Annotated in this window: 45 protein-coding genes and 2 pseudogenes; 17 read left to right on the forward strand and 30 right to left on the reverse strand. The window is 59.2% G+C overall.

Going from position 1 to position 47,166, the window contains the following annotated elements; genetic code table 11:
- Positions 1-443 precede the first annotated feature (443 nt).
- From G1E_RS22240 to G1E_RS22295, 12 genes and pseudogenes are all read left to right on the forward strand, one after another.
- Complete coding sequence (locus G1E_RS22240; RefSeq protein ID WP_371259955.1) at positions 444-1,424, forward strand: APC family permease; 981 nt, start codon at positions 444-446, stop codon at positions 1,422-1,424.
- A 54-nt stretch (positions 1,425-1,478) separates the two neighbouring features.
- Positions 1,479-2,978 carry an aldehyde dehydrogenase gene (locus G1E_RS22245; RefSeq protein ID WP_047150111.1) on the forward strand — a complete coding sequence of 500 codons (1,500 nt, stop codon included), beginning with the start codon at positions 1,479-1,481 and terminating at the stop codon, positions 2,976-2,978.
- A 13-nt stretch (positions 2,979-2,991) separates the two neighbouring features.
- Positions 2,992-4,674: a choline dehydrogenase gene (locus G1E_RS22250; RefSeq protein WP_016715857.1), complete on the forward strand. Its 1,683-nt coding sequence runs from the start codon at positions 2,992-2,994 to the stop codon at positions 4,672-4,674.
- Between the two features lie 60 nt (positions 4,675-4,734).
- Positions 4,735-5,742, forward strand: a complete 1,008-nt coding sequence (locus G1E_RS22255; RefSeq protein ID WP_047150112.1) for an Ldh family oxidoreductase — start codon at positions 4,735-4,737, stop codon at positions 5,740-5,742.
- Between the two features lie 195 nt (positions 5,743-5,937).
- The gene (locus tag G1E_RS22260) at positions 5,938-6,618 is read left to right on the forward strand and encodes a cupin domain-containing protein (RefSeq protein ID WP_004574802.1); all 681 of its coding nucleotides are present in this window, start codon (positions 5,938-5,940) and stop codon (positions 6,616-6,618) included.
- On the forward strand, positions 6,615-7,199 hold the full coding sequence (locus G1E_RS22265) for a TetR/AcrR family transcriptional regulator (RefSeq protein WP_004574803.1): 585 nt from the start codon (positions 6,615-6,617) through the stop codon (positions 7,197-7,199). Before G1E_RS22260 ends, G1E_RS22265 begins: the two co-directional genes overlap by 4 nt.
- Before the next feature lie 59 nt (positions 7,200-7,258).
- On the forward strand, positions 7,259-8,035 hold the full coding sequence (locus G1E_RS22270; protein ID WP_004574804.1) for an SDR family NAD(P)-dependent oxidoreductase: 777 nt from the start codon (positions 7,259-7,261) through the stop codon (positions 8,033-8,035).
- 14 nt (positions 8,036-8,049) lie between these two features.
- Entirely contained in the window at positions 8,050-8,616 is a 567-nt protein-coding gene (locus G1E_RS22275) for an OsmC family protein (protein ID WP_004574805.1), read from the forward strand.
- A gap of 294 nt (positions 8,617-8,910) precedes the next feature.
- The gene (locus tag G1E_RS22280) at positions 8,911-9,471 is read left to right on the forward strand and encodes a recombinase family protein (protein ID WP_009681541.1); all 561 of its coding nucleotides are present in this window, start codon (positions 8,911-8,913) and stop codon (positions 9,469-9,471) included.
- 3 nt (positions 9,472-9,474) lie between these two features.
- Positions 9,475-9,758 (forward strand): annotated as a pseudogene (locus tag G1E_RS29800) (DUF4158 domain-containing protein); the annotation flags it as partial.
- Between the two features lie 42 nt (positions 9,759-9,800).
- Positions 9,801-10,391: pseudogene (locus G1E_RS29805) on the forward strand (Tn3 family transposase); the annotation flags it as partial.
- A gap of 236 nt (positions 10,392-10,627) precedes the next feature.
- Positions 10,628-10,861 (forward strand): hypothetical protein, encoded by a 234-nt coding sequence (locus G1E_RS22295; RefSeq protein ID WP_009681542.1) that lies wholly within the window; start codon positions 10,628-10,630, stop codon positions 10,859-10,861.
- 41 nt (positions 10,862-10,902) lie between these two features.
- Here G1E_RS22295 and G1E_RS22300 read toward each other — a convergent pair whose 3' ends face one another.
- From G1E_RS22300 to G1E_RS22310, 3 genes are all read right to left on the reverse strand, one after another.
- Positions 10,903-16,983, reverse strand: coding sequence for a hypothetical protein (locus G1E_RS22300; protein WP_009681543.1), 6,081 nt, complete (start codon positions 16,981-16,983; stop codon positions 10,903-10,905).
- A 20-nt stretch (positions 16,984-17,003) separates the two neighbouring features.
- Positions 17,004-17,624, reverse strand: a complete 621-nt coding sequence (locus G1E_RS22305) for a hypothetical protein (RefSeq protein ID WP_009681544.1) — start codon at positions 17,622-17,624, stop codon at positions 17,004-17,006.
- Positions 17,625-17,688: 64 nt separating this feature from the next.
- Positions 17,689-18,630 carry a tyrosine-type recombinase/integrase gene (locus G1E_RS22310; RefSeq protein ID WP_009681545.1) on the reverse strand — a complete coding sequence of 314 codons (942 nt, stop codon included), beginning with the start codon at positions 18,628-18,630 and terminating at the stop codon, positions 17,689-17,691.
- A 122-nt stretch (positions 18,631-18,752) separates the two neighbouring features.
- On the opposite strand from G1E_RS22310, the gene G1E_RS28795 reads away from it, so the two are divergent.
- The gene (locus tag G1E_RS28795; RefSeq protein ID WP_009681546.1) at positions 18,753-18,917 is read left to right on the forward strand and encodes a hypothetical protein; all 165 of its coding nucleotides are present in this window, start codon (positions 18,753-18,755) and stop codon (positions 18,915-18,917) included.
- Positions 18,918-19,020: 103 nt separating this feature from the next.
- On the opposite strand, the gene G1E_RS22315 is transcribed toward G1E_RS28795, so the two are convergent.
- The 18 genes from G1E_RS22315 to G1E_RS22395 all read right to left on the reverse strand — a co-directional run bounded on the left by G1E_RS22315 (position 19,021) and on the right by G1E_RS22395 (position 34,210).
- The gene (locus G1E_RS22315) at positions 19,021-20,193 is read right to left on the reverse strand and encodes a hypothetical protein (RefSeq protein WP_009681547.1); all 1,173 of its coding nucleotides are present in this window, start codon (positions 20,191-20,193) and stop codon (positions 19,021-19,023) included.
- A 15-nt stretch (positions 20,194-20,208) separates the two neighbouring features.
- Positions 20,209-21,831, reverse strand: coding sequence for an ArdC family protein (locus G1E_RS22320; protein WP_009681548.1), 1,623 nt, complete (start codon positions 21,829-21,831; stop codon positions 20,209-20,211).
- 5 nt (positions 21,832-21,836) lie between these two features.
- The gene (locus G1E_RS28475; protein WP_009681549.1) at positions 21,837-21,995 is read right to left on the reverse strand and encodes a hypothetical protein; all 159 of its coding nucleotides are present in this window, start codon (positions 21,993-21,995) and stop codon (positions 21,837-21,839) included.
- Between the two features lie 195 nt (positions 21,996-22,190).
- Entirely contained in the window at positions 22,191-22,592 is a 402-nt protein-coding gene (locus G1E_RS22325) for a hypothetical protein (RefSeq protein WP_009681550.1), read from the reverse strand.
- Between the two features lie 82 nt (positions 22,593-22,674).
- On the reverse strand, positions 22,675-23,469 hold the full coding sequence (gene dsbG / locus G1E_RS22330) for a thiol:disulfide interchange protein DsbG (RefSeq protein WP_009681551.1): 795 nt from the start codon (positions 23,467-23,469) through the stop codon (positions 22,675-22,677).
- Complete coding sequence (locus tag G1E_RS22335) at positions 23,457-24,077, reverse strand: DUF882 domain-containing protein (protein ID WP_009681552.1); 621 nt, start codon at positions 24,075-24,077, stop codon at positions 23,457-23,459. Before G1E_RS22335 ends, dsbG begins: the two co-directional genes overlap by 13 nt.
- Positions 24,074-26,602, reverse strand: a complete 2,529-nt coding sequence (locus tag G1E_RS22340; protein WP_023118070.1) for a hypothetical protein — start codon at positions 26,600-26,602, stop codon at positions 24,074-24,076. The genes G1E_RS22335 and G1E_RS22340 overlap by 4 nt, the downstream gene beginning before the upstream one ends.
- 14 nt (positions 26,603-26,616) lie before the next feature.
- Positions 26,617-27,408, reverse strand: coding sequence for a hypothetical protein (locus G1E_RS22345; protein WP_023118069.1), 792 nt, complete (start codon positions 27,406-27,408; stop codon positions 26,617-26,619).
- The gene (locus G1E_RS28480) at positions 27,389-28,531 is read right to left on the reverse strand and encodes a hypothetical protein (RefSeq protein WP_009681556.1); all 1,143 of its coding nucleotides are present in this window, start codon (positions 28,529-28,531) and stop codon (positions 27,389-27,391) included. Before G1E_RS28480 ends, G1E_RS22345 begins: the two co-directional genes overlap by 20 nt.
- Positions 28,528-28,956 carry a lytic transglycosylase domain-containing protein gene (locus G1E_RS22355; protein WP_009681557.1) on the reverse strand — a complete coding sequence of 143 codons (429 nt, stop codon included), beginning with the start codon at positions 28,954-28,956 and terminating at the stop codon, positions 28,528-28,530. Before G1E_RS22355 ends, G1E_RS28480 begins: the two co-directional genes overlap by 4 nt.
- Positions 28,953-29,420, reverse strand: coding sequence for a hypothetical protein (locus G1E_RS22360; protein WP_009681558.1), 468 nt, complete (start codon positions 29,418-29,420; stop codon positions 28,953-28,955). Before G1E_RS22360 ends, G1E_RS22355 begins: the two co-directional genes overlap by 4 nt.
- On the reverse strand, positions 29,413-30,585 hold the full coding sequence (locus G1E_RS22365) for a hypothetical protein (protein ID WP_009681559.1): 1,173 nt from the start codon (positions 30,583-30,585) through the stop codon (positions 29,413-29,415). Before G1E_RS22365 ends, G1E_RS22360 begins: the two co-directional genes overlap by 8 nt.
- Complete coding sequence (locus tag G1E_RS22370) at positions 30,585-30,962, reverse strand: hypothetical protein (RefSeq protein WP_023118068.1); 378 nt, start codon at positions 30,960-30,962, stop codon at positions 30,585-30,587. The genes G1E_RS22365 and G1E_RS22370 overlap by 1 nt, the downstream gene beginning before the upstream one ends.
- Positions 30,963-31,092: 130 nt before the next feature.
- Complete coding sequence (locus tag G1E_RS22375) at positions 31,093-31,401, reverse strand: hypothetical protein (RefSeq protein ID WP_223813025.1); 309 nt, start codon at positions 31,399-31,401, stop codon at positions 31,093-31,095.
- Positions 31,373-32,950: a DNA topoisomerase gene (locus tag G1E_RS22380; protein ID WP_110676739.1), complete on the reverse strand. Its 1,578-nt coding sequence runs from the start codon at positions 32,948-32,950 to the stop codon at positions 31,373-31,375. Before G1E_RS22380 ends, G1E_RS22375 begins: the two co-directional genes overlap by 29 nt.
- 12 nt (positions 32,951-32,962) lie before the next feature.
- Positions 32,963-33,541, reverse strand: a complete 579-nt coding sequence (locus tag G1E_RS22385) for a hypothetical protein (protein ID WP_065861622.1) — start codon at positions 33,539-33,541, stop codon at positions 32,963-32,965.
- Between the two features lie 14 nt (positions 33,542-33,555).
- The gene (locus G1E_RS22390) at positions 33,556-33,816 is read right to left on the reverse strand and encodes a hypothetical protein (protein ID WP_009681564.1); all 261 of its coding nucleotides are present in this window, start codon (positions 33,814-33,816) and stop codon (positions 33,556-33,558) included.
- A 1-nt stretch (position 33,817) separates the two neighbouring features.
- Complete coding sequence (locus G1E_RS22395) at positions 33,818-34,210, reverse strand: hypothetical protein (protein WP_047150113.1); 393 nt, start codon at positions 34,208-34,210, stop codon at positions 33,818-33,820.
- 2,308 nt (positions 34,211-36,518) lie between these two features.
- Between G1E_RS22395 and pilM the strand changes: the two genes are divergently transcribed.
- The 3 genes from pilM to G1E_RS22420 all read left to right on the forward strand — a co-directional run bounded on the left by pilM (position 36,519) and on the right by G1E_RS22420 (position 38,092).
- Positions 36,519-36,950, forward strand: a complete 432-nt coding sequence (gene pilM / locus G1E_RS22410; RefSeq protein WP_023118063.1) for a type IV pilus biogenesis protein PilM — start codon at positions 36,519-36,521, stop codon at positions 36,948-36,950.
- A 220-nt stretch (positions 36,951-37,170) separates the two neighbouring features.
- Entirely contained in the window at positions 37,171-37,704 is a 534-nt protein-coding gene (locus tag G1E_RS22415; RefSeq protein WP_009685680.1) for a hypothetical protein, read from the forward strand.
- A gap of 4 nt (positions 37,705-37,708) precedes the next feature.
- Positions 37,709-38,092, forward strand: coding sequence for a hypothetical protein (locus G1E_RS22420; protein WP_009685679.1), 384 nt, complete (start codon positions 37,709-37,711; stop codon positions 38,090-38,092).
- Positions 38,093-38,191: 99 nt separating this feature from the next.
- Here G1E_RS22420 and G1E_RS22425 read toward each other — a convergent pair whose 3' ends face one another.
- The 8 genes from G1E_RS22425 to G1E_RS22465 all read right to left on the reverse strand — a co-directional run bounded on the left by G1E_RS22425 (position 38,192) and on the right by G1E_RS22465 (position 44,174).
- Positions 38,192-38,710: a hypothetical protein gene (locus G1E_RS22425; RefSeq protein WP_009685678.1), complete on the reverse strand. Its 519-nt coding sequence runs from the start codon at positions 38,708-38,710 to the stop codon at positions 38,192-38,194.
- A complete protein-coding gene (locus tag G1E_RS22430) occupies positions 38,691-39,203 on the reverse strand; it encodes a DUF6036 family nucleotidyltransferase (protein WP_015026433.1) in 513 nt (170 codons plus the stop codon). Before G1E_RS22430 ends, G1E_RS22425 begins: the two co-directional genes overlap by 20 nt.
- 201 nt (positions 39,204-39,404) lie before the next feature.
- On the reverse strand, positions 39,405-40,052 hold the full coding sequence (locus G1E_RS22435; RefSeq protein WP_023118060.1) for a hypothetical protein: 648 nt from the start codon (positions 40,050-40,052) through the stop codon (positions 39,405-39,407).
- Between the two features lie 10 nt (positions 40,053-40,062).
- A complete protein-coding gene (locus G1E_RS22440; RefSeq protein ID WP_009685675.1) occupies positions 40,063-40,575 on the reverse strand; it encodes a hypothetical protein in 513 nt (170 codons plus the stop codon).
- A gap of 380 nt (positions 40,576-40,955) precedes the next feature.
- Positions 40,956-42,047, reverse strand: coding sequence for a hypothetical protein (locus tag G1E_RS22450; protein ID WP_023118059.1), 1,092 nt, complete (start codon positions 42,045-42,047; stop codon positions 40,956-40,958).
- Complete coding sequence (locus G1E_RS22455; protein ID WP_110389093.1) at positions 42,047-43,177, reverse strand: hypothetical protein; 1,131 nt, start codon at positions 43,175-43,177, stop codon at positions 42,047-42,049. The genes G1E_RS22450 and G1E_RS22455 overlap by 1 nt, the downstream gene beginning before the upstream one ends.
- A 15-nt stretch (positions 43,178-43,192) precedes the next feature.
- On the reverse strand, positions 43,193-43,684 hold the full coding sequence (locus G1E_RS22460; RefSeq protein ID WP_009685668.1) for a hypothetical protein: 492 nt from the start codon (positions 43,682-43,684) through the stop codon (positions 43,193-43,195).
- A complete protein-coding gene (locus G1E_RS22465) occupies positions 43,677-44,174 on the reverse strand; it encodes a hypothetical protein (protein ID WP_047150116.1) in 498 nt (165 codons plus the stop codon). The genes G1E_RS22460 and G1E_RS22465 overlap by 8 nt, the downstream gene beginning before the upstream one ends.
- A 312-nt stretch (positions 44,175-44,486) precedes the next feature.
- On the opposite strand from G1E_RS22465, the gene G1E_RS22470 reads away from it, so the two are divergent.
- Positions 44,487-46,751: a DotA/TraY family protein gene (locus G1E_RS22470; RefSeq protein ID WP_009685665.1), complete on the forward strand. Its 2,265-nt coding sequence runs from the start codon at positions 44,487-44,489 to the stop codon at positions 46,749-46,751.
- Between the two features lie 108 nt (positions 46,752-46,859).
- Here the strand turns inward: G1E_RS22470 and G1E_RS22475 are convergent, their stop codons facing one another.
- Positions 46,860-47,165: a hypothetical protein gene (locus G1E_RS22475; RefSeq protein ID WP_047150117.1), complete on the reverse strand. Its 306-nt coding sequence runs from the start codon at positions 47,163-47,165 to the stop codon at positions 46,860-46,862.
- Position 47,166: the final 1 nt, after the last annotated feature.

The raw sequence follows: 47,166 nt of genomic DNA on the forward strand, positions 1-47,166 counted from the left end.
GAAACGCAACACCCTCGGCGTTACGTCCATCGCAAGCTACATCATCGCGGCGGCCTCGCCGATGACCAGCGTGGTCGCCGTCGTGCCGATCATGCTCAGCATCGGCGTCGGTTCGCCGGCGGCCTTCATTCTTGCTGCGTCGATCCTGATGCTGTTCGCCGTGGGCTACGTGGCCATGGCCCGGCATGTCAGCAATGCCGGTGCGCTCTATGCCTACGTGACCCTGGGCATGGGCCAGTTGACCGGCCTGGGCACGGCGGCCCTGACCATCTTTTCCTATACGGCGATCCAGGTCGGCCTCTATGGCGGCTTTGGCTTCTATGCGGCCGAGCTGATCCTCCAGGCCACCGGCGTGGCCGTGCCCTGGTGGCTGTGCGCAGCGGTGGCGGCGGCCGCCNNGGGGGGGGGCGGCGCCCGCCTGCCTGTACCTCGGCGTCAGTGGCGTGCATTCCGGCGCGCGGGTGCTGGGCTTCCTGATGAGCTTCGAATGCCTGCTGCTGTTCGTCCTGGCCGGCGGCATGCTGCTGAACAGCCCAGCCGAAACCTCGTTCAGCCTGGCGCCCTTCGCACCGTCGGCGTTGCTCAGCCCCGGCCTGGGCGTGGCCCTGATGTTCGCCTGCGTCACCTTCAGCGGCATCGAGGGCAGCGCGATCTACAGCGAGGAAGCCCGCGACCCGAAACGCACCATTCCCCGCGCCACCTACTTTTCGGTGTTCTTCATGGCCGCCATCTACAGCGGCGTCACCTGGCTGATCATCTGCACCCTGGGCACCGATCACGCCGTGGAGATCGCCACCAAGGAGTCGGGCAACCTGGTGTTCCGGGTCAGCGACATGGTCCTGGGCGGCTGGGCCACCAGCTTCTTCAATATCTTCATCGTCACGGCGATCTTCGCGGCCATGGTGACCATCCACAACAACATCGCCCGCTACCTGTACTCCCTGGGCCGCCAGCATCTGGTCTGGTCGCCGCTCGGCTACACCGGACGCAAGGCGCAGACCCCCTACGTCGCCTCGATCGTGCAGACCGTCAGTGCCGTGATCTGCGTCGGCTTCTTCGCGGTGATGGGCCTGGACCCGTACAACGTGCTGTACGCCAGCGTGACCGGCATGGGCGCGATCGGCCTCGTCCTGGCGCAGGCCATCGCTAGCATCGCCATCTTCGTGTTCTTCCGCCGCACCCGCTGCGACCAGCGCTTCTGGAATGCCTTCCTGGCCCCGCTGATCGCCGTCGCCGGCCTGTGCGTCTTCCTTTACTACGCGCTCAGCAGCGTGGAGCTGCTCCTGGGCCTCAGCGGCACCTGGGCTAACCTGCTGGCGGCGCTTGTGTTCATCGTGTTCGCCGCCGGCTGGGCCTACGGCTTCTACGTCAAGCGATGCCATCCAGCCAAGTACGAACGGATCAAGTCGGTGCTCTGCGAGTAACCCGGTCCAGCCATGCCCGTGCGGCAGTCACCTATCCAGCAATGAGGAAACAGCATGACCAACACTCTTCGCCCCAACTTCGCCGAGCGGGCCAAGGCCCAGCGCTTCCAGACCAGGGCCTTTATCGATGGACGCTTCGTCGATGCCCTGGACGGAAAGACCTTCACTACCGTCAACCCGGCCAACGGTGAAGTCCTCACCCGCATCGCCGAGTGCGACGCGGCGGATGTCGAGGTGGCGGTAGCGGCCGCCAAGGCGGCGTTCGAGGACCGGCGCTGGGCCGGCCTGGCGCCGAAGGAGCGCAAGCGTGCGCTGTTGCGCCTGGCCGACCTGGTCGAGCAGCACGCCCAAGAGCTGGCCCTGATCGAAAGCCTGGACAACGGCAAGCCGGTAGACGACGCCCTGGCCGCTGACCTGCCGGACGCCATCGAGACCCTGCGCTGGCACGCCGAGGCCATCGACAAGCTCTACGACCAGAGCTCGCCGACGCCCGGCGACCTGGTTTCGCTGGTGGTGCGTGAGCCGGTCGGCGTGGTCGGCGCGGTGATCCCGTGGAACTTCCCGCTGGCCATCCTGGCGATGAAAACCGCCCCGGCCCTGGCCGGCGGCAACTCGCTGATCGTCAAGCCCGCCGAGCAGACCACCCTCAGCGCCCTGCGCTTCGCCGAACTGGTGGCCGAGGCCGGGATCCCGGCCGGCGTATTCAACATCGTCACCGGTTTCGGCGAGACCGTCGGCCAGGCCCTCGGTCGCCACCCGGACGTGGATTGCCTGAGCTTCACCGGCTCCACCGAAGTCGGCCGCTACTTCCTCAAGTACGCCGCCGAGTCCAACCTGAAGAAGGTCATCCTCGAACTGGGCGGCAAGAGCCCGGCCATCGTCATGGACGATGTCGATGACCTGCAGCCGATCGTCGAGCAACTGGCCATCGGCATTCTCTTCAGCCAGGGCGAAAACTGCAGCGCCGGTTCGCGCCTGCTGGTCCATGAGAAGGTCAAGGGCCGGCTGCTGGAAGCGCTGGTCGAGCACTTCAAGACCTGGACCGTCGGCGATCCGCTGGTCGAAGGCACGCGCATCGGTGCGCTGATCGACGAGAAGCACATGAACAACATCCTCGGCTACATCAAGGCGGGCGTGGAGGAGGGTGGGCGGATCATCCTCGGCGGTCAGCGCATTCGCCAGGAGACCGGCGGCTACTACATCGAGCCGACCATCTTCGACGACGTCAGCAACCAGATGACCATCGCCCGCGAAGAGATCTTCGGCCCGGTGCTTTCGGTGATCACCTTCTCCAGCGTCGAGGAGGCCATCGCCATTGCCAACGACACCCCCTATGGCCTGGCCGCATCGCTCTACACCAACAACCTGCACACCGCGCACAAGGTGTCCCGCGCCATCCGTGCCGGCACCGTGTCGGTCAACTGCTTCTCCGAAGGCGACCAGTCGGTGCCGTTCGGTGGCTTCAAGCAGTCCGGCTTCGGCGGTCGCGAAAAGTCGTTCCTGGCCCATGACCAGTATTCCGAAGTGAAGACGATCTGGATCCAACTGAAATAATAAGGCGCGGCAAATGAGCAAGAACGAGTTCGATTACATCGTGGTCGGTGCCGGGTCGGCGGGGTGCGTGGTGGCCAACCGCCTCAGCGCCGAACGCACCACCCGGGTCCTGCTGCTGGAGGCCGGGCCGCGCCACGATAGCGTGATCCTGAAGATGCCCGCCGCCCTGGGCCTGCCCCTGGAAAGCAAGCGTTTCAACTGGGGCTTCAAGAGCGAGCCCGAGCCGGGCCTGAACGGCAACCGCAGCGACCAGCACCGTGGCCGGGTGCTTGGCGGTTCGTCGTCGATCAACGGCATGGTCTTCGTCCGCGGCAACCCGCTGGACTTCGACGGCTGGGCGGCGGCCGCGCTGCCCGACTGGTCGTACAGCCACTGCCTGCCGTACTTCAAGAAGATGGAGACCTTCGACGGTGGCACGGACAACTTCCGTGGTGGTTCCGGGCCGCTACACGTGCACCGCTGCAAGGCCGACAACCCGCTGTACCAGGCCTTCCTCGGCGCCGGCCAGGACTACGGCCTGCGCCTGAACCCGGACCAGAACGGCGAGCGCCAGGAAGGAGTCAACGTGGCCCAGGCCTCGACCTACAAGGGCGAGCGCTGGAGCACCGCGCGTGGCTACCTGGACTCGGCCGCCGGGCGCGACAACCTGGTGGTGAAAAGCCGCGCCTTCGTCACCGGCCTGGTGTTCTCCGGCAAGGCCGCGGTCGGGGTGAAGTACGAGATCGATGGCGTCGAGCAGATCAGCCATGCCGCCAAGGAAGTGATCCTCAGTGCCGGTGCCTTCGGTTCGCCGCAGTTGCTGCTGCTCGCCGGCATCGGTGATCAGGACGAGCTCAAGGCCCTCGGCATCGAGCTGCGCCACCACTTGCCCGGGGTCGGCAAGAACCTGCAGGACCACGTGGCCGTGGCGATCCAGTATTCGACGCCCAAGCAGGGTGTGTCGCCGACCCGCGCGCTGTCGCCGCTCGGGCGGCTGTTCGTCGGGGCGCGCTGGATGGCCGCGCGCAGTGGCCTGGGGGCGTCCAACTACTTCGAGGTGGGGGCGTTCTTCCGTGGCAACGACCAGGTCGAGTACGCCAACCTGGAGCACGAATTTCTCCCCATGGTGGGCGAGTTCTACCGCGGCAAGGCGCGCATCACCCCGGGCTTCCAGTACTTCACCAGCGTCATGCGCCCGGCCAGTCGTGGCAGCGTCACCCTGGCCTCGAAGGATCCCAAGGCCGATCCGCTGATCCGCCTGAACTTCCTCACCGCGCCGGGCGACCTGGAGCAACTGCGCGAAGGCCTGCGCAAGACCCGGGAAATGATCGCCCAGCGCTCCTGGGACGAACTGCGCGGCGAGGAGCTCAGCCCCGGCAAGCACCTGCAGAGCGATGCCGAGCTGGAAGCCTGGATCCGCGACAACGCCGGCACCACTTTCCACGCCTGTTCCACCTGCCGCATGGGGGTGGACGAGATGGCGGTGGTCGACCATGACGGCCGCGTCCATGGCATCGACCGGCTGCGCATCGTCGACGCCTCGGTGTTCCCGGCGCTGACCACCGGCAACACCAACGCCCCGACCATCATGCTGGCGGAAAAACTGTCCGACCACATCCTCGGCCAGGTCGCTGCGCCGATGGAAGTGTCGGCCTGGCGCGAAGCGCTGGCGCCGGCCCTGGACAAACCCGGACTGCCTGCCGGCATGCCCCACTGACCCTGCCCCGGTCCGGCGGCGACCCGTTCGCCGCCGGACATCCTGATGGAGAAACGACTTTTGGCGCGTCTTGCTTTGAGCGAGGTGGACAGCCTCGCCCGCGCGGTGCTCGAACTGCACGGTTTCAGTCGCGAACAGGCGCTTGCCGTGGCGCGGACCATGGTCTGCGGACAACGGGATGAGTGCGCTTCCCACGGCGTCTACCGCCTGCTGGTGTGCATCGCCACGCTGAAGGCCGGCAAGGTCGACCCGCGCGCCGAGCCGCAGGTGCATGACCATGCGCCGGGCAGTGTGCGGGTGGATGCCGCCGGTGGCTTTTCCCAGCTGGCTTTCGACCGCGGTGTACCGCTGCTGCGGCGCAAGGCGGTGGACAACGGCGTGGCGGCCCTGGTGATCAACCGCTGCGTGCACTTCTCGGCGCTGTGGGTCGAGATCGAGACCCTGACCGACCTCGGCCTGGTGACCCTGGCCTGCAACCCGAGCCATGCCTGGGTCGCTCCGGCGGGCGGGCGCGGGCCGGTGTTCGGGACCAATCCGATCGCCTTCGGCTGGCCGCGCCCGGGCAAGGATCCGTTTGTCTTCGACATGGCCACCAGCGCCATTGCCCGTGGCGATATCGAGTTGCACCGGCGTGCCGGCAAACCGGTGCCGCTGGGCTGGGGCGTATCTGCCGACGGCGAGCCGACCACGTCGGCCGAGGCCGTGCTGCAGGGCGCCATGCTCACCTTCGGCGGGCACAAGGGCTCGGCCCTGGCGGCGATGATCGAACTGCTGGCGGGGCCGCTGATCGGCGACCTGACCAGCGCCCAGTCGCTGGCCCACGACGCTGGTGCGGGAGCCTCGCCGTTCCATGGCGAGCTGATCCTGGCCTTCGACCCCAGGCGCTTTCTTGGCGAGCGCTACGAGCATTACCTGCACAGCGCGGAAACCCTGTTCGACAGCATCGAGCAGCAGGGTGCCCGCCTGCCTTCCGCCCGGCGCTACGAGGCGCGTCGGCGCAGCCTGGCGCAGGGCGTCGAGATCAACGATGAACTGCTGGACGAACTGAACGCGCTACTGCATCGGTAGCGCCTGGAGAACATGTGATGACGGCTATATGGGGACGATAGAGAATTCGGAAAAAATCGTACGCTAAGCTTCGCGAGTTCTTGTAACCAATTCATTGTTTTTTCAATGGATGAAAGAAAATGGCGAAAGCTATTTGACAAACAAATCGGGATCTTATAACTTACCTACCAAGTAGTCGGTAGATGAAATAAAGCCATGAAACTCAATTCAGATCTTTCGCAGCGTGTTGTCGTCGAGCCTTCAAGCTTACAGTGGGTCGATTCGCCAGCGACCGGGATTCAACGCCAGTTACTGGAGCGTGATGGCGACGAAGTGGCGCGTGCCACCTCGATCGTGCGATACGCGCCGGGCTCCGCTTTTGAAAATCATAAGCACGACTTGGGCGAGGAGATTCTGGTCCTGGACGGCGAATTCAGCGACGAATCCGGGACCTTCGGGCCTGGGACTTACATCAAGAATCCACCAGGTTCTTCGCATGCACCGAGCTCCGCGACGGGTTGCACGTTGTTCGTCAAGCTGCGCCATCTTGATCTAGCCGACAGCCAACGCACCGTGGTCGACACCCGTAACGGCCCCTGGTTTCCAGGCCTCGTGCCGGGTCTGTCGGTGATGCCACTTTCTGAGTTCGACACACAACATACGGCTTTGGTGCGCTGGGCCCCGGGGACACGATTCAATTCGCATCGTCACTACGGCGGTGAAGAAATCTATGTGTTGGAAGGCGTCTTTGAGGATGAGTTCGGAAGCTACCCTACCGGCACATGGATGCGCAGTCCGCATTTGAGTGCTCACCGTCCCTTCAGCAATACAGGCTGCACCATCCTGGTCAAGACAGGCCACCTGCCAGTCGCCGAATCAAATGAGGCGCTTGCATGAAGCATTTCTCCGAAATCTCGCCGACCGCCGAGCGGGTGGTCGATGCCGCTGAAGGGTTGGTACAGCAGCACGGCTACAACGGCTTCTCATACGACGACGTGGCCCAGTTGGTAGGCATCAAAAAACCAAGTATCCACCACCACTTTCCCAAGAAGGGTGAACTCGTGGCCGTGGTCGCACAGCGCTACACGCACCGGTTTCGTGAGGAGTTGCTGAGCATCGAAGGGCAGCATGCGAAAGCGCCTGACAGGCTAACTGCGTATGCGGCACTTTTCGAACGCACCTTCGCCAAGGACCGGCGCCTTTGTGTCTGCGGCATGTTGGGTGCCGAGTCGGACTCGCTGCCGGACGCCGTTGTGAGCGAGGTCGAGCGATTCTTTAAAGTCAATCTCGACTGGTTGACTCTTGTCGTTGCCGATGGTCAGCGTGCCGCGCTGATCACCTCGAATTCCACCCCAGAGGCTCTCGCAGAGGCATTCTTGTGCGCGTTGGAAGGCTCGATGATGGTGGGCCGTGGCATGCGGTCGTCACGCGGACCGGCCGAAGTTGGAAACACTTTTCTTTCCACCGTGTTGACCTGAGGTCGGCACTTTTTTTGCAACACAACCCTACCATTTAGTTGGTAGTTAAGGAGATTATTATGAGTACTGAATTTAATGGCAAGAAGTTGTTGGTCATCGGCGGCACTAGCGGGATGGGACTGCAAACTGCCCGCATGGTTCTTGAGCAAGGCGGAAGCGTCGTCATCGTCGGTCACCGTGAAGACAAGGCCGAAGAGGCCCGCAAGGCGCTGTCGTCGTTGGGCACCGTGACCGCCCTGACTGCCGATCTCTCGCGAGCCGAAGATGTGAAGCGACTCCTGCATACCATCGATGAACACCACAAGGACATCAATCTTCTGGTCAACGCGGCTGGGGTGTTCTTCCCGAAGGCGTTTCTTGAGCACACGGAAAGTGATTACGAACAATATTTGACGTTGAATAAAGCGTTCTTCTTCATCACACAAAAAGTCGTGGCCAATCTCGTGGCCAGCGAGCGTCCCGGCGCCATTGTGAACATCGGCTCGATGTGGGGCAAGCAGGCGATTGCGGCTACGCCGTCGTCCGCGTATTCGATGGCAAAAGCAGGTTTGCATTCGCTGACCCAGCACCTTGCGATGGAGCTGGCATCCAAACAAATCAGGGTCAATGCCGTTTCTCCGGCGGTTGTCGAAACGCCGATTTACGAGGGATTCATACCCAAGGCCGAGGTTCATGGCGCCTTACAGGGATTCAACAGCTTCCACCCAATCGGCAGGGTTGGGACGCCACAAGACGTCGCCGAGGTCATCCTCTTCCTGTTGTCGGACAAGGCAGCATGGGTGACGGGCGCAATCTGGGACGTTGACGGCGGCGTGATGGCCGGGCGTAACACATAATGGGGGAACGAGAAATGAACACAAACATTAAAGGAACTCCCGGCAACGGGATCAACGTCGGCGCATTGCGTGAGTTTGCAGATCAGGTCGCAGCAAAGCCCGCCGCAGGCATCGCGACGTTCGGCGTCGTGACAACCTGGGAGGGTGGCACCCGGACGCGTGCGCGAACCATGCCGCTCGTACTAGGTGACACGGCCTTGGCGCGCGGCTTTGTCATCGACGCGGACGAACCGGCAGAATTGCTCGGTACCGACACGGCCGCTAATCCACAAGAATTGATCCTGGCTGCGTTGAACGCATGCATGACTGCAACCTACGCGGCAAATGCGGCGGCAATGAACATCGAGTTGCAATCGCTGACTATCCGCACGAAGGGAAGCCTCGATCTGAGAGGTTTTCTTGGAATCGATCCTGGGATCAATCCAGGGTACGACCAGGTCGAGTATGAGGTCGAAATGGAGTCGTCGGCGGATTCGGCGGCGCTGAAAGCATTGCACGCGCAGGTGCAGCGAACATCGCCGAATTACCACAACTTCGCGAGAGCCATTGATCTCAAGGCCAAGCTGACCATTCTCCAATGATCGAGTCAGTGTTTCCCGTGGTTGGCTGACGGGAGGCCAAACCAGATGCGCTATGACGGAAGGTTCAACCTTCCGTCATCACGTTCTCTGGAATACGCAGTGTCAATTTGAGGTATACCCTAACCGGATGTCAGGCATGCCCGTGCCGCGCCGTCAGAATAGAGTCCGCTTTCACATTCTTTGACACATGCTTGCCAAGGTCTTAGATTTCAGCCTGATAAATTCAAGGCTTCGGGTGCAATGGAACCAAAAACCAACGTAAGCCCTGCCGCCCATCCAGCCCATGGAGGCATCTTGCAGGGACAACGCATCGGTTACGTCCGGGTCAGCAGCTTCGACCAGAACCCGGAACGCCAGCTGGAGCAGACCGAGGTGAGCAAGGTGTTCACCGACAAGGCCTCGGGCAAGGACACCCAGCGCCCCCAGCTCGAAGCGCTGCTGAGCTTCGTCCGCGAAGGGGACACCGTGGTAGTGCACAGCATGGATCGCCTGGCCCGCAACCTCGATGACCTGCGCCGCCTGGTGCAGAAGCTGACCCAGCGTGGCGTGCGGATCGAGTTCTTGAAGGAGGGGCTGGTCTTCACCGGCGAGGACTCGCCGATGGCCAACCTGATGCTGTCGGTGATGGGGGCCTTCGCCGAGTTCGAGCGCGCCCTGATCCGCGAGCGGCAGCGCGAGGGCATCGCCCTGGCCAAGCAGCGCGGCGCGTACCGTGGCCGCAAGAAAGCTCTCTCCGACGAGCAAGCCATCACGTTGCGGAAGCGGGCCGCTGCCGGCGAGCCGAAGGCGCAGCTCGCCCGCGAGTTCGGCATCAGCCGTGAAACCCTCTACCAGTACCTCCGCACGGACGACTGATTTATGCCGCGTCGCTCGATCCTCTCGGCCACCGAGCGCGACACCTTGCTTGCGCTACCGGAAAGCCAGGATGACCTGATCCGCTACTACACCTTCAACGACTCCGACCTGTCGCTGATCCGCCAGCGACGCGCGACGCCAACCGCCTTGGCTTCGCGGTGCAGCTCAGCCTGCTGCGCTACCCCGGCTATGCGTTGGGCACCGACAGCGAGCCGCCCGAGCCGGTCATCTTATGGGTGGCCAAGCAAGTTCAGGCCGACCCGGCGAGTTGGCCGAAGTACGGCGAGCGAGACGTGACTCGCCGCGAGCACGCCCAGGAACTGCGCACCTACCCGACGCTGCGCCCGCTGATCGGCGGCACCCTGAACATTAAGCACGTCCGCGCCCACTGGGATGACATCCTGCGCTAGGCCAGCTCGATCAAGCAGGGCACCGTCACCGCCTCGCTGATGCTGCGCAAGCTCGGCAGCTATCCACGCCAGAACGGCCTGGCCGTGGCCCTGCGCGAGCTGGGCCGGATCGAGCGCACGCTGTTCATCCTCGACTGGTTGCAGAGCGTCGAACTGCGCCGCCGCGTGCATGCCGGTCTGAACAAGGGTGAAGCACGCAACTCCCTGGCCAGGGCGGTGTTCTTCAACCGCCTTGGGGAAATCAGGGATCGGAGTTTCGAGCAACAGCGCTACCGGGCCAGCGGTCTCAACCTGGTGACGGCCGCCATCGTGCTGTGGAACACGGTGTACCTGGAGCGCGCCACCCAGGGGTTGGTCGAGGCCGGCAAACCGGTGGACGGCGAGCTGCTGCAATACCTGTCGCCGCTGGGCTGGGAACACATCAACCTGACCGGCAATTACGTCTGGCGGCAGAGCCGCAGGCTGGAGGACGGGAAGTTTCGGCCGCTAAGGCTGCCCGGAAAACCCTAGCGTACGATTTTTTCCGTTTTCTCTATTCGCCCCATATCGATCAGTAAGACCGCTGCAAAGTCACCTCAGCTGGTCGAAATCTCCACTGGGTGTAAGGTACTCCTAGGTGCTACTTCCTCTGTCAGCGTAACGGAGATCCGGGACCTGAAATGGCAGGAGGTCGAGAGCCTGAAATTTTCGGATGGGAGCGTCGCGACGATCGTCGCGACCGATCCAAAAGCTGCGGCTGACTAACTATGCACCCCGCAGCGCAGCAGGCCAAATTAGCGGCCGCACTAAAGCTCATTACAGATGAAGCAGATCCGATCCAGGTGCGTGTCAAAATGGCCTACGTCTGGGGCTATATTGACGCCTTGGCTGATGCTGGACTTTTGAGCCAGGCGGAGGCTGACCGCCTGCAAAAGGCCGCAGAGCAACGCCGCGATAAACGCCTCGCTGACTTGGGCGCAGATCCCTTGCTCACCAGCTGAAAGGAACCCGCCCCCGGATGTCTCGGGGGGCGGGTGGACAGTCATCCGAGGCGTGGCCGGGAAGGTTCTGCAACTGGCTCTTCAGCCGTTTCAAGATCCAGTCGCTGCTCACGTTGAGCAAGCACATGCCGCGCATAGTCGACCAGGTGGCCAGAGATCTCGTACAGCCGGTCCTCGGCACGATTGACCAACCGATAGCGATCGACGGCACCTACTCGCTTCGTCTGCAGCGAATCGAAGCCGCCTGCAATGATGTCGTCGACGAACTGGCGTGCGGTCACCACGTTTCCGTTGTAACGGTAGTGCGTGCGGTCAAGCTGAGCGAGCACGTGCTGCAAGTGGCTCTCAGCAGCACGTTGCTGCGCAGCGGCGTCGCGGCGATGTTGCTTTTCCGCCTCCATCTGGCTGGCCTGCTCCGGCGAGTATCCTGCCCACCCATAGATCGCTACGGTGATCTCCTTGGCTGTCTTGGCTAGTTTGATGCCTGTGACCTGTGTGAAGTAGCGCTTGGATAGATCGTTTTGCCCCCGCGGCCGAGCCAGCCACCCCAGCAAATGATCGATGTCCTTGTCGATCAACGCCAAGGCGAACTCGCGGTGCATCCGGCCGGGGATCCCGCTGTGGCGATCCGGATCCTGCGCTCTCATGAACTCGGCGTAGCCTTGGGCGACCCGCTCCATCTCGATGCCGGCGTCGCCGCGTTCATTCTTCAACCGTGACCAGGCCGTTTCTGTCTGTAGAGCTGCGACAGCCTGCTGGATGGCCTGCAGTGCGTCCCACGGCCGGCGTCCGGATGCTTCTACAGCACAGCGGAGCTCGATCGAAAGAGGGCAGTCGGGATCGTCCAGCCTAACCATAACCGACTGGTCGGTGGCACGGTTCAGCTGAAGCTCCGCTGGCAGATCAGCATCTTGCTGCTGGCCTTGGCCGATACGGCGTTGCATACCTTTCTGTTGGTACACCTGCAGGACGTGGTCGAGCAGCTGGTGGCCATCGCTATCGGCCGGGAAGAGCTCCATGAAGCTCGTAGCGTCGACCTCGAACCGAGGGTTGTCCTTGTTCTGTTCCTGCAGTCTGCGCTCGTAGTGGGCCTGCAGGCGGTCCAGTTCGCGCACTGCCCACGCGCAGGCGGAGGAAAGGCTAGTTTTGGGGCCAGTCACACCGCCTCCGGTATTCGGCAAGTAGGTTCCAGGCGACTGGTATTCCACCAGGATGAAGAACGGCGATGCGCGGTCCTTGAACCGTAACTCGTAGGAGCGATCGTCCAGGGGCTGTGCCCGGAACTTGCTCTGGTCAAGAGGCTGGATCTCGGCTGTGCTGTCGGCGCCGAGGTTCGCCTGGCGTATTTCCTCATTCAGCTGGACGAAGAAGGCGTTGCTGTCGAATGCCGGGGCGGATGCCGCTACAGCCAAGGCGGTCTCAAGCGAAGACTGACTCGGCTTTTTGGGCCAGGGCTGCCCGAGCGGGCGCCATTCCCCGCCGATGAATGCTCTCGCCCAGAAGCAATCCCTGCCGCCATCCTGCCGGCGGGGGTCATACTTCGATAGCTTGCGGTGAATGAGGGAGACAGCTGTTCCACGGATCAGCACGTGGACCGTTGCATTGTCGAGGAGGTCACCGACCTTGTGCGTTGCTCCCTGGGCCACCCCGCTCTCTGGCGACGTGGCCAGCGCCGATGGAGCAGCTTCATCGTTCGTCAGGAAATTCTTGGGACGATCTTGCAGAACGCCGGGGCCTCCGTGCGGTAACGCGGCGGCAGGTTCGGTGATCCGCACACCGTCCTTGACGATGCTGCGAATGCCCAGGGTGTTCTCTTCAAGAGATTCGCCGGCGTCGTTGCTGCCAATGGACTTCCAGTAATGATCTGCTTGGCTGAGTGAGTCCTCGATTCGCTCTCGAAGGTCATCCAGTGCGTCTGCTTCCGATAGGCCGGAGCCGCGCAGCTCGGCGTACTCAGGACCTTCACGGCGAGCCTCGTACCATCCCTGTCCTGGTGTGCGGTCATTCCACGAGACAGCGACCTCGCCGAGGATTTGCTGCAGCGCCCAATCTGCCATTTTCAGCGCTTCGGCCTTCTGTCTGGGCGTTGTGACGCTGTCCTGTGATCGAGCTATCCGACGCTGTTCCAGGACGATTCGGTTGCCGGCATAGAATACGGCGTCGAATCGAGAGGTAAACCCGTCCCCTCGGCAAGTCATCGGCTCCGATCGGCCGCTATGGTTACCCTGATGGTGATGAGTTGTGATCGCGCTGTACCAGCGGCCCTCGTCCAAAGCAACCTGGATCATTGCGGTGGCCATCGCCCGGCCCTTTACCCGCTGGTCGGCTTCATACAACAGGTTCTCGACCTCGGAGGAGTCTTGTTCGTCCACTGCGCCCTTTTGGGTGACAGCAAGAATCTTGGTTTGAATGAGGTCGACCGTGTAGGCCGGATCCAATCCTCGTAGCGGCATCACCCCGGCGACGATTTGGCCATCCAACTTCGCGTGCACAAGAGAGCCGTGGTTCGGAGCGTCGATTTCCCAGTCATTGGCTACGAAGAACACGGCCCCTGGGTACTTCACCGCAATGTAGTCGTGATAGCGCTTGTCGAGTGAAACGAGGCGGCCCGAGGACCTGGCTAGGATCACGGCATCTTTGTCGTCGTGCATCCTTCGGTACACGAATACCGGTTTCATCGCGTCAGCGGTCTCATGCTCCAGAAAACGGCTGATGTCCGGCCGTTTCGCCAGAGGCGTATTCTGGAAGCGACGGCTCTCGTTCTTCTCGAAGCTGCGGTAGTTCGGTTCTTCCAAATCGAATACGTGGCCGTTGGTCCAAGCGACAGAAGCTCCGTTCCGGACCCGGAACCAGCCGTTATCCTTGTCTATCCATGCTTTGGTGAAACCGATTTCTGACGCTAGAGGCTTTGTCACGGCCTGGGCCCCGAATGGCTCGAACCGTTCCCAGTTGCGCTCCTCCTCTTCGGCTTTGGCTGCCGCGAGCCTGGCCTCCAGGTCGACCAGGAGGCTTTCCGCCTGGTGGACGGTGGTTGCAGCACTTTCTAGCATCTCGATGGCCAGCGCGTTCTCAGGAGCAATGGTGCGCAAGTCCTCGATCCGCGCTGCAGTTTTCCGCAGATGGCTGGCTTTGAACCCCCGGAGGTTATCACCCAGTCGCCTCACTGCATCCGCCAGCCGTTTGGGCTCGCTGGGTATATCCTGAAATTGTTCCAGACCTACGGCTATGTTGAATGAGGCGGGAGAGGGTAGATGTTTCTCCATGAGCGTCACCAGCTGGGCCTGGTCCGCCGGCAGGTCGGCGCTGAAGGCGAGCTGGGCAACCCAGTCTCCTTGGGACACCACTCCTCTGTCAGCGCAAAGAACACGAATGAGTGCCTGAACCCGGCGCTTGGGATCGACCTCCTTCCTCGACACCGCCAGAGCAGCTTGAAAGGCTTCTACAGGATCAGCGGGCGGTAGGAACTGCAGGGATCCGTCAGCTACCCAGCACGTCTCGACTTCCACCATCGCTTCGGCCGCATCTCGAATTAGCTCGAAGCCTTTGTCACCCGCCGAGTTTTCAAGAACCTTGCTCACCACCCCGGTGACCGGCTGCTTTGCCGCGTTGGCAGGAGTGAAGCGGACTCGATCGCCCGCCTGCATTGTGCTCCCGGTGAGCTCATTTTGTGGCAAGGTGGCCCGGGCGGCGGCGACCATCTCGGTCATTTCCGAGGCCATGAGTTGCCGGGCGGATTTGACTGCATTGTGGTCGCCACGCTTATGAGCGGCATACAAGTCGCGCTCGGCTCTGCTGAAATCGGCCGAGCGATAGTGCTCGGCCGGGGCGAAGAACCGGTACCCGTTGAAGGATGTCTCAGCGTAAAAATCGCCGGGAAGCGAATAGCGAGTAGCTTCGTACCTCGTGTTGATCCCGTACAGGGGGAGCCTGGTGGGAGCGGTGGATGGCAAGCGCAGCAAAATACGTGATCTGGTGATATCGGCCGGCTCTGCATCGGTGGTCGTTGCAGGTCGAGGCAATACCTCACGCTGCGCATTGATCTCGTGCCAGCCCTTCATCCATTCGCGCATCGCAGGTACGCCATCGCCTACGTTGCCCCCCAACGTTGCCATCAGATCCTTATCCCAGGCTGGAACGCACTTCATGCCCTGTTCTGCAGCCCGTCGACCTAGTTCATAAGGAGACAGCTGGACGGGCGAGGAGATTGCACTCGTGCTTTCAAACTTGAAGGCCTCAACCAGGGACTCCCTGACGGCCTCCGCCGCCACGTGGAGCACTCTTTCACCTTTGGTGAAGGGGTCGCCGTTGACCTGCACCACACCCCCTTGGGACACAGCGATACGGACAGATACGTCTTCGCGGACCAGCGTGGCGTAGCGCCATTTGCCAATGGTGGACGGGCCAGACTCCTCCCAAGGTGAGACTTCCGCGTTGAGCTCGGCGGCGAGTTTTTCAACGATGGCCATCCCCTCGTAAAGGCGATTCTCAGGGCCGTCTTCCAGGCTTTCATCGGCATCATCCGACCATTCCAGCCGGGCACTGGAGAACCCCTGCTGAAGGAGGTTCTGGGCAAAGATGTTCGCGAAGCTGCGGTCAAGGCCCCGCAGTTCTCCGCCACGGATCGGGTTCTGCACTGCGGTCTCGCACAGAACGAGGTGACCGGCGGGGCGTATCTCGAAAATCATTTCGCTATCGATGAAACGATCGCCGTTCGACTCCAGGTAGTGGGTGAGGCAGAGACGTGGCGACGATTCCGCTGGCAGACGCTCGATAATGAGATCCGTGTAGGGCGGATTGACGAGCCGGACGTAGCTGTTGAATCCCGTCATCAGCCGCTCTGCCAGGCCAGCCTCTGATAGCAGCTTGGAGACGGACCGGGCTGCCCGTTCACCTGGGCCGTAGGCGACATCTGGATAGTCGACCAAGACGTGAAATGGTATTTGCTTGCCGTCGGCGAATGCCCGGCGAACGGCCTGCTTGTGAGCTGCAGTCAGCGCTTTTGCGGGTGTGATCTGGTCTGTCGCGAATGCCTGGTTACGGAAATGGACCTCCACTGTTCCGTCCGAGGCCCTCCTGGTGACCGCGACTGTCTTGAATTGGTGTTGGGATACCAGCCATGCCTCCGTGGGCTCGATCGAGCTGCTGCCCGCCGCTGCGCCAACGCGCTCAGGCTCCCAAGCGTCATCGATCGATGCTGCCTGGATCTGGTCTTGAGGATGAGGCGCTGCAGGGGAGGTATCTACCGGCTGCTCTGCGGTATCGAGACGAAGGCGTTCGGCTTGGGCGAAGTCTATCGCCTGCTTTCGGTCGAGCGCCTCAACGCTGCAGGGGAAGCGACCATCCTGGAATACCACAAGGTACTCAGACACCATGCCGCGACGGCCAAACTTGGCTACTTCATGGGCCTTCACGACTCGCGCAGGACCAGTGCGCTTACGTGCCGACTTGATTGCCGGAAGCATGAAGGCTGCGACAGATGACCGTTCAGGCGCAGCTGCAGCGATTGTGTGCGACTGGTCTGGCTCAGGATCCAGAAGGGAAGGGTACTCGGCAACAACATCGAAAGGGACCTGCTTGCCCTCCGAGAGAGCTTTCATCACCACGTCGTAGTGCGTTACGGCCTCTTCCAGCGCCGCGATGGCCTCTTGGTCGCCGGCGAGCGCACGCTGATGCCGCCATGCCGCAACACCGTAGGAAAGCTCGGAAAGCCTGCCAATTCGCCCAGCCTCGGAACTTGCGGAAACCTTCATCGGTGTGGCGAGCTCGCGTCGAGCGGAAATCCACTCTGCCGAACTCATCTGCCAGGGGGCCTTTTCGACGCCGGCGTTTTGTCCCGCGGCGACTGAAACAGCTTCAAGATTGCTCGGGATGGGGACGTAGAATATCTCCGACATTTCCATCTGGCGCGACCTGGCCTTGGGGAAGTGGCGGATAATTTCGGGGAGGGTGAAGCGGAGGTTGGTGCGTCGGTAGAGGGCTCCATCTTTCTCGAAACCCAGCTCCGTTACCGACTGGGGGATCACTCCCCCAGGTAATGACCGCAGGACAAGCGACTTGCCTTCTGGATCTTGTTGGACGTTTAGCTCTACATCATGTTCAGAAAGGTCGATCCAGGTTGGCATCCACTTACCTCATCTCATTTTCAGCTGCGCCTCCGCTGAGAGAAGAAGTGCTTGAGGAGGCGCTCGAATTCATTGGTTTTCTCGGCTGCCTGGGCGATGGTTTCAAGCGCGGCCAGGGTGGAGGCCTTGCTGCCATACTTCAGCTGCAGCTGCTCAAAGATCTTGTCCATCTCCTGCTCCGGGAGATGTTTCTCGACGTTTTTCTTCGTCGCGTCCATCAGGTGGATCAGCGTCATTTCTGGGGTAGCGCAGTGCATCTCGAACTGCCCCAGGGGATCCTCGAACTTTGCGAGCTCGTACATCCTCTCGTCGGTGAGCTTGGGATGGACCATGCTCTGTACGATGCGGAAGTCACCCTCGTATGGCGCGATGCTTTTCTTGTATGGGTAGTCACCTCCTAGAAAAACTCGCCCGTCCACAGGTTTGCGGTACCAGGCGGTGGAGTGCGTCAAAGCAGCGCTTTGGAAGCAGAACTTCGCCAGGCGGATGCCATAGAGCTCAAAAAGGACCTCGGCATCTTTTCCCGTCCTGAAGTAAACCCCTTGCGCGACCCGAACGATCTGTTTGTCCCGCTTTAGGGCGTATGCTTCGTGCTTGTCGGTGTTCACCCCGACAAGCAAGACATCATGTCGTTCGTCCATCAATCGAAAACCATCATATTAAGATTAGTATTTATAATCAAACGAAAGTAAAACAGAGGCGTCGTCACATCGCCTCTCCCTCTGGTGGCAGCAAATGGGCATAGATCTGTGTTGTGGCAAGATCCTCATGCCCAAGATTCTCCTTGATCTGCAAAATCGGCACGCCTCTGGCGAACATGACGCTCGCGGCCGTATGGCGGAGCACATGTGCGCCACAACGCTTCAGCTTTCCTGCCAGCCCAGCAGACTGCAGGTGCCGGGATACCTGTTGGTACACAAGCGATCCGGAGAGACGTCGTCCAGCCCTTGAGATGAAGAGCAGATCGCTTTCCCGCTCGTGCTGCTGCAAAACTTCGGCCCGGGTCTTGAGCCATGCACGCATGGGATCGAGGGCGCGGTCGTCATGTGAAAAGTCGATCAGCCGCTCCTTATTCCCTTTTCCTACTACCCTCATCCGGCGGTAGTGAAGGTCCAGTCCACTAATAGTGGCATTACAGATCTCTTCGTTCCGGAGACCGGTCGCAAGCCCTAAGCTGACTATGGCGGAATCCCTGACTTTCGCTGGGCCATGACTTGAGTCTATCACCTGTAAGAGATGACGCTGGTCTCGCCACATCAAAACCGGAGGCAGTCTCTTTGGCCGGTTTCCTCCACCTGGCGTGCCAGGCCTGCGGCCCGTGTGTCTCGGCAGGCGTTCCATTGGACTATCCGTCACGACTCCGGTTTCAACAAGCCAGTGGAACAAGGCGCACAGCGCAGAGTGGCGCAAGACCTGATATGCCCTGGAATAGGGCTTCCCGCCGACGCCAGGAGCTCGGAGGAACGCTATCACGCAATCATCGTCAAGCGCATTGGGGAACGCTTCCTCGCTTCGACTGTCTATGTAGCGCAGGAAGCCGGTCGCCACTGCGCAATAGACGCGAATCGTCTTCGACGAATACGGGCTGGCGAAGGCGGTCCTCAGCCAGTTCTCGAATGCGTCGACGGCGAATGCGGGAGTGGTCACGGAAAGAGATCCAATTTTCGTGTATAAATTTGATTTCAGAGTAGCTACAGAGTGCCTATATGTTTCACGTTGGCGCTGTTAAACTATAAAACAATGCGAGTCATAGCCACAGAGGAACCCACATGCAGACGATGACCTTGGCCCTGAAATCACTGGTTGACCAGGTGAAGCAAGGCCCGGCGCTGGGTAATTCTCAAGCCTCCAGCCCCTCGCGCAGCGTCAAGATCGCTGATGTCCGGGAAGCTGCAGCCGAAGCCAAAGAATCCCTCCAGCTCAGGTACCGCTAAACTCAGGCGGGCCTTATAACCAATTAAAAGTCGCTATTCTGCGGACAAGAGTCTACAAAAAAGGGGCGTCAGACCAGTGGTTTGGCGCCCCTTTCTTTATGCCCTAAAGCGATGGCCGTGTGCCATTATTTTCATCTCGAAATGTCGCGTCTGCCATAACTTTGGCGCCAGAAAAATCGAGATAGCAGACCTCGGGGATTTCGTAATCGCGGTCGCCAATGCTTTCGTCCGGGAAGGCCTCCTGAAGCTCGCCGACGTCAACGCGCATGACTGCCGGCAGCCGCCCTGAGCTAGCCACGATAGCGCCACTGCACACATCGAACTCATAAGTCTCATCGCAGCAATGGAGCAGGGCGGTTCCGCGGGAGAGCTGGCGAGCGATAGCAGGAAGCACCCCCGCAGAGTGGATCGCTGTGACGCCGGCGGGAGTGACGCTGACTTGGGGCCACGAGCCCCCCAGCTGGTTCGGCTCGGATCCGCCTGTCCTCTCGGCGTAACCCAGGAGCACCAGGTGGGTGAGATTTTCAGCACCATGTGCGCCATCGCCGCCCCGAGTGTCGCCCCACGCATATCCCGCAGCACCCTCTGCCGAGGTCAGGTAAATTCGGGCCAATTCGCCTAAATCAGGGTCCGACTTCACACCGGGAAGCAGCGACTTGAGACCTAGAGATGTCAACGGTGCATCACCGCACGCCCCTGGGTAGCTGCCGCGGAATAGGTACACTTCGCTATCCAGGAGCTTCGGTGACAATGCGAGCACGGCGCACATGGGCACCGTCTGCGGGCCTATCCCATCACACACGAGCGCCGCGTAATGGGGGGCGGCCAACACATGACCACCTGGTAGCTGCACGGGTTTCACACCCTGCTGAAGGCCCTGCCCGAGTGCTCGAAAAATCCGGTCCGCGAATCGCCGATGCGGATCCTGGACGATCATCCTGTTTTCAAGCGCCATGAGGGCTCGCAGCTCCTCATGACAGCTCTCGACCAGGGAGCTGTCACTCGAATCACGGTAGCGCTCGATGTCATCCATCAGCTTCTGATGAGGATTTGCGACATCAAAGGTCAAGTGGGCCAATCGACACGAGAAAGGCCAGGGAGTCTGACCATAGGTGCCGGGAAAACGCATTTCCCGTACCGTCGTCCAGAAACGATGCAGCTGCTCCAGATCATCGAAGCGCTGCAGGAGATCCGTCACCCGGTCGCGTACTCCGGTGACTGGCCAGTGCTCCTCTGCAGGCCAGTGCGCCAGAACGTCGTCGATACTGTTCAACATGTCTGTGTACCTGTGTTAAGGACGAGGACCTTCAAGCTCTAAGTCCGGCTCGAAGTCGAAGTCACTGGCGTCGAAAATGTCATCCGGGGCGCCTGCCGCAACCGCGGCCGTCATCTGGTCCCGGTGTTCTGCCTCGAATTCCTCACGGAAGTCGGGATGGAAGCTGAGTACATATCGAGCCATTCGCTCCGCATCACGCGAGGCACGGAAAATCTCCTTCTTGTCGTTGCGGAGGACCTGCAGGTAGTGGTCGACGTAGCCCGCATGCCCATCGACGCTTCCGGGCAGCGCAAGCCGCATGGCCATCATGGCGCTGGCCATCTCCGCACGCAGTTCCTCGCGAGCATATTCATCTGAGTCGCGGCTGGGCCCGAACTCACGAGCTAGGCGACTTTCGTGACCTGACCAGTGTGCGATCTCGTGCAGCAGAGTGGTGTAGTACTCGGCGTCGGAGGAGAACGACTCCCTGTCGGGCATATAGATCCTGTCCTCGGAAGGGGAGTAGCCTGCGCGGCGGAAGCCATGGACGATGTCGGCCCCGCAAGCCTCAATGATCTCCTCGCAGATATCCCGAGTCTCGGATGAAAGCAGCTTCTCTCCGCGGCCAGTGGTCTCCAGCTCAGGAGCCCCGTCCATTTGTGCCAGGTTGAAAACCGAGTAACTGCGAAGAAGCGGTATGACGCGAACTTCTGGTTCGCCGGTCGCACTCAGCTCGCCGGTTTCCTTGGTGAGACGCTTGTAGAAGTAGATCTTGGAGCCGCTTTCACCGCCACGGACTTGCCAGCCTTGAGCTTGCGCGGTCTTGTAGGAGCACCACCGGTTCTCTTGGTAACCCTGCGAAAGAAGTAGCATCACGTTGATGCCATGATAGGGCTTGCCGGTTACGGGATTCATCGGCCATCGCGGTGTGTTATCCCACTCGCATCGCCAAGGCTCTGCTCCAGCTTCGATGGCGGATATGATCTGATCCGTCACCTCTTGGTAGTGGTCACGAGGCGCACCTCGCTCGTGCTTCCCTTTTTTCCCAGCTCCAGCGCCCTTCCGTCGACCAGGTTCGGCTGCTGCTTCGAGGGGATCAATCGGCTCCTCGATCGGGGGAGGGCTGGATGGCAATGCCGGTGACGACGAGGCTGCCGGCGCCTCATCGCTCATGCTCAAGCGGACCGACGGGCCATCGGCGCTAAAGCTCCGATCATCGCCGCGCTCCCACAGCATGGCAGTCGCTTCTGCCGTCTTACGATCATCCTTGACCCTGGAAATCTGCTCAGACGTGGCGTTGGAATCGTGTCGGAGTAACTCTTCGACCTGCAGCGCTTCTTGCGCAGCCTTATACAGCGCATCTTGTTGCTGACTGACGCTGAATTTTTGCAGCCACTCAGGGCCAAACTCGTTTCTAAGCTGCTGCAGAACGGCCGCATGCTGAGTCCCAAGGCCTGGGTAGCTGGAGCGACTCCAGCAGTTGTTCAGCTCGGCTTTCCAGCTTCGGCCTTTCAGGGTGCGGAAGACCCTGATGGCCTCCAGTTGCAACAAAGAAAGCTTCGTGTCCTGCCGGCTGGCATTGTTAGAGGCTACAGGAGCATGGGCCGGCGGCGCCTGTGTCGCCGAATCGCTGGGACGAAGGCGTTTGATCAGGGCCATCAGCCTTACTCCCCGTCCAGATCTTCGGCATCCTGCAGATCGCCCGGGACGGCGTCCAGCCCGAGGTCACGGACTTCCTGCCAGCCCAGATCGTCGTGGGGGATATCACGGGCGCCGACTTCAGGCAGGATCTTCTGTGTATTGGTGTTGGCGGTATCGCTCATGGCAGTCTCCATCTAGGGGGAAATCACCATGATTCTATTAACTGAGGCGTTTAAAAACAAACGATAGTCAATTTTGAGCGCGAAAAGACCCGTCGCCGGGCCTGGCAGGATGCCAAGAAAAGAAGGCCAGCTCCATCTGGGAAGCACATGGTGCGCCGGAGCCGGTAAGGGAAGGGGGAGCGCTTTAGGCGGGACTTAGCCGATGCAGGTACGGAAGTAGTCCATGCGACCTTTGAATTTGAGGCCTGCAAGATCATCCATATCGGACAAGGCGTCCTCAGTAATCTTGTCCAGCATGACGAGCTTCATGGCTCGAATCACCTCATTGCTTTCCTCAGGTTCCAGCATTCCGACAACCATCCGGAAGGCGACGTCTTCGACGAGGCGATCAGCGGCCGCGACAGCCACCACCACATCCAAAACTGCTTTCCGAACCACGGGCTGGTATGTCTCGTCGGAGTACGTCTCAACGAATTCCTCACGCTCATTCGGATCAGCGATCTCCACCTCGGCATACTGCTCAATGGCGTCGGCCAGCAAGGCCTCCGAGACAACTGTTTGAATGAGTCCGTCGAATACTTCTTTTGCGTTTTCCATCGTCACGTGTTCCTTGAAGCTAGCGCGACCTAGATGCTGGTAGGCCGCGCAGAGGAAGTGTTCATTATTGGTAGCTTGGTCGCTACTCTTTTTTGAGCATCACCGCCAGCTCCTGGGGAAGTGGCGCACCTTCAAATACCTTTACCTGGCCCTTGTCCCGGTCCCGGTAAAGAATCATCGGAGTTCTTCGAAACCCCGCCTGGCGGAATAGAGCCAGGTTGTCCGCAAGGTTTTGGCGAATGTCTTCGGTGACTGTCGCCGGCTGCAGCTGACGCTTCGCCATCTCAGCCATCGGGATCAGCACGCCTTCGGTAGCTGCCTGCTGGTAGATCGCTGCGTTCAACTCGTTGCTCGACGCCCGGAGAATGGAAATCGGGATCCAGCGAACTTGAACGTCACCTGCGGCAACCGGCGCCCGGAGCATGCCCCATAACTCGTGGCAGTACGCGCAGTTCGGATCGAAGAAGGCGTACATCACGCGATCAGCATCCCCCTCCGCCAGCCATTTCAGCTGCTCGGCCTGCTTCCAAGCATGAGCCAGACTGTCTGCGGACTGACTACTCTGCGGAACCGGTTCTACACTCGCAGTACGAGCCAGATCCACGCTGGTAAGATTGGCGCCTTGTGTATCGAACATCACACCGGCTAACAGACTTTTGCCATCGGGCGTGACGTAGAACAAGCGCTTTTCGGCACCGTTATCGACAACGATCCCTTTCATACCAGAAGCCGCTGGGAACGCCTGAACGATCATGTTCCCCTTGGACATGAGGTAGGACTCCACGGGAGTCACCTCAGCCGTTTCGGCGGCGGCAGCATGGCTTGCAAAAGCAGCCAGAGCAATGGGTGATAGCACTTTGCCGACTAACGTACCCAATATCGAACCCTCCCTACGTCGGAATGAATAAATTTTTGACGGTTTATGTAGAAGCCCACCCCGCCAGTACGGAAAGCTGACATCAGGCGACCCTGATATTCGATCGGAAGGCTCGGGAACTTTCCGTCGCACGCTTGCCCCTTCGTGTGGTACGAGTCCCGTGCTGCACCCTCTGTAGCCTCGTTGGTTTCCTTCGTCCGATATCCACTGTTGACCTGGTAGGGCTCTTTGAAGCCATAGGCAAGCTCCAGCCATCCCTGTTGACCCCGGAGGAGGTTGAGCAGCCGCAAATCGATCTCCGTAGCCTTGCCTGCACGGACATCTCGCAGCATGTGGCAGGCCTCGCGGTATCCAGCCAAATCGAGGTGGCCATCTCGCCAGTAGCAGATCTGCTTGTGCTCGCCGGTAGATGGCCGATAGAGGTTCAACACCCGAGGCTTTGCCCAGAATGCCGCTGCGTCCGCCTGGTTCGCGTAATTGGCAGGCAGCAGCAAGCCGGTTGAAGCGAGCAACGGGGCGCTGAAAGTGAAGGCCCCCATGCCGGTGATCCCAGCCACTACAGAGCGTTTCAGCAAATCTCGGCGGGACATGGCCAACTCAATGCTCATGCACGCCCCCCAATCAGCGACTCCAGGTTGCTCATGACATCCTCCATTTCCTGGTCCTTGCCCGCTTTCTCAGGCTTAGGAGGAACCGGGTATTCGGAGCCCTGCGTCGCGGCCTGGATGATGTTCTCCACCATTGCACCTGCTTCAGCGGCGGGCGCCCCAAGACCCAAGGCGATACTGTTCAACGACACTCGGGTAGCCTGCTCGTCGAGCAGGCCACCTTGTCCTGCTGGAGGCGTCTCTTCTGCAGGGCGCTGGACCCGACCTTCCAGCGCGGTTTCGATGATTGGTATAGCGGCAGATGCCAGCGCCACGATGTCGATGCCGAACGGTTCACGCGGAACTTCGGCGAAGATGTTGATCGAAGCGAGCTGGCCACCGTCGAATACGATTCCTGCATCATCACCGGCGGCCACCACAGGGGCTGCTGCGAGAGCAGGTTGATCCGCGCCACCCGGCGCCTGGGCAAGAGAGGGCATAGCGTCGCTATCGCTCGTCGGCGCTTGTGCAAGCGCACTCCCATTCCCAACTGCGCCGCCGGCACTGCCATCGTCCTGGTCGACCACTGGCGCAACCGCCGAGTCGTCGTATCCCAGCAACAAGCAGATCCCCCGCTCCACACCCAGCTTCGCGGTGAGGTACTGCTTGTAGCGCTCTCCAGCCTCTACTTCGGCCACATATCCGAAGAAGCCATCAGTGGAGCGCTGTTTCGCGAGCGGAAGTGAGCGCAGTGTTTCACGTAGTTCTTGTGTGTTGATGCTGAAAGCCTTCAGCTCAGCCTCGTTGGGCGGGATCACCTTCACGAAATGATTTAGCTGGTATTCCTTGCTCAAGCGTTTACCAGAGAAGTCTGCATAGAACATTCGAGCGCGGATGATATCCGACTTCACCATGAAGTGGATCTCACCCTCAACCTGCTCTTTGAAGTCCTGGAGTTCTACGCGGCTGACACGTTCAATTCGTGCACCAGTGTTACCGCGATAACTTCCTGCACCATCATCGGCCATCTCGTAGCCGTCCACCACTGACACGTAGGCCTCCCCGGCAAGTTTAACGGCCAAGTCAAAGGTATCGGTTGGGTCCTCAAGTTTTCCGAAAATCTTGATGTTGCTGTTAGAGACAATGGCGAGCGTCTCTTCTTTCGATGTTCTGTAGAACGCCTGCAGGTCCTGGCCTGCCGCGATGAGAGCAAATCCGAGGCTACGAGCCTGAGCCCACATCAGTGCCGCGTCGTCAGGGATGTAATAACCTAGTTCATCAAATATCGCGATGAATGGGGTTGGGGCCGTAGTCTGTCGAGAGTCTAACAACTCCAACTTGCTACCCTCAACTTTATTACCCAGTTGGGCACCCATCATGCCTTTCATGCCAGCCACAATGATCTTCCCAAGGTTGCCTAACTCGGGACGACTTTTCTCCAGTGCCGGAAGTAGAGCAAGGAAGATGCGTCGATTGACAACAACGTCCTTTAGTACCACTTCCCCTTGAGGCGTATGGTAAATATGCCCGTAGGTATCGGCAAGGGAGCTCAGAATACGGGTGAACTGCATTTGCTGATACCCGTACTGCTCGTTAAAGGTTGCCGACTGATTCTCACCTTTATCGCGCTTATAACCTGGCACGTCATACAAGAAGGCTTGCATCATGTCCCTGGACTTCTGGCTGATGTTAACATTATTCATCAGCTCGAAATATTTAGGGTAGGGCAGGGCCTCCCGAATAGCACCGATATGCAACATGAGCAAACTTTGGTCGCGCAGATCCACCAGCGCCGGCATAACCGAACTGATGAAGCTAATTGCACGCCCCTTCCACATATCACCTTTGGCATCGCCGGCATCCATCAAACTAACCACGAGCTGAATTAGGCTCTCGCTGTTGCCTACCGCAAACGGGTTATAGGTATTTGAAAGTTTGTCGGATCGCTTTTTCGTTGTGTCAGCGTTGCCGGTCATGTAGTTGATTACCAGGAGGTCGTCTTCGCGCCCCATGGAACGGACCATTGAAAAAATCTTGGCGTAGAGACTTACATCGCCCTTTCCGTCTGTATATGCGAAGCCCGACCCCCAAACCAGGGCATTATAAGCGATTGAAATCAGCCCTTCGGTTTTACCGGCCCCGGTCGAGCCTATAATGAAAGCGTGTGTTCTAAGATCTTCGTTGGCCGCCCATATTTCCGCATTATCGGACTTCCGATTACCAATGAAGGCGATGCCACGAGACTGCTGAGGCTTGCCAGTACCTGGGTGCTTATCGTTGCGATCCAGTTCGTTCAGAGACTTGCGCTTCCTGAACGGAATATCTGGCTTGCGCGAGAGTGGAATAAAGCTGTAGATCAAGCCAAGAACAAGACTCAGCTCAAACAGCGCAGGAAGAAAGAATAGCGGAAACACCAGTATGACGTAGACGATAAGAATCGCGTGAAACGACGAAAAGTCTTCCAGGATCTGTTCGAAAAACGGCCGCGTATCCCGAAAGATTCGCGTCCGTTTAATCTCGTGATGCTTCTCTACGCCGTGAACCATGCGCCTATACCCAGTTATTCAGCGACTTGGAAAGCGAGTTTGGGATCGCAGCCAGGTCCTACCGACTGCCCAGCATCGATGCTCGGTGCCAGTCCGAAGGCTTCCAGACCAGTCGCCACATCACTCGACATCGCCGGCGCGTTGTCGCGCATCCCTTGCTTCCGAGCTGTTTCGGCAGCGTTGTAGATCTGCTTTGCGATGTCCTCAGGACTCATGGCCTGCAGCTGGTCTGGGTTCGCAATGGGATCTGCTTGTAGGTGATCAGGAGCGCTCTGCCAGTCAAACGGATGTACAGTTACAGGGACTGGGGCGCCGCTGTCCGCCACTCGGACTGCAGGATGCGCTGCATCCAGCGACGAGAGAGCCGACGGCTCAATATTGCCCCCTTTGCCAGAGACGACATCGATATAGGCACTGACAAAGAGGTAGCCTAACCAAGCGAGCAGGGCGAGTCCCACCAGCTTCATTACCGACAACTTCTTGGTCAGCAGACTGTTCACCTGAGTGATCAGGTATACGCCGTCGGTCTCGCTCGCCACTTGCGCTTTAAACAGCGAGGTCATAGCGCCTTTATCCGAGCCGTATTTTTCGGGGGCCTTGGCCACCACAAACAGATTGCCATCCGCCTCTTTTTCCAAGATGAAACTCAGTGTGTCATCCCCATAGTCAGAGAGATTCAGGGTGTGCAACTGATATGCCGGCGATTTGATTTCGAACGAAAGTCGCTTACGCTTACGTTTAACCGAAACGTTTTTGGGGGCGCGGCGAATAAAGTTCGCGAGGCGCTCAATCATCACTTTCTTCATCTACCATCTCCCCAAGAGCAGTTTTAATTCCTACCAGCGCCGATTCAATACGCGGATTCATGATTGCCGATTTAGCGACAACCTCTGACAACCAATGTGAGCGCAAACCACAGGCTTCTACGCTGGCAACGTCCATGCCGATATCGCACAACGAATACCAAGTGACACGATCAACTGCCTTTAACCATCTGAACCAATTTGGCGCAAGCACACCATTTGCTGAAGCCGCTGCCTTCATTCCCATCAGCACTGTGCGCTTATACGCATATCGACTTACTACACGCTTAACTACCTTGGTATTTGCATACTGGTGCAATGCACGTTTTGCATGTAACGAATTCAGCAAGGCAATCTTTTTCATTCGCTTTGCCCTCACATATGCACGGGCGAGCTCATTAATTATTTTAAGCGCGAGGTCGTTGTCATGGTTCATCTGGGCTGCAAATGCGGCAAAGAGCGAACGCTCATAGGGCTTCAAGGAATCGACCCCCTCCCAAGGCTTACCAAGTTGCGCAACAAGAATTGCCCTGGCCCGCGACAGCTTTAACGCCTCTTTGTTATCCAGCAACTCAATATCTGCAGGATCTTCCTCCTCGCCCAATGCAGCAGTTCTGACCAAAAACTGGTGCCGCCGGGCGTAATCACGCACCTTAGCCCGCATACCATGCACCGAGTGATTGAGTGGCAGCGCGATAAAATCAGTTTCGAGGGCCGGCAAGATAACCGGCCATTGGCTCGCTTCCTGTTTCGCTAGACTGACAGTTGTATGTTTATTCGAATACTTATTGCCGCGATCGGGCGCCCGGTACATAAGATACCCAAACACGCTGGTAAGGATAACCAGTACATACCAGCGGAGCTCCCGGCTCGCGACGATGCCCGAAGACCAAAGTGACTTAGGGGTTGCATCAGCTGGATGGGTGCTCGAAAGCCATTCGATCAACGCCAACCTACCATCTGCATCAAAAAGAATTAGGCTCGCTTCGAATCTTCTGAGAGACATAACAACGGTAGAAATTTTTTCGTGCCCAAAGTACCAAAGCGCGATGATGCCTACGAAAATAAAGACGATAACCCAGAGCAGCTCATCAGTATTGGACTTATTGACATTACCGCGGTTCATTGCTGCCCCCGGACTTCTTTAAGATTGTTCCATACACGATGCTTGTAGCGATAGTTCTTGTCGGGCGTGCGGGAGTGGTAGTTACCAACGCCTTTCCAAAAATCATCACTCCCCAGCACGCTACGCTGAATGTAATAAGTACCGATAAAAATATTCAGGCATTCGTTGTTGACGAGCATGTCTCTGGTTATTCCAAACTTGGAGAGTTCCGCGAGATGAATGCTATTAATTTGCATGAGCCCCATATCGTAGGAGCCGTTCTTGTTGTAAGAGACTTTTCCAGTCGTGCCACCTTCGGTGCGAATGATGGCCTTGACCAAGTCGGGATGCGCACGGTAATGAGCCGCTGCTCGGACGATGCAGACCTCGCGAGCTTGGCCAGTAATGTGCGGACTAGGGGCCGCCATTGGCAGAGCGTCAATCACGAACGCCCCTCCTGACGCAGGAGCCACGACTTGAAACTAAAAAGGCGTCGTTCACGGATCTGGGCCACTCGGAACCTGGTGACCAAGAAACGGGTGATGCTCAACGCGAGAACGCCGAAGGACATGAGGCCGTGGTTGATAGGACTGGGCGACCAGGGCACTAGCGCGAGGAACACGCCGGCAACAATCGCCATCAGGCCAAACAGTACGGAAAGCGCATGCAGATACCGGCAACGGGCATCGAGATCCTTCTCGCTCAGGTGAAGCCGGGAGACCGCATCCGAGAAGCTTTCTTCCCGATAGGTACGCCCCGTAAGGGACTTCAGCAGGTTGTAGATCCGCTTAGCGTTGTGGCGAGCCTCACGCCAATCACCGGTGACGGTCCAAACCCATTTTTTGCCCACCCAGGCAGTAGCCCGGCCAACTTTACGTAGCGCGCCGCCCTTGTTGGTCACCTCAGACATGGCTCGCTCCTGCGGGCTGGGTAACCCTCATCATGGTTAGGGCGTACTCTGTCGTGGCCACCAACCGTTTCAGGGATGAAGAAGCCCTGGCCTTAAGTGCCTCCAGCGGGAAACCGTGAGTAAACTCAGGACGGGATAGAATCGCTGCAGCCGCATCAACATCGGCGGCATCCTTCAACGCACCCAGAACCTCGCCGCGACAATATTCCCAAGAGGAAAGCAGTACCTCTGCCGCGTGCTGAATAAGCAGACGATGCAGCATTTCCTGAGGGGCAGCAGACAGCCCAGAGCCACCGTTACCGAGGCGCGTCACTTGCTCCGACACTTGCTCGACCAGAAACACGGCCAACTCCGACAACAGGTCCTCAGCTTTCACCTGCAGGCCAGGTACCTGCGATATAACGATGGCGAAGTAGCGCTCGACCTCCAACGACAGCGGGGCTACTGAAGTGAGCAGCGCGAGCTGGGCACCGAGATGATCACCAGTAGGAAGTCCGCCGAGGGAAACCTTTTGGGATGCGGCCCACGCCCCATCGACCATAGCCCCCAAAAACTCGACGGTGACTTCGGGATACTCTCCGGCCGGCATACCGCCGCGGGAGATCACTGACGAGATCCACTGGCTGGCCACGAGCTCGGCGGTGAAACCATGCAGGTGTTTCTTGGCCCAGGCGGCATCGAGCTCCTGAGGATCCACTCGCCCTGCAATATGCTGGGCGAGGCCAGTAGAAACGAGAGACATGCGACGTACAGCCTCAGCGATCCTCGCCGGATCTGCGTCATGCCCCGGGTAGATTGTTGCTGCCTTGAAGACTGGAGCCAGGCCCTTGAGGACCTCGGCGAAACCTGGCACCAGGGCTGCGGACGGGGCTTCTGGCTGCGAAGCCTCATCAGCCTTTGGCTCTGCAGGTAGCTCCGACTTAGGTTCCGGTGCAGCCGGGGAGACGACTTGCGTCTCGATCACAACCTGACTGGTCGGCGCCGGCGATACCTCCGCCTGGGCTGCAGCTTGCTCGGGCTTGCCGAGCAGCATGTTTTCAAATTCGTCCAGTAGTGAACCGCCTTGTGCAGCAGCTGGCTCCACTGCCGCCTGAGTGGCAGTGGTTTGTTCACCGCTGGAAAAACGCTCCACCTCTTGCTTGTGAAGCTTGCGCAACATCGACATCAGGAAGCCTCCGCCGTAGCAGCTTCGACGTAGTCAGCAAAGCGATCGCCCAGCACGTACTGCAGTTGGTCGAGCATGATGCTGTTGCCTGATCGAGGAAGGGACTCGATAATCAGCGCCGTGGTGGCCATTCGCCAGAACTGGCTTAGGAATGAGTTCCGCTCGCTGACCAAACGGACCCGGGCGCCGAACAGGGAGTTGCCCTCACCCTCCAGGGCGAAAGCCAAGTCGCCACCGATCCGCCTGGCCGCGAGCTCGGTTTCAGCTGCAGCCAACAGGGCAGGGGCATAGGTCGAATGATTGAACACAGCCTCGACCGGAACAGACTCATCGCCGAATTTGAAGGTCCACCCACGCTCACCCGCCAGGTGGATCATGATGTGCTCAAAATCGCTGTACTCGATTCGACTAGATGCTTTGACCATAGGGAAAGATCACTTTAGAAGCACGTCATAGACAAACAAAAGTGAGCTTAACAATACGCTAAAAAAACTGCAAAGGCATTTGCTATTTTTTTGGCGGAATGGTCAGCAAGAATATTGGCGGTGCGGCTTTCGCCCTCTCGATAAGGCCCTCAGTTTCTGCCCTGGAAAGCTCACCATCTGAAACAGCGGCGTTGTAGGCAGCGATCAATGCTGGATCGCCAGTGCGGGTTATGAACCCCCTCACCACCTGAACTTCACTGGACTGCAGGGTAGGGCTGCGATCCTGGAAATACGCGAAGGCGAGAGCCGTGCAACCAGCAGCGAGAGCCGCCATGGGCAAGGCTCGCTTGAGGGAAGGGCAGCTAGAAAACAGGGCGATGACGGTGTTCAAGTTCTTCTTCCTGTTCGTCCTGCAAAACATCGAGCTGGCTGATCAGCTGAGCAGCCAGCTCGGCATCGCCCTCCAGGGCAACCTGCATGGCATGGTTGACCATGTGTGAAACTTCGCTGCCACGCTCCTGCAGCAAGTCCTCGATCCTGGCAGTACAGAGAACATCTCGAAGCCCCTGCGGAGCAGCTTCAAGTACTCGTAGCCCCTTCGTCGTCAGCTGATAGGCGTCGTCGACGAAGCCGCGCTCGGCGAAGCGAGCAGCATGAGACGGCCATGTGCTGGGACGACCAACTCCGTGCTTCATCATTTGTTGCACCAGGGCGGCATCGAGCCCAAGTGCACCGCCCTTCGTTGTGACCGAAGAGGCAGGCCGCCAAGGGAGCATCGGCCGCCGCGCATCCCGACTCCAATCCAGGCTTGCGAGGAAATCAGGCAGGTCGTCCAGATTCGGACGCTCGCGGGCAACCACCAGCCCAGACTCGAATGACTGTCTCGCAATAATGGATAGCGCCGCCTCTCGCAGACTGCCCTGCAGAGAAGGAGGACGCCCCAGATCGAGTCGCTGCAACAGCTCGCTGTTCAGCACGTGGATCGCCTCATGAGCGACCCCATCCGACTGGATGGTCGGAACTGCAGCTTTACGGAACGCCCGGATCCCCCGTACCTTGGCGAGCGCTTCCAGCACCTCAACCGTCGCATCACTGAAAGCACGCGACGATGTGCGGGGATAGGAAATGTCACCAGCCTCGTAGAGCTCCTGCAGCAGCTCCGCCGCCTGGGAGATGCTCAGCCCTGCTGCGGCATTGAGTGACAGCAGCGTATCGCCATAATTGCCTGGCTCGCTCAGTCGCTCAGGTGTAGCCATCGCGACCTCACGCGCCGGCAACGCATCGAGTTGCGCGATAAGTTCGGCCGGGGTAGCTACGCCAGTAACAGGAAGAACCGCTCGAAATGGCTCACCACCGTTCGAGCACGGCATCGACAGCCCTATCAGGCTGTGAGGCAGTCCATGCTCGGCGATCGAGAGGAGGGCGGTCTGAACTCGGCCAACGGTCCGGCCCGTGGAAAAATCAGATAACCCCCCACCAATGAGTCGATCGACAATCCGCCGCGCAACTCCGGCATTGGACAACGCGATATCAACCGGAGACAGCTGAGCCAATCCCCTTACCATCGCATCATTGGTGAGACCGTTGAGCACCAGACGATACGCAGGCTGCCTGCAGCCAGCAGCCTCCATGAGGCCGACAATATCAGCTGCGATTACATGTCCTTCTTGATCATTATCCGTTGCAATCAGCACTCGCCCTTTGCAACGTGCCAGGCAATCGCACAGGTACCGAAATGAATCTTCGCGGATCGGGCGCCGATTGGTTTCCACATATTCCTCACCCCGCAGAGCGATGCCCAGATCGCGCATGTCCTTCGGCGCTTCCAGAACATGGCCGATGGTCGCGCAAATGTCGGCCTGCAGGCCGACACCCTCACACAGGCGCCGGAAAGTCCGAAGCTTTCCAGGCGCCTCAATGATCACCAGATCCCGCCCCATACAGTCTGCCATTCAACGTGGGCGCATGGTCGCGGAGGGTTCCTCACCGTCGAGCCCAGCCTGACGGCCGTCGACGTAGAAGCCCGGCGTCGAACCAAGCCCGGACAGAGCAACGCTTCCACCGAGATACATCGAAGCCTGCCGCGACTGCTCGGCCTCTCGCGCCTTCTCGGCTTGATCTGCCTTGGCGCCCAACCCTTCCTTAATGCGCTCGAAACCACGGGCCAACAGCACTGACGCAGCTCCCAACAACGGACCAATGCTGGCCAGCCCCACCCCAATGCCTTGAGTACGCCCACCAAACCCCATATCACGGCCACCTGGGGAGAACGCTTCAATAACAATTTGTGGAATGGTGAGAGGATTCGCTTGGTGACTGGCCTTGTATGCGTCGACAGCAGCACGCCCCCCCTGAATTATCAGATCCGTTTGCCCATGGGCCTCCTGCACCACGCCCGCCACTATCGTCAGGGCTCCAATAGCTGCTGGAAGAACGACAGCCCATTTAAGATCACATTCCGATACAGCCCGGCAGAATTTACCCCAAATACTTTCTGCCCCCGAACTCAATCGTTCATTCAGTTCGTTCATCTGCTTGTCCCTTTCTATTTTTGATTTCCCAACTCTGTCTCGATCAGAAGACAGAACTCTTCAACTAAGCTTGCGCCTTGAATAGTGGAGTTAGAAAAGCGAGGCAGCCGACCACCGGCCAGGTCCGACATGAACCCAGCATATGCAAGGGTTTGCGCCTTAATTCGGCCAAAAACCTCAGGGGAGACGACCTTGTCCGCGGCGTCCACAAGCACAGAGCAGTTGTCGAGCCGTGCTATGAGCCGGTTGATATTTTCGTCGGTAATAATTTGCATGTTATCGACCCATTTTTATGTTCGAAAAAAGTCGTTCAAGTTTGTCTACAAGTTTACTGACAAGCTCTTGAAGCTCAGCAATAATTTCGACTTTTCCATTTAGACTATCGAGGGCGGACTTCATGGAAGTAGAATGTTTTTCCAGAGTTTCGGCGTAGTCATATCCGAGCTTGCTGCCCATATCGGAAAACCGACCGGAAAGGGTGTCGAAATCCCCCAGAAGCCGCTTCAGATCTTCCGCCGTTTGCGCAGCACCTGGTGCCACCTGACCATCTATCTCCCCCTGCGACTTCAACCAGGTGGCCTTGCGCTCAACGGCATTGGCCAGATCCGAAAGCTGTCCTTCCAGAACGCCATAGCCATCTACGCTCCGCGCTGTGAACTTGTGCCCCACCTCTTTAAAGGAAGTCGAGAACAGGCCGCCAAGGGCGGTTGCGACATTGAAGGGCGCCGAAAAGGCCTTCGATACCAGGTCGGGGCCGAGGCCACCACCGGTGCCGGCGGCCCCATGCTGTTGTACCCCCGCCTCCGCGGGGGNNCGCCTCGGCGGGCTCCGCTCGCCGGCCCCGAGACGGGGAGCGATCTCGCTTGTCCCGCCGAGATCCAGTACGGGCTGAGTCTTTCACCGAGGTTTCTTGAGCTGACGCATTGCCTGCATCTGCGAAAACTTGATCGGTACTGGTCGCGGTGGCGCCGGCAGCGGCCCTTTCGGTCGAGGAGGAATCCGCAGGGCCACCACGAGCCTGGTCATTGTCGCTTTGGCCAGGCTGCTCCTTCTGCTCCGCGTCCCGCCGCCAGTCCAACTCCGGCGCACCCATCACTGACCATACGTTGCGATGCACCACCTCTCGGCGGACCTCGCCCGTTAGTTTCCCGTCTTCGTCACGAACCTTGATATCGACCTCGACTGGCTGCCTCCCCAGGTTCTGGGCAGTCAGGACCTCACCAAGTTGCACCCCAGAGTCTTCGAGTGCTTTTTCCAAGCCCACACCCCATAGGGTTTTGGTCTCGCCAGTGGGCAGCTGTAACTGGACGTAGAAGCTTGCCGACTCGTCTTTCTCGAACTTGTAGGGTGCTGCGCCGAAGGCCAAAAGCACCCCAGTAATAGGTGGTCTCTCCATGCTTGGATCCTCCTGTTACTGCGGCGCAAGCCGGCCCATAAGCCGGTCGACAAGCCGCTTGATCCGCTCCCCAATCTGCTGCGCCATCTCCTGCAGGTGCTTGAAGGCGCCATCTTTCGTCCCCGGGAAGCCTTCGGTAGCGGCCGAAATCTTCGAAAGGTTGCGATCGACCGCGTCGGAGTAGTCCAAATTAAGGTCGATGCCTGCTTTCGCGTAACGGGATGCGAGGTCGCCGAACTCGTCCATATGCCGCTGCAGGTTCGCGTAGTTAGAAGCGAAATCCGCGTCCTCCATCAACGAGGAGAAGCGGCGGCCGAACTTCTCATAGGGGCCACCAGGCTTCATCCCGTCGAATATCTCATTGGCCGGCCGACCGGTTGCCTTCAGTTCAGCGATGAACTCACCCATGCCTGACTGCCTGAGTCGGCTGGTCAGCCCGTCGATGCGAGTAGCGTGATCATTGAGCTGCCTCTCCATGACTTGGTGCCCATTGACGGCTCGCTTCTGATAGAAAGAGCGCGCCTGATCGCCCATCGTCTTGAGTGAGCCCAGGACAAGGCTCCCCGCCGCGGAAGCCAGCGCGAAAGGTGCCGACAATGCTTTGCTCAACAGGTCCGTCCCGCCGGCCGTTGGCGTTCCTTCAGGATGAGGCGCTGCGGAGTTCGCTGCAGGGGCAGGGCGCACGGCCTCTGGCCGGGCAGCCCATTCCTGACCTTGGTAGGGCTGGGAGAATGCCTCGTCCGGGATGTGCCGATACTGACCATCCAGCACATCGTCCGGGCTGAGGGTACGAAGGTAAGGCTCCGGAAGACGATCAGCCTCGGGCATTTGGAAGGTGCGCAGGTGAGGCTCGACGCCCATAGCTGCATCTTCGGCGATGTGCACTTCCTCCTGGGCGGGCTGAGCTGCGTCAGGACCTGCAGCCCCCGCCGAATCCTGCGGCAGCGAAGCGAGCACATCGGCAAGCCCGCCATGACTGGGCGGGGCAACCTCTGCCCAAACTCGCTCCACATGAGCACGATGGCCCGCATCGATCGCAGAGCGAATCATGGACTCGATCATCGTCCACTCGATCATCTGGCCTGCGGGATCCGCAGGGTTCTCCGACCAGTCGTGGTTCCGCAGGATCTCGCGCAGCAAATAGATCGAGGAGGGCAGGCCATCCATCAGATCGTCTTGCCCGGCCTGGTCACCAAGCGCCTCCGCAGGCGCAACGACTTCTTCCAGAGCGGACTCGTCTTCCTTACCGGCTTCGCCCTGTTCTTTCAGCGAATCACGAATGGCGGCTTCGTCANNCGGCGGCTTCGTCAGCCGCAGTGTCATCTGCAGGGACTTCAACGAACCCATCGTCGACTTCGCCGACGCCGGCCTCTTCTCCCGGGTTTTCAGACTGCGTTTTCTTCAAGAAGCCCATTCTCGTCCCCTCCAGATGAGATCTGCACTAGAACCGCACTGCCGGCAGGCGCGGCGTATCCGTACTGTGCACAAATTTTACTTTCGTTGCATTATAATAAGCGACTCTAGCAAACATTCCCATATATAGGTGGACCAGAGTCCTCTGGAATCACCTAGGAGAGACCAATGCAGATGTTCTGGACGCTGTTCGCCATCCTTGGGCTGGCTGCTTCGGTTTTCCTTGGAAACATCCAGGACTGGCGAGATACCGAAACGCAGGGAGAGATAGCCGCGATCGCGGGGAGCATGCAGGTCTACAAGGGCGCTGTTGCGGCCTACCAGGCCAGCAACCCAGCTGCCTCAGGAACAATCGCCGACGCGCAGCTTGGCCTCCCCAGCTGGTACGTCAAAGCCCCAGGCATCAGTAACGTCGTGCAAGCCGGGAAGGTGTACGTCTTCTACAGCCAGCCGAAATCAGGCCTGGCCGAACTCCTGCTCAAACGCACGGACAATGCGCTCACCGTAGGCATCAAGCAGAACGGCAACCTGGTGAACCCGAGGCGAGGCGTCATTTCAAGCCTGCCCAGCGCAATCCCGGATGGGAGCGTCGTGTTCTGAGACACCAACCTAACCTATTGATTTTGTTCGTATAATCATTGTTATGTTAAACGGCTATAAAAACATTATTTATTATTCTTTAAATGACTATAAGCCTTGCGCCGCTACTTGAGCAATACGCAATACCGCGCCTCGCGCTAAACGGTCGCAAGCGGAAAACACAAGATCTAGTGCCTGACCAGCTGGTCGGAGCCACCACAGCTAGTAGACGAGGACCAGAATGACCGAGCCTTCCATCGCAATGATTCGTGACGAGGCACTGATCGCTACGCACCTAGCAACGGCACAGCGCCTTCGTATACAGATCCACACAGCACATCCGTTCCACAAGGACGCACTTTTTGGAGACTGGGCGGTGACTGGCGTTTTTGAGAACCAAGAGCAATACGTGGGGCCGCTCAGCGAGCTGGGATTGCAGCTGGTCCCGTCCGCAGGCGTTGCGATAGTGAAATCGCTCCCAGGCCACCGCAGCCTGATGTCCGAGGCTTACAAGGCCCTGCAGGCCCTCAAGGACCAAGCAGCCGCGGTGACTTTGTCGCTAAATGACCCAGCTGCTGGAAAATTGAGTTTGGCGGAGGCTCAACAGGCGATGCAGGAATGCCAGCCCTGGACAAACTGGATCGTCCGGGCCGTCCTGAAGAAGGGCCAGGTCCTCCCTATTACGGAGTTGGATGAGGACTGGCTTGAGAGCGAGTTCGCCGGCTTCTCTGCGTCCCCTATCTCCTCAACCCATGCGGCCACCAGCGAGGCGTGACGATATGCTGAACAGCATCCCCCAGCATGACCAGGATCTCTTCAAACAGACCGTGCTGCAGCACATCACCACCAAGCTACCGACTGAAGAGTGGGAGTTGTTCCGATATCACTGGTGCATGGTCAACCAGCGCATGGATCCCGACGCGGAGCCGAATCCTGACCTGACGCCTAATCAACTCGTGAACGAGGCGCTGACCTCAATGCGTAATGAGGTAGCACACCTTCTCAAGAGCTTCGGGAAGCAGATCGAGGTCGTTGGCGAAGCTGCCGGCCAGCCCGTCTATTTTGCACGGCTCGCTGGGTACTACTTCTGGTCTCCCCGGCCCCACGAAGAATTGATGCTCGACATCAACCTCTGCTTCCCCAGCTACCCGTGCGGTTGGTGACTATGGGCTACATCGACGGCTACCGCCTGCCGACAGCATAAGCACCCGCGCAAACAAGAAAGGCCGCTTGCGCGGCCCTTCTTGCTTCTGTCCATTCCTTCACCGCGCCATAGCCACTACCGCCCTGCTGCGGTCTTCCGCCGGCGACGGAGCACCGTCACTATATCCGGTACTCACGCCCTGCGTAGCCGCATAGTGCCGGGTTTGGTACTGCAGGACTTCCTTCATCTGCGGGCTCACGTCCTCCTCCAGCCCCCACTCGAACGCGAGCTTATCCAGGCGGTGAGTGGCCACAAGCTGGCTCGCCCGTGGCGACCGCGCCGCAGGCTTGAGCGATGACCAGGACGACACGAACGCTTTGAGCAAAGCGGCCTTCTCCCGCGGTACACAGGGGAAGCGGCGTAGCCGATCCACCAGGTACAGCGCTCGCTGCTTCTGGTCGACCTGACGTAGACGCCTGGAAACCTCGTCCTCCAGCACAGACACCAAGTCTCCCTGGCCGTACCAGAGCTGCTTGGCCAGCTCCGCAAGCGCCTCCGCCGAGGCATGGCGCAGCCCTCCCCGGGTTACATCCTCCAGGAGCTTGCCGAAATTGCCGTCAGGGTTTTGGCGAGCCATAGTGCCCATCCTCCAAATACGGTTCAGTGACGTCGGCCAAGCAGCTGAGCATGCCCGAGCGGTTCCCGACCGCATAATCGATTGCCTGTGTGGCCAGTGTAACAAACTCTTCGACATCAACACGGCCACTGTCGATAAGCGCTTCGATATCAGCTTTGTCCTGCTCTGTAAACCGGCTCAACTTGGAAATAGCGAGATCCACGCCAGCGGCCACGTAAACATGCAGAGGCTGGTTTCCGTCGAACCCATCCAAGGGTATTGCTCGATCTCGATAGTCCTCATGCAGAGGCCCAAGCGACGTGTTGTAGTTCGGATCGAACTCCACCGTGAGATCTTCGTCCCCTTGCTCATAGAACTCCGGATCTGCCAGCACCGCCACCAACTCGTCACGGCGCAGGATCCTTGCTGCCTCGACCTCAGCATCGATGTCGGCGCTCCCGCGGGCGTGCGTCAGCAGGTGCACCCCACATCCACCGAAGATGAAGACCTTCATGGCACCGGGCGCCTGACCCTCCAGAAGAGGTAAAGCCCGGGAGAAGAGCCTAGCTACGGCCTCCCCTAGCGGTGTGCTGAGTTGGATGTTTGACATTGAATGCTCCTAAAAATCAATAACGTGAGACCGAGCCGGCTCCGCCGGCGAAGCAGGTCGAGGGTTGGAGCATAGAGCCAGAGGCATGCACCGGAAACGCAGGACTCAGTGCGGGCGGGGCCTTGTCGTCCCAACAAAGTACGATTCACAGCGCCGACCATAAGCGACACCAAACTGATTTTCCAACCAGCTCAACAGTGCCGGCGACATATCCCCCACCCCAAGGGCCAGTCCATTATCGCGCCGTATCTGGCCGAAGAGGGCATGCGTCACATTGTGGAGATAGTCTCCCACATGCGAAGCGTTGGGAAACTTCACTGTGATAATGATCCCGCCCAATGGAGGGCGCCGACCGGCGCTTGGAACGTTGACATGATAATCGTCGGCGTATTGAGAGAGGCTGGTGATGCCAGAACGCATATCCGCCATTTCGAGCTTTTCTACCGCCGTTTTGAAGCGACTGTAGAAGTCACCTCTCCCCACGTGACTGCTGACCGACCACGGGCAGAGATTGAGGACCTCGAAGACGTCGGCAGCATCATCAGCCACAAATAGCTGTATACCTTTGGGTACAACACCGTCGATTGCGGAACGGGCAGAAACCGCCAGCGCCTTCCAATCTACCGCCTGGTAATCAGTCAGCACAGGCATTCCTGCAGCGTCAACGAGAACCCCCTCAGGTTCCGGAGAGTGAGGCGCGAATAGAAAGTGGTAGGCGATCGGGGCATTCCGGTTCACAGCGATCATAGTCATGACCATTCTCCTAGAAAAAAGTCCGCGAGTTGTTCCGCGACAGAATCTCTTCGAGATCTGGGATCTCCCTCAGGGTTGGCGACAAAATGTCCGCCCTGGTGCTCTCTGGAGTCTCGCCTTCCCAGTGGCCGTAATAGAAAACGTCGCCGTCCAGCTCATAGAGCTCGTCTTCGTCGATCGTCACGCCATCGTCCTTGTACGGCGCTCTCAGCAGCGTTATCCCGTCATCATCAAGGAAAACGAGCCCGTGGCTCGCGACCTGAAGACCACACCCCGGATTGGCCGAGAGGATTCGCTGATAGTGCCCGCAGACGTCCTCATAGCTCAGGCTACGAACCTGCAACGGGCCTGGCACCCAGCGATCGCCCTGCTTTTCTATCTGAACCACGTCACGCAGGATCGTGAACCCTTGAAACTGAGTAGCGCCTTCTCGTTCTGCTATAGCGATCATGCTGTCAAGATCACTCCGAACCCACTCACAATCGTTTCGCGGGTCCGTCAGTGCATAGCGCACAAGCTCCATACCACTCCTCCTCTTCCAAAAAAAACCCCGGCAGGGACCGGGGCAAAAGTCCCTTCGCTTTCGCAAGGAACGTGACGAACGCAAATTCGGCCCCTAATCCCCGTCGGCCTGTCCGGCAACCTCTAGCAAGGCAGGAGTACCGGCATAGGCCAAGACCATGACCTGCTCCCCTTCTTTGGTGACCAACGCAGAAGTTGAAAAGGACACTCCAATAAGGGCGTTGGCTTCCTGGTGTGCCGTCGAGCACAACTGGTCGATACAGGCTCCCATCGCGGTGCTTATCTGGTCACTTATAGGCACCCGCCTAACCACGTGGACCATCGGGAAAAGGCGTACGAGCCTGACGTCTGCCGGCAGTACCTGGGTGGTGAACACGTGCATTACTGCCCTGCCCTAGCGGCAGCGCCGCGCTGATTTTCAAGACGGGGCTGTATGTCCTTCCGATTCAGCCGCTCGGTCTGCAGCGCGAGCATCATCTCGATCCGCTCGCGTGCTCGGCTTCGTTCAAGCGCCAGAACATCTTCCAGGGCTTGCATGTGCAGATACTCGGTCAGCAGCGGAGCAGTAGTCTTCCCGCTTTCAGCGGTGTACCACTCCGGAGAGAGAAATCGCTTTTCGATTTCGTTGGACATCAACTCGTAGAACGAGGCCTGGCCATCAACAGGAGACCGCCTGGCAATCATCCCATTGAGGCTGTTGCTGGCCAGCGACATCACCGCGTCATCAGCCAACTCGTGCGCCCGCAGGGCCTTTCCTTGCGGGCTACCGGTATCGGGAAGCTTGGTGGCCATCTCAAACGTAACGTTCTTGACGAAGGCTCGGGCGGCCTCGATCTCGGCCTCATTAAAGGTCTTTCTCCCCTCCCCTGGCTCCAACATCCTGTCGAAACGGATGTCCCGATCCTGCATGGCGGCAGCCACAGCTTGGCACCGTCCAGCGCTGGCATCTCGATCGGAGCAGTAAGGGACGTGACGCTGGATCAGCGCGAGTTGGTCTTGGTAGAAAGCTCCATGAGTGGCGTCTAGCAGCGTGCGATTTTCAGCAGCAGTTTGCCGGACGCTTCCAACCATCGCGCTTCCAACCGCCTGTACGCTAGCCATTGTTTCTGCCTGGCTGCTCGCAGGGATGCTCTCCTCGGCTGCACTACCGGCACGCTCTTGGGCCTGCAGGTTAGCGTCGACCGCCTGTTTACCCTCAAAGAGCGCCTGCTGAGCAGCGAGCTGCTGTGTCATGACTGCCTGATGGCCATTCACTCCCGACCACCAATCCGGGTAGATATCGCCTGCAAGCACTTCGACAATGTCGCTGGCCCAAGAAGTAAAATCCGAGACCATACTGGCGCCGGCCTGAACGAACGCGGAATAGCCCACGAACCCCCAGGGATCACAGCAATATGCTGCAGACGCTCGGTAGACCGGCAGTGCTGCTATCCCCAGAGCTAAAGCTGTTGCAGCAATCCAGCGCGGCCGCATCACTGCCCCGCCTTCGCCGCGGCGCTTCGAGCCACTTCGAGCTGTGCCGCCGAATCGGACTTCACGTCCATGGCAAGATTGGTCGCGAGCATTGCCTCAACACGCTCCATCTGCTGGAAAGACTGAAGATCCATCCACAGCTTGAAGGCCTGCATCTTGTTCTGCTCGCGCAGCAGGTTTTCGGTAGAGAAGCCAGAAATCATGGTGTACCAGTCAGGCGATTGAAACCGACCGTTGACCAGGGTTTCCATAAGCTCCATCGGAGAGATGTCCGCCTTATTGACCATCGCAGCGGCGCCCAGGCCAGCGACCGGTGTGCGCAGGGCAACAGCCTGGTTCAAGGAGTTTGCGGCGACCGAGGATCTGGCCTGCTCAATATACTGCCCCGCAATGAATGCCTTACCTTGAGCAGTGCCCTCCCAGGCCTTGGGGATGTTCTGAGTGGGGATGGCGTTGACCAATTTCGCGATGAGGGCCTTTACGGCTTCCAGCAGCGAAGGGGTGAGATTGCTATTGCCCAACAAGGTGTCGACGCGGATATCGGCACCCTGCATGGCAGGATCCGAAGGCAGCGAGCATCGACCCTGGGCAGCCTCTTCCGCCGTGCAATACTTCGCCACGTGTTCGTCATAGTGCCGGGAAATGACAGCCGCACTGCTGGGGGTATAGAGGGTACGATCTGCAGACGCCTTGTTCAGGCTACCTGCGGTTTGCTTCACCGAAGTGCCGGCCTGACCCGCTGCGGCTCCCGTCGCAGCCTCATAGCAGCTGCGAGGTGACAACTCGTATTTGGTTGTCGCATCAGCTCGAACTTTCTCCATATAGAGCTGCGTCTGAGCGGCGATCGCGCCCTCCATCATCACCTTTTGCTGGGCTGTCTGCTTTGTGACTTCCCGCGTCAAGGTGCTGAACCCTTGCTGAATGCTCGAATCGATCTTCTGGAGCCAGGCCACGATCGTCGAAGTTGCAGTGGATACGGCAGACGACACCGCCATGCCGGCGGCATTCGCCCCCTGGGCGGCAATCGCGCCGTCACCGCAGCACGCCTCGGCTTCCCGCGGAGCACCGCTCATGCCCAGGCCAACCACCAGGGTAGCGACACCGAGACCAAAAAATTTGAATGCTTTCATCACAGGTCTCCCAAGCTACTGCAGGATGTTGATCACGCGGCCCGCCGTTTCCCCGGCCGATCCGGGCACCACAGTCCCGACCTGCGAGCCGACAGTGCCCATGACCTGGCTGTACTTGCCGTTGCTCTTCTCGTTGGCTCTGCGACGAACCGACTCGATGGCTCGTTGCCCAGCAGACTGCGCTTCTTGCTTCGCAGCCTGGCAACCTTTTTCCAGCAACTCCTTCCCGATCTTGTCGATCAGCCCCTGGATGCTTCCCAGCCCGGGAATGCTTAGGCCGCCAACGTACTGAGAGATCTGGTCCATGCAGGGAGTAATCGAGTTCTGAAACACCTCCGTGGGGTTCACCTCAGGGGTGTAGATCTTGACGTACTCCTCCTGGGCCTTTTGCTGGCCCTGCTGAATGTCTTCGCAATAACGTTGCGCATCGGAAGCGCTCGTCGCGGCCACTCCAGTCGAGGCACCGATCAGCAAGCCAACAGCGAGCATCGACGGAAACTTATTCATCTCGCTCCGACCTCTCCTGGTGATAGTTCGTGATGGCCTTCGACAGGCTCCCAAGGAACTCGGGGGCCAGAAGCCGCTGGAAGAACGGAGTGTTCTGTACAACTTGGAGGCGCTGTACCAGGGTGCCGGCCAACATCGGATCGAGGACGTTCGAGAAAACGCCATTAGAGTCCTGCTGCAGGAGCACTCCGAGCAGACGTGACCCCAGCCCTGCGTGGCGCTCGCCCAGCCACTGGACGATTCGGAATGCTTTGCTGCTGCTGATATAGACGAGGAAGAACAGCAGGTCATTTCGGTCCGCATCAGCCAGCTTCGCCGCAGCCGCCGGATCGGAGAGGCGGAGCCCGAAGCTCTGCAGGCGCTCGGCGATATCCGGGTGATTATCCAGGGCCCAGTCCTCTGCCCTCTCAATCGAAGCAAACAGTTGGCCTAGTTCAGGCGAAACCTGCTCCCAGTGCTCTGCAACATCTTCAGTAGATAGGCTTAACATTGGTTTATGGCTCGGACTTTCGTTGTGTTATCTTCTGCAAGTATCGAGACTAAACGCTTTAGCGTCAACACTGGTGATCAGCGTGCTAAGAGTCATCAAACACATCCGAACCGAGCGAGCCGAACCGTCGCCACCTCCCGAGCCTGAAGCAAGCGCGCCACCCGCCGGTCGCCAGGATTGCGGCCAAGCATGGCGTCAACTGTCGGAGCGGCTTTTGGGCCGCTTGGGTGACGCGGATACGCATGAGCCGGAACTCACGCTCCCCTCCCCCACGCCCTCGTCTTCCAACAAGCACAGCTAAAGGACAGCCAGATGAGAAAATCGCTGCTGCTTTGCCTACTTCTGGCCGCATTCTTCGGGGGAGCAGCCCACGCTGAATCCTCAGGCGGACTGAACCAATTCACCCCGCCGCCGGGCGATACTTCCGTTGACTTCCTGGAAGAAGTGTTCGGCTCGATCGTGGGGACCATCCACTCTGGCGGGAACGTAGAGGGCGGCGAGACCGAGGACGTGCTGGGCAGCATGATGTCCGTTTTCGGTGGTGCCGTGATGTTCTTGGGCATGCTCTTTATCGCCTACACCACGATCAAAGGCACCGTCGACTCCGCTCAGGATGGCGAGGTCCTCGGACGGAAGATGAGCGACATCTGGATTCCATTGCGTACCGCTGCAGGCGGCGCCCTGCTGCTACCGCTCGGGCATGGTTACTCGCTGATCCAGATCATGGTGCTCTGGCTTGCTATACAGGGCGTGGGTGTGGGAGACGCAATCTGGAGCCAGGCGGTCGACCAAATCGGCAAGGACGGCATGCTTTCCCGACCGCTCATTCCAGATTCCCGACCACTGGCCGCCAACATCCTGAAGTTCGAAGTCTGCACCGCGGCGATGAACAAGCAGTTCGAGGCCTCTGGTCGGTCGACACGCATCCAAGCTGTCGCATCCACCCGCAAGGTCGTCAACACCGGAGAGATTGACGTTGATATTACCGACGCCATACCGGTCTATGGCGGCATCAACATGGTTCAGAAGTACAACAAAGCGAGCTATACCGTCACCGACTACAAGTGGAAGGCGAACGACAACTCCTACATGAACCCCGATGTCTGCGGAGCCCTGACCTGGAAGCAATCCTGGGAGGCCTCGGAGGGCAACAGCAACACCAAGGTCATCAAAGAGCCGATTCTCGCGGCACACGCCAAAGCCATCCAGCAGATGATCCAGGATATCCGGCCGACGGCACAGCAGATCGTCGCCGGGCAAAAACCGGCCCCGGGCGTGATAGACGCCGCGGCGAACACCTATGAGAACTCGCTTCGCGCCGCCGCCAAGACCGCTGTGATGCAAACCAGTGATCGCGCTGCAGCGGACTTCCTCAAGGCCGCCAAGGACGGCGGCTGGCTGTTCGCCGGCACCTGGTACAACCACATCGTCAAAATGAACGACGTGATGCAATCCACATTGAACGGTCTGCCGGCAGCCGATCCTATTGCCATCGTCGACAAGGAGACCAAGGAGACACTCCAGACATACGCCGACGTCATGCTCACCGCCGACGAGTATGCCAAGCACCGCGTCGACTCGGTCCGTAACACCTACTACGCCGAGACCAACGTTCGGGAGCCCCGTGACGGAGAAGGCGCCTGGGAGTACGTCAAGAAGATGATGTCCGCGCCATTCATGGGCGCGATCAACCAGATGACGCAGAGCATCGCTGGCTCCAACCTCAACCACATGAGTCAGATGAAAAGCTTCGGCGATGTCATCGTGACTACCGGCGAGGTAATGCTCGCAGCCATGGCCACCGCCACAGGCGTCGCGAACTCCTGGGCAGCACAGGCCACAGTGAAGGTTGGTTTCGACGCAGGCGCAGTCTTCCAGTTCCTCTCGGGCATCATCACCCTCATGCTGCTCGCCCTGTTCGCCTTCGGCGTGACGCTGAGCACCTATGTGCCGATGATCCCGTTCATCACCTGGACAACCTCGATCGTGAACTGGTTCGTTCTTGTTCTGGAATCGGTCATCGCGGCCCCGCTGTTTGCCGTAGCCCACATCCATCCAGATGGAGACGATGCCGTCGGCCGAGCCGGACAGGGCTACATGATGATCCTGTCGCTGGTGATGCGACCAGCACTGATGCTGTTCGGCCTACTCGGCGGCATGCTGCTGACTCAGCCAATCGTTGGATACATCAACGCGGCCTTCATGTCAGTCGTCTCCGGGATCCAGGCCGACAGCATGACGGGCATCGTCAGCTTCATCGCCTACGTGGCCATCTATGTGGTGATGATGACCACCGTCGTGCACATCGTTTTCAGCCTGATTCACTGGGTTCCGGACAACATCCTGCGCTGGATCGGTAACGGATCTACTGGTGGTATCGCCGACGCGGAGCGCACGGGCGACAGCGGCCAGGATGTGTTCGTCGCCGGCGTCAGGGAAACGAAGCATGGCGCTGCCGGTGGCCTCGGCGGGCACCGCCCGAAAGGGCCATCAGGTAGCCCAGGTGGCGGTGGCGACACGCCGGATGGCTCCCCACAGCGACCAGGCCCATCGAACAAGGATCTGTTCGGCGGATAAGCACACCAAGGGCCATCGTTTTGATGGCCCTTCTTTTTGTGATAAATATCAAGCTCTTAAACAAAAAAGCCGACCAATGGTCGGCTTTTTCCTTTCAGGGCCCTGGCATCACAAAGGCCGGATGCTCCAGTCGCCCTCATTGAGGGCATAACCTTTGGCCTTCAGATTCTGGGACAGGTAACGAGTACGAAGCGAGTCACGCGCCTCTTTGCTGAGCAAAGGGGAGCTAGCCTCGCCGCGCTGCAGGGCATCAAGAGCGAGCTGCAGGATGTAGTTATTCGCCTCCTGCAGCGCAGTCAGGAAAACATTCTGCTGGTTCGCGTGGTCAAGCTTGCGCTGGAGCATGCCCGCGTGCGCTTGCCAGCTGCGCTCAGCTCCAGCCTCTTGCTGGCCCTGCCAGAAGCGGTTGGTCATT

The organism is Pseudomonas sp. TJI-51, from assembly GCF_000190455.2.
Lineage (GTDB): Bacteria > Pseudomonadota > Gammaproteobacteria > Pseudomonadales > Pseudomonadaceae > Aquipseudomonas > Aquipseudomonas juntendi.

Bases quoted from the DNA above. Each gene is read 5' to 3' on its own strand.
- G1E_RS22245 (WP_047150111.1), top strand. From the start codon at position 1,479: ATGACCAACACTCTTCGCCCCAACTTCGCCGAGCGGGCCAAGGCCCAG.
- G1E_RS22250 (WP_016715857.1), top strand. From the start codon at position 2,992: ATGAGCAAGAACGAGTTCGATTACATCGTGGTCGGTGCCGGGTCGGCG.
- G1E_RS22260 (WP_004574802.1), top strand. From the start codon at position 5,938: ATGAAACTCAATTCAGATCTTTCGCAGCGTGTTGTCGTCGAGCCTTCA.
- G1E_RS22265 (WP_004574803.1), top strand. From the start codon at position 6,615: ATGAAGCATTTCTCCGAAATCTCGCCGACCGCCGAGCGGGTGGTCGAT.
- G1E_RS22270 (WP_004574804.1), top strand. From the start codon at position 7,259: ATGAGTACTGAATTTAATGGCAAGAAGTTGTTGGTCATCGGCGGCACT.
- G1E_RS22275 (WP_004574805.1), top strand. From the start codon at position 8,050: ATGAACACAAACATTAAAGGAACTCCCGGCAACGGGATCAACGTCGGC.
- G1E_RS22295 (WP_009681542.1), top strand. From the start codon at position 10,628: ATGCACCCCGCAGCGCAGCAGGCCAAATTAGCGGCCGCACTAAAGCTC.
- G1E_RS22300 (WP_009681543.1), bottom strand. From the start codon at position 16,983: ATGCCAACCTGGATCGACCTTTCTGAACATGATGTAGAGCTAAACGTC.
- G1E_RS22305 (WP_009681544.1), bottom strand. From the start codon at position 17,624: ATGGACGAACGACATGATGTCTTGCTTGTCGGGGTGAACACCGACAAG.
- G1E_RS28795 (WP_009681546.1), top strand. From the start codon at position 18,753: ATGCAGACGATGACCTTGGCCCTGAAATCACTGGTTGACCAGGTGAAG.
- G1E_RS22315 (WP_009681547.1), bottom strand. From the start codon at position 20,193: ATGTTGAACAGTATCGACGACGTTCTGGCGCACTGGCCTGCAGAGGAG.
- G1E_RS22320 (WP_009681548.1), bottom strand. From the start codon at position 21,831: ATGGCCCTGATCAAACGCCTTCGTCCCAGCGATTCGGCGACACAGGCG.
- G1E_RS28475 (WP_009681549.1), bottom strand. From the start codon at position 21,995: ATGAGCGATACCGCCAACACCAATACACAGAAGATCCTGCCTGAAGTC.
- G1E_RS22325 (WP_009681550.1), bottom strand. From the start codon at position 22,592: ATGGAAAACGCAAAAGAAGTATTCGACGGACTCATTCAAACAGTTGTC.
- G1E_RS22335 (WP_009681552.1), bottom strand. From the start codon at position 24,077: ATGAGCATTGAGTTGGCCATGTCCCGCCGAGATTTGCTGAAACGCTCT.
- G1E_RS22340 (WP_023118070.1), bottom strand. From the start codon at position 26,602: ATGGTTCACGGCGTAGAGAAGCATCACGAGATTAAACGGACGCGAATC.
- G1E_RS22345 (WP_023118069.1), bottom strand. From the start codon at position 27,408: ATGAAGAAAGTGATGATTGAGCGCCTCGCGAACTTTATTCGCCGCGCC.
- G1E_RS28480 (WP_009681556.1), bottom strand. From the start codon at position 28,531: ATGAACCGCGGTAATGTCAATAAGTCCAATACTGATGAGCTGCTCTGG.
- G1E_RS22360 (WP_009681558.1), bottom strand. From the start codon at position 29,420: ATGTCTGAGGTGACCAACAAGGGCGGCGCGCTACGTAAAGTTGGCCGG.
- G1E_RS22365 (WP_009681559.1), bottom strand. From the start codon at position 30,585: ATGTCGATGTTGCGCAAGCTTCACAAGCAAGAGGTGGAGCGTTTTTCC.
- G1E_RS22370 (WP_023118068.1), bottom strand. From the start codon at position 30,962: ATGATCCACCTGGCGGGTGAGCGTGGGTGGACCTTCAAATTCGGCGAT.
- G1E_RS22380 (WP_110676739.1), bottom strand. From the start codon at position 32,950: ATGGGGCGGGATCTGGTGATCATTGAGGCGCCTGGAAAGCTTCGGACT.
- G1E_RS22385 (WP_065861622.1), bottom strand. From the start codon at position 33,541: ATGAACGAACTGAATGAACGATTGAGTTCGGGGGCAGAAAGTATTTGG.
- G1E_RS22390 (WP_009681564.1), bottom strand. From the start codon at position 33,816: ATGCAAATTATTACCGACGAAAATATCAACCGGCTCATAGCACGGCTC.
- pilM (WP_023118063.1), top strand. From the start codon at position 36,519: ATGCAGATGTTCTGGACGCTGTTCGCCATCCTTGGGCTGGCTGCTTCG.
- G1E_RS22415 (WP_009685680.1), top strand. From the start codon at position 37,171: ATGACCGAGCCTTCCATCGCAATGATTCGTGACGAGGCACTGATCGCT.
- G1E_RS22420 (WP_009685679.1), top strand. From the start codon at position 37,709: ATGCTGAACAGCATCCCCCAGCATGACCAGGATCTCTTCAAACAGACC.
- G1E_RS22425 (WP_009685678.1), bottom strand. From the start codon at position 38,710: ATGGCTCGCCAAAACCCTGACGGCAATTTCGGCAAGCTCCTGGAGGAT.
- G1E_RS22430 (WP_015026433.1), bottom strand. From the start codon at position 39,203: ATGAAGGTCTTCATCTTCGGTGGATGTGGGGTGCACCTGCTGACGCAC.
- G1E_RS22435 (WP_023118060.1), bottom strand. From the start codon at position 40,052: ATGACTATGATCGCTGTGAACCGGAATGCCCCGATCGCCTACCACTTT.
- G1E_RS22440 (WP_009685675.1), bottom strand. From the start codon at position 40,575: ATGGAGCTTGTGCGCTATGCACTGACGGACCCGCGAAACGATTGTGAG.
- G1E_RS22450 (WP_023118059.1), bottom strand. From the start codon at position 42,047: ATGCGGCCGCGCTGGATTGCTGCAACAGCTTTAGCTCTGGGGATAGCA.
- G1E_RS22455 (WP_110389093.1), bottom strand. From the start codon at position 43,177: ATGAAAGCATTCAAATTTTTTGGTCTCGGTGTCGCTACCCTGGTGGTT.
- G1E_RS22460 (WP_009685668.1), bottom strand. From the start codon at position 43,684: ATGAATAAGTTTCCGTCGATGCTCGCTGTTGGCTTGCTGATCGGTGCC.
- G1E_RS22465 (WP_047150116.1), bottom strand. From the start codon at position 44,174: ATGTTAAGCCTATCTACTGAAGATGTTGCAGAGCACTGGGAGCAGGTT.
- G1E_RS22470 (WP_009685665.1), top strand. From the start codon at position 44,487: ATGAGAAAATCGCTGCTGCTTTGCCTACTTCTGGCCGCATTCTTCGGG.
- G1E_RS22475 (WP_047150117.1), bottom strand. From the start codon at position 47,165: ATGACCAACCGCTTCTGGCAGGGCCAGCAAGAGGCTGGAGCTGAGCGC.